Here is a 56,508-nt window from a genome sequence, read left to right as displayed (position 1 = left end):
CGTCGGCGAAATCTTCGGCGCCGACCGCTACCACACCCTGGACCACCCCCTCGCCGGCTCGGAGGACTTCTCCCGCGTGCTCGGCGCCGTACCGGGCGGCTTCATCGGCCTCGGGGCGGTCCCTACCGGCATCGACCCCGAGCGCGCCCCCTTCAACCACTCACCGCACGCCCGCTACGACGACGCCGTACTCCCCGACGGCGCCGCTCTCTACGCCGAACTGGCCCTGCGCCGCCTCGCCCACGGCACACCCCGCCCTGCCCTCCCGGCCACCGGCACGACACAGACGGGACGCGCACATGGCTGACACCGCTCACCCCCTCACCCGGCAGCAGACGGCACCCCCACAGAGCCGGCTCAAGACCCTTGTCGGCACCGGCGTCGGCAACGCACTCGAATGGTTCGACTGGAACATCTACGCGATCTTCGCGCCGTTCCTCGCCGCGCAGTTCTTCCGCCACACCGACGGCCTGTCAGCGATCCTGTCCACCCTCGCGATCTTCGCGGTCGGTTTCGCCGCGCGCCCCCTGGGCGGCTTCCTCTTCGGCTGGATCGCGGACCGCACTGGCCGCCGCTTCGCCATGACCCTCTCGGTCGGCGCCGCGGCGGCGGGCAGCATCCTGATCGGCATCTCACCCACCTACGGCCAGGTCGGCGCCGCAGCCTCGTTCATCCTGCTGATCGCGCGGCTCACCCAGGGCCTCGCCCACGGCGGTGAGCTCCCCTCGGCCCAGACCTACGTCGCCGAGACCGCCCCCGCCGAGCGGCGCGGACTGTGGGCCAGCCTCATCTACGTCTCCGGCACGCTCGGCATCATGGCCGGCACCGCACTCGGCGCCACCATGACCTCGCTGCTGACTCCGGAGCAGATGACCGCCTGGGGCTGGCGCGTCCCGTTCCTCCTCGGCGGCCTCTTCGGCCTCTACGCCCTCGTCATGCGGCGGCGGATGAACGAGACGGAGGTCTTCGAGAAGGCCTCAGGCCGGCAGCACCAGCAGGAGCAGACCGAGCAGGCCGAGCAGACGGTGCGACCGCGGATGTGGCCGGCCCTCGTCGCCCACCGCAAGCAGGCCTGCCAGGTCATCGGCATGACGGTCGGCCTCACCGTCGTCTACTACGCCTGGGCCGTCTCCGCCCCGCAGTACGCCATCAGCACCCGCCACCTCGACCCGGCAGCCGCCCTGTGGGCAGGTCTGGCCGCCAACGTCGTCTTCCTCGTGGCCCTCCCGCTGTGGGGCGCGCTGTCGGACCGTATCGGCCGCAAGCCCGTGATGCTCACCGGCGGCCTCGGCATGGCGGCGGTGATCTTCCCGCTCAACGCCCTTATAGGCGACCAGGCTTGGCAACTCGGCGTTGCCATGGCCGTGGCGATGGTCTTCATCGCGGCCGGCGCGGCGATCGCACCCGCGGTGTACGCCGAACTCTTCCCCACTCGCATCCGGACCGTCGGCGTCGCCGTGCCCTACGCCCTGTGCGTCGCCGTTTTCGGCGGCACCGCGCCCTACCTGCAGACCTGGATCGGCGCCGAACTGGGCAGCACCTACTTCACCGGCTACATCGCCGTCCTCCTGCTCATTTCCTCAGCTGTGGCCGCCACCATCCCCGAAACCCGCGCTCGCGCCCTGCACTGAACACTCCCTGAAGCATCGACCGCCCCGCACACGACACCGATACCGGCCCCGGCCCATACGTCCACCTCAAACCGGCAGTCTCTGCCCCGCACATACATGGGACAGAGACTGCCGGACCACGTCGACCGTGCAAGCGGGCGGACAACGCCGTGCGCGAACAGGCGCCGGACCGCACGGCCGACGACCGCGCCACCGCTCACGACCTCCTGGCGCCAGGCCGGCACAGCCGACAGCCGACCGAACACGTCAGGCCTGAACCGGGTGTTCCCTGGACACCCACCTCCGCCCCGATGTCGGGAGTGGGCGGCGGTCGCTGATGTGGTCAGTGGGTGAGAGTGCCCTGGTGGAAGTACATCCGCCAACCTCTGTCGGTGAGACGCCACAGGGAGCTGCGCCATGCTCGGCGGCCTTGGTTGTCGGCGAGATAGGTCAGGTGGACGATGCCTGGTGCAAGGACGGTTCCTGACATCTCGCTGACCTTGACCGGGCACTGCCGGGAGATGCTGCCGCTGCTGGTCACGGTGAGGATCGACTCCGCATTCCACCGGCGTCCGGATGCCCCGATCTCGGTGAACTCCGGGTCCAGGAGCGTCAGGACGCGATCCGGGCAGGCGCGCACCTCGGGATCGAGGAGCCGCAGTTCCCCCTGAATGGCCTCTTGCACGGCCCGCTGGTTCTCATCCGTCATGAAGAAACCCTACGGACACCCCTGCCCGGAGGCACAGCGCACGGTGCGCGGGATGCAGCACCGGCACAAGGCGCCGTCGGAACTCGTGAGTGCCTGTCTGAGATCCCAGTCGTCGCCGTGGTCTTTCTGGCAGGACGAAGGAAACCTGTGAGGCAGTTGCGGTGAGGATTGTGGCAGGTCAGCGCACTGATGGGAGTTGGTGCGTGGCCCAGTAGTCGGCGGCGGTGATGCCTAGTAGCACCACGTCGTGGTAGGTGCCGGCGAAGAATTCATGCTGGCGAAGCCGTCCCTCCTCGACGAAACCCAGACCGCGGTAGAGAGCAAGGGAGGCATCGTTGAATGCGTAGACTTCTACTTCACATTTGTTGCAGCGCTGCTCGGCGAACATGTAGGTGAGGATCAGCTCGGTGGCTTCAGCCGCGTAGCCCTTGCGGCGGTGTTCACGGGTGATCACGATGCCGGTCCGGAATCGTCCTGCACGGCTGTCGGTTTCTCCGACTGTCACGGAGCCTGCAAACGCACGATCGGCCAGTGTCTCGATGACCAGCCGGAATGCTTCTCCTCCTGGTGGACGCCCAGCACGCTCAGCAGTCCAGGCACGAAAACTTTCCTCGGAGCGGGGAGGCTCGACCAGGTCAGCCTTGCGGGCATCGACAGTGTGCTTGGCCAGATCGCGAAAGCCCTCCCAATCTTCCGGCTCGACACCTCTCAGACGTACCTTCTCACCGGTCCACATGTCGCCCATGGTGTCCACCACTTCGTCATGTGCAGGCGCTGTCAGCCGTGCACGTCAAAAGGCAGATCGTATCGGCTGCGTTCGAACCTGCCAGAGCTGGCAGTCAGGCCTTCTTCGTCCACTTGCTCTGGGGGCTTTGGGGGGTGAGTCTCCGGGGCATCAGCGTGATGAGTGCCCAGGTCGCGGTCGGCGACGGCGTCGCCGGGGGTCACGGTGCCGGCGATTGCGCGGGCGTAGGCAGCGGTTCGGGTCTGGTCAGGAACGTGGATAGGGCACGGGCGTCGGCCGGGTTGACGTCGAGCGCGGGGGCCCGGCCCTGATCCGCAGATCAAGGCCGGGCCCCCGGGCCGGGCGGGTACTCCCCGTAGGTCGTACGCCAGGCCGCGCACAGGTGAGCGATGTGTCTGCCAGTCACCACTTGGCGCTGCAGTACATGGTCTGACCGTGCATGTCGCAGACCCTGAGATAGATTTTCTTCGCCCCGTAGTACACGTGTGTGGAGTTGGGCTTGACGTTCAGGATTTGGTGGCGACCCGAGTTCCAATAAATTTCCGCAATCACGAAGGCGTTGGCGTTGACGGACTTGGCCCCGAAGTGGCCCTTGTAGCCACCCTTGCTGTAGTGGTACCAGGTCTTCCAGACGTGGGCGGCCTTGCCGTGAATCCAAAGTGTCGTACGGGGAATCGAACTCTTCGGAGTCACCTGGGCCTGTGAGGCCGTAGTAGAGCTTGCGGACTGTGTGGCAGCCCCTGCCGGGGTTGCTGCAATGCCTCCGCTGATCAGCGTGGTGCCGCTCGTGAGAAGCAGCGCGCCGGCGGACACGAGTCCCAGCGTGAGCGGGTGAACATGGGGAGCCCCCTGTATGAGTTGTCGTGGTGAGGGCGGCGCGGGGTGGACCGCGCCGCCCGGTTTGCATCACCGACATTGCCGGACAATCCCGCTCTCCAACAGCAATCGCTGCTGATTGAGGCACTTGTGGACCGTCCCACGCCCTGACCTGCTGGGATATCGCCGGGCATGACGAAGCCCTGGGACGCGACCGGGCCCGGTGGGCAGCAAGAAGTCGTCGCGGTCCGGCTCGGGGCGTTCTCCATACGCCTGACTGTGAGGGAGCACCGCAAGGGCCGGCACTGACACGCAACACCGGCGAGCCTCGATCCCCGGCAGTGCCCGCGCCGCCCATCCTGCCCCCGCTTTCGCCCATGCCCTGGCTGGAGTTGAGGGAGCGGGAATTCCAGAACGCAGTAAGGGACCGAGCGACAACTACCGCAACAGCCGGCGCAGCACCCCGCGTAAGCCCGCCGTCAGCGGCGTGGATCAGAACAACGGAAAGCACCTCGATAGACCGTTCCTGACGAGCCAACTGGTCCCCGTCTTGGTCTCGTTCACCCCCATCCGGCAGGGTTCCGGCCGGGGCATTCGTCGTGTCCCTGGTTCCTTGTTCGCTCAGGGGCCGATGGGTCAGTGCAGCGCGGTGCCGCGGGCCTGGGTGCGGAACTGGACCGGTGTGCGTCCGTCCCGGCGCCGGAAGAACTTGGTGAAGTCGCTCGCATCCGTGAAGCCCAGCTGCGCGCCCCCCGCGAGACGCCGCTGAGTGAGATCCACCTGGAGAACATGCTCGACCTGGCCCGCAAGGGCGTGCAGATCGTCCCGCCGATGCCGGCGTTCTACAACCACCCGGCCTCGCTGGACGACATGGTCGACCACATCACCGCCCGCATCCTCGACCAGTTCGAGCTGCCCGCGCCGGCGGCCAAGCGCTGGGACGGCATGCGCACCGCCCGCCGCATGCACCGGGCCGCCTGAAACCACGCCCCCCGTCTTGGAGATCCACATGCCTTACGACGACCTGCGGTCCTTCCTCGCCGTCCTGGAGAAGGAGGGACAACTGCTGCGCGTCACCGACGAAGTGCTGCCCGAGCCCGACCTGGCCGCCGCGGCCAACGCCGCCTGCCGGCTCGGTGACGACGCGCCCGCCCTGTACTTCGACAACGTCAAGGGCTTCACCGACGCTCGCATCGCCCTGAACGTGCACGGCTCCTGGCGCGACCACGCCCTCGCGATGGGGCTGCCCAAGGAGACCCCGGTCAAGGACCAGGTCGAGGAGTTCGCCCGCCGCTGGGACGCCTTCCCGATCGCCCCGGAACGCCGCGAGGACGCGCCCTGGCGGGAGAACACCCTGGAGGGGGACGACGTCGACCTCTTCAAGGTGCTTCCGCTCTTCCGCCTCAACGAGGGAGACGGCGGCTTCTACCTGGACAAGGCCGCGGTGATCTCCCGCGACCCGGAGGACCCGGACAACTTCGACAAGCAGAACGTCGGCGTCTACCGCATGGAGGTCGTCGGACGGAGCCGCCTCGCCATCCAGCCCGTCCCGGTCCACGACCTCGCCCTGCACCTGCGCGCGGCGGAGGAGCGCGGCGAGGATCTGCCCATCGCGATCACCCTCGGCAACGACCCGGTCATCAGCATCGTGGCCGGCACGCCGATGGCCTACGACCAGTCCGAGTACGAGCTGGCCGGCGCCCTGCGCGGCGCCCCCGCGCCGATCGCCACCGCACCGGTCACCGGTCTCGACGTGCCCTGGGGATCCGAGGTCGTCATCGAGGGCGTCATCGAGTCGCGCGTGCGCCAGTACGAGGGCCCCTTCGGGGAGTTCACCGGCCACTACTCGGGCGGCCGTCGCATGCCGGTCGTCCGCATCGACCGCATCTCGTACCGCACCGACCCGATCTTCGAATCGCTCTACCTCGGCAAGCCGTGGACGGAGATCGACTACCTCCTCGGCCCCAACACCTGCGTCCCGCTGCTCAACCAGCTGCGCGCGGAGTTCCCCGAGGTCCAGGCGGTCAACGCCATGTACACCCATGGCCTGTTGGTCATCATCTCGCTAAAGAAGCGTTACGGCGGCTTCGCCAAGGCGGTCGGCATGCGCGCGATGACCACCCCGCACGGACTCGGCTTCGTCAGCCAGGTGATCCTCGTCGACGAGGACGTGGACCCCTTCAACCTGCCGCAGGTGATGTGGGCTCAGTCCGCCAAGGTCGACCCCCGCGAGGACGTGGTCATCATTCCCCATCTGTCGGTCGTGCCGCTGGCCCCGGCCAGCGAGTCCGGGATGATCAGCAAGATGATCATCGACGCCACCACCCCGGTCGCACCGGACGTCCGAGGCAACTTTGCGACCGTTCCTAAAGACTGAGCGGGAGTGAGTCCTGTTGCCAGGACCTATGCTCAGCCGCGTGCCCCGAACGGTGCTGGGCACACTGGTCATCCGCTTTCGCTCCGTGTCCAGCGCGCACGGATCGTGTCCGTGGTCCGGGGATACGGGGGCGGGTTCCCTCACGCCCTGGGGCCACCGGTGCGGCCTGGACGGTCCGATGCCCCGCACGATCGCTCTGGTCGTGCGGGGGCGGTGTCGTCCGTCGCCGGATCGGGTGTCCCAGGGCGCGCCTTCCGATCGCCACCGCTGCCGCGTGGTGGCGAGTGGTCTGCCTGGTCTTGCTGGTGAGGGGGTTGCGCCAGTGCTGGGCGCCCCACTTGGAGGTGTAGGCGGGGTCGACGACGACGACGGTGACGCCGAGTTCGGCGGCCATGGACACCAGTCGGGCCCGCAGCCTGGCCACGGGCATGCCGGAGATCAGGTTGCGGAAGCGCTTTCGCCTGCCGTGTTTCTCGCGGGCTTTCTCGGCGGCGAAGTCGAGGTCTTCGACCGCGACCGCGAGGCGGTGCCGGGCGGCCCAGTGCAGTAGCCGGATCAGGGCGTGCCGTACCTGTGCGTCCCTGTGCTGTGCGGTCCCGGACAGGTCATAGCCGAATGTTTTCGGCTCGCCGACCGGGTTGCCGTGGACATCGAGGCGCCAGACGGCCAGGTGGTCGGCGTTTGTGTCCACACCGGCCACGCCCTCGACGAGCGCGGCGCCGAGTGGAATGGTCTTGGCGGGCGGGATCTGCCATGAGGCGGTCAGGTACCAGCGCCCACGCGGCACGTCGTAGTGGACGCGGTACGCGACGGCCCGGTCCGCCTCCACGCGGTCGGCCCACTCGCCTGACCGATGGGGGAACCGCACCTGCGCAGTGAGGACGTACCGGCCGTGCTTGGCGTTCGCCATCTCGGCGATCGGGGCGGGCAGTTTGATGCTGATCTGGCCCTCGGGTGTGACGCGGATGGTCTCGTTGCCGTGCCGCTTGCCCGACTCGCCGTCCGCCTGAAGGAACGCGCGCTCTGCTTCCCAGCGCCTGCGCCACTCGGTCTCGGTCAGCCCTGCGTCGGCGAGGTTGTGCCGGTTGCGGGCCAGTGGCTTCCCACCGCGGACCACGTGCACGACACCGGCCTCACGGTCGGCCCGCGCCCGCTCCAGACGATCCTCAAGGACGTGGAGGCGGCGCGTCTTCGCATGCCACTCCTGATTGCTGCGGTATCCGCCCGGCGTCCGCTTGGATCCCTTCTCCCCGACCGGTAGCGACAGTCGGTACTGGACTGTACTGACACCGGCTTCGAGAGACCTGATGTACGCGAGCTGACACCTGCGGGCCAATGCCCACTGATCATGCGACGCCTTCGTGATCGCACCTGCCCACCTGGCCGATGACTGAGGCGTCAGCGCCCGCTTCCGCGCCGCCCACGCATCACTGTCATGATCCAGCCTGTCACGGCAGCGCGCTTGGAGATCCTTCGACGCGAGCGAACCGAGGTGCGCGCCCACCAGCGTGAGTACCTCCTCGTCTTTGGGCGTGAGCTGCTTGATGCGAGTACGGATGGCCACACCGGACGGCCCGAGCGCGACGAACGGCGCCGCGATCGGACGCAGTGGGGAGTCAGCCATGCTCGGCGGCCTGAAGCGCCTTGCGGGCCCGGTTCTTCGCCGACCGGCGGCCGTACAGGCGGGCGCAGAACGACGTCAGAACCTCCACCATGTCCCGCACCAGGTCGTCCTCGACCTCACCGTCGTCGAGCACGACGAGGCGGCGGCCCGAGGCGAACAACGCGGCTTCGACGAGTTCGACGTTCATCCGCCCAAGCCTGCCCTTGTGCTCGACCACCACCGCCGTCACCCTCGGGTCGGCCAGCACCCGACGCACCTTCGAACGGGCCCCGTTCATGCCGGACGCGATCTCGGCCTCGACCCGGACCACTGTGCCTCCCACCTTGGCAGCCCACGCAGACAACCGGGCCAACTGCCGTTCCAGATCGCCCTTCTGGTCGTGCGAGGAGACGCGAGCATACAGGCCCAGGCCGCCAACCGCTCCCGGAGCGGTGCTGGTCTCGATGTTCACCAGGATTGTGCGCGGGCCGACCCGCTGCGCCGGTACCGGCAACGTCCCCTCACGGAACCAGCGATACGCGGTCTGGGGATGCACGCCCTGCGTCCTCGCCCATTCCGTCAGATTCACGCGCTGACAACGACACTCACTCATACATGGTTACGCTCACGTACTCGATCCCGAGGGCCAGCAGGTGAAGACCCCCGTCAAGGACGTGCCCGAGGCCAGGGAATGGGCCACCCGGCTGCGGACCCTCCTCGCCCACCGCTGACCCCGACTTCCGCCCGCCACAGCGAAGACCGACAAGCGACAGGACCCGACCATGATCTGCCCCCGCTGCGCCCACGACGCCGTCGAAACCATCACCACCTCACCCGTCCCCGGCGTCTGGGACGTGCTGCAGTGCGCGCGCTGCCTGTACATGTGGCGCACCAGTGAGCCCGCCAACCGCACTACCCGCGACCTTTACCCGCTGGAGTTCCGGGTCACGGCCGAGGACATCGAGCGAGCCGGCGAGGTCCCCACCGTGCCGCCCCTGTGCGTCGCGAACTGAGCAACTGGTGCTCGCGCCCTCGACTTCGCCCAACTCCTGGTAGCCGACCACGAGGTCTCCCAGGGCGGGAAGTGTCGTGCGGAAGGCAGCGCCACTGCACTCCGGTGCGGTCCACGTACAAGATCGCGTCGAGGATTGCGCGAGGTCACCGACAGCTCAAGGACGGGTTCTTATCCAAAGGACGCCAGAAGTTCGCGCTCTCTGTCCAAGGCGATTCCCGCGCGGCGTGACCGGTGCAGTCCCTGCTCGCGTTCCCAACGCAGTGTGTCGGTAAGGAGGTCGGTGCGGGAGCGGTGGCGTAGGCCTGCGGTCATGGCGGCAGATCCGTCGCGCGCCGCCCAGCCCTCCCATCCCGGTTCGACCATCCACATGGGCAGTGAGCCGGGACCCATGTACTGGGCCACTCCGTGCGCGAGGAGTTGCTGGGACGCCACCGTGACGACCGGTCCGGTGTGTCCGCCGACGCTGCGGGACAGATCGATCCAATCGGCGAAAGGCACAGTCGGGCCAACCACGTTGTAGGTGCCTGTGGTTCGGTGTTCCGCAGCGTCGAGGAGCCAGGTCGCCAGGTCGCGTACGTCGATGGCCTGCGTCGGGATGTGCGGGGTGTCGGGGACGAGCAGCGGCGCCCGGGGAGCACTGGCGGCGCGGGCAACCCAGTAGCCGGAGCGGTCGCTGTGGTCGCCGGGGCCGCCGATGAGTCCGGCGCGTGCGATGAGGAGGCGGTCGGCCAGGGCCGTCCGGGTGAGCGTTTCGCAGGCGGACTTGGCCTCGCCGTACCGATCACGGTCGACCTCTTCGTGGTCTGTGCCGGGCAGCAGGGCGGCGGACTCGTCCGCGCCGGGCTCGCCGTGGGAGGCGTACGCGCTGACCGAGGAGACGTAGATCCAGTGACGTGCCCGCGCGCCCAGGGCCCCAACTGCCGTCCGTACGAAGCCGGGTTGCCAGGACACCTCAAGCACAGCGTCCCATTCCCTGCCGGGCAGCGACGCGTACGCGGTGGGGGTGCGCCGATCCGCGGCCACCAGGCGCGCACCTTCCGCCACGGGCCCGCTGTCGCCACGAGCCAGGCACGTCACGCGGTGGCCGCGGTCGAGGGCCTGCCGGGACACTTCACGCCCCAGCCATGCGGTACCGCCGAGAACCAAAACCTCCATGCGCTCCATGACGGAACTCAATCAGCATGGCCCGATCACGCCAAGAGATTCTGCCGTGGGCAGAGCCCGCATCTGCCCGAATCGCCTTCCTCATGCGCCAACACTCCACCGACACCACGACAGGGGCTCCCGGACGGGCACTCAGAGCCACCGAACAGCGCACGATCAAACAACGCCTCCTCGCCGGCAGCGCTTCTCGATGGTGCGCCCGCGGTTCATCGGTGGGCGCTGCGGCCCTCACAGAGGTGTGCGGCCAGCACCAGGGTGGTCAGCCGCAGGGCGGGCGGAGCGGTAGCCGGCAGGAGCAGCGGGCACCCCCCTCTTCATCACCAACAGACCGTTCGACATCCAGTACGTCGACGCCTGACCACTCCGGTATCAACGCCACGCAAGGTCATCCATGTGCCAGCAGGCGTGATGCCGCCTCCCTGGCGAGGCCTGCGGCGGCGGCATCACCAAGGCTGACTCGCGCGCAGACTGCTCCGTCCGCGAGCGCAAGGACGATAGCGGCGACCTTCTCGGGGTCGCTCTCCTGCCCGGCGGTGGCGAGTCCGGACAGGTAGCTGAGGATTTCCCGCTTGTGATCGCGGATGGCGACGCGCACCGGGTGGTCGGGATCGGGGTATTCGGCAGCGACGTTCATCAGATCGCTGCCGCGGTAGGAGGGGTCGGCGAACTCCTCACCGAGAAGGTCGAAGATCGCAAGGAGACGGTCCTTCGGGGTGTGCGCGGCCGCGGCACGGTCGCGCAGACGTGCGCACCACTCGTCGTTACGCCTGCGCAGGACGGCCGCAACCAGTTCGTCCTTGGAGCGGAAGTGCTGGTAGAGCGTTGATTTGGCCACCTTGGCAGCGCGCCAGATCTCGTTGATGCCCACGGCGCGCACGCCGCAGCGGGTGAACAGGTCCGTCGCGGCCTCGACGATCTTCGCTCGGGTTGCCTCAGGGGTGGTCAACAGTTCCTCCGATACGGGTCGGGAATGGGGACGCCCACGCCGCTGTTGTCATCGAACAGACTAGTCGGTTCGATTGGAGTTTCCATGGTCATCCTCGACGTGTTCAGCGATCTGATCTGCCCCTGGTGCTACATCGGCGGGCGTCGGCTGGAGAAGGCCGTCGGCATCGTGCAGGAGCGCACCGGTCAGGAGTTCCGCATCCGCCACCACGCCTTTGAGCTCAACCCGGCGATGCCGGCAGCAGGAATGGACCGCCGTGCCTACCGGAGCGGGAAGTTCGGCAGCTGGGAGCGCTCGCGGCAGCTCGACGCCGGCACAGTACTGGCCGGCCGGGATGAGGGTGTCGTCTTCGACTACGAGGCGATCGCTCGGACGCCGAACACCCGGGCCGGGCACCGTCTGGTCGCGCTGGCCGAACGGGAGGCTCAGCAGGGTTGGGAGATGGCCGACCGCCTGCTCGTGGCGTACTTCTCCGAGGGCCAGGACGTGGGCGATGTGGCCGTGCTGGCCCGGATCGGCAAGGAGATGGGGCTCGGCGACAACGTGGCCGAGCATCTGGCGGCCCCTGCGCTCGACGCGGCCGTAGCAGAGGACGAGCAGCTTGCCGAATACCTGGGTCTTCGCGGGGTGCCGCTGCTCGTCGTCGGCGACAAGGCGATCAACGGCGCAGTCCCCACAGAGGCTCTCGTGGAGATCCTCGAACGGCACGCCACCGAGCCCCCCGCCGGAGCCACCTGCGAGGACGGGGCGTGCTCGCTGTGACCAGCCTTTCGGACATCAAGTCGGTGGGGATCGTCGGCGGTTCCCTGGGCGGTCTGTTCCAGGCGGTCGCCCTCGCCGAACTCGGCCTGGACGTCACCGTCTGGGAGCGGTCCTCGGGCCGCCCCGACGACCGCGGCGCGGGAATCGTGCTCCAGCCGAGCGTCGCGTGGTTCCTGAACATGTTCTGCGGCGTCGACACGGACCAGGTCAGCGTCCCGGTCACCCACCGGCAGTTCTTCGCCCGGGACGGGCGCAGTCACCACACACTCATGCGGCAGCAGATGATCTCCTGGGGCGCCATCTACAAGCCCCTGCGGGATCGGTTCGACAGTGTTCGGTACCGCCACGGGCAGCCGGTCGACGCCCTCACGCCTCGGTCCGACGGCGTCGGCGTCCATGTCGGCGGGGCCGTCCACCCCGTCGACCTGGCGATCATCGCGGACGGCTCCGCCTCCCGCCACCGGGGCCTGGTCTCACCCGGCAGCGCTCCGCGGTACGCCGGATACGTCGCCTATCGCGGGGTGATCGACGAGGCCGAACTCCCCGAGGAACTGAGCGCGGTCTTCCGCGACCGATTCAGCTTCTACGACGGGGACCGCACACAGTTCCTGTGCTATTTCATCCCGGGCGACTTCGGCACGATCGAGCCCGGAAAGCGCCGGATGAACTGGGTGTGGTACGTGCGGGCCGACGCGGCCGGGCTCGACCGCATCACCACCGACCGCTACGGCACAGCCCACGGGCTGTCTCTGCCCCCGGGACTGATTGCACCGCAGGTACACACCGAACTCCTGGACCGCGCGCGGAGGTTGCTGCCGCAGTCCGTACGCGAGTTGGTCAAGCACACCCGCGAGCCGTTCGCGCAGGCGATCCTCGACGGGCGGGTCTCCCGGATGCGCCGGGACCGGATGCTGCTGACCGGGGACGCCGCGTTCGTGGTGCGGCCGCACACCGCGGCCAGCGCGGAGAAGGCGGCCGCTGACGCCATCGCCCTCTTCACCGCCCTGCAGCAGATCCCGTCAGTGGACGCCGCCTTGGAGGCGTGGGAGAGGGACCGGCTCGCGGAGGGAACAGCCCTCTACCGGCACGGCGTCGGACTGGGACATCGCATGGGACTCAACGGCCTCGACGCCACACCCGTCGCCGGCCGAGCCAGTTGACAGCGGACCTGCGCGTGGCCGTGCAGAGTCGGCCCACGTCCCTGACAGGCGCGGCTTCGGAGGGCCCGGCTCCCGCTGGCTGGGCTGGCCGAGGAGAGCGGCCAGCCCTCCAGCAGTTCGCTCTCATCCGGGGAGCAGGAGTGGAAACGCGCATTCCAAAAGCCAAAATAAACGCCCAATACATCTCAAATCATCCACAATGTGGACTGGGGTCGCGTGCGGCAGGCATGCGCGCCGTAGGCGGGCCCCCACCCCCACCCCGACCCCCACCCCAATCCCATCAGCCGATGAAGTGCAGGGACCCTATGAACGTGCCGGTGCGCCCGGGCCAGGACGGTGGTCCGGTGTACCTGGACCACAACGCCACCACCCCGGTCGACCCACGGGTGGTTGAGGCGATGATGCCCTTCCTGACGAGCGGCTTCGGCAATCCGTCCAGTGGACACGCCTACGCCGTGGCACCGCGGGCGGCGATGGCTCGGGCGCGTCGGCAGGTCGCCGCGCTCGTCGGGGCGGACGCGGAGGAGATCGTCTTCACCTGCTCCGGTTCGGAGGCGAACAACCTTGCGCTGCGCGGGGTCGTCCTCGCCGCAGGCGACCGAAGGCGGCGGGTGATCACGCAGGTCACCGAGCACCCGGCCGTGCTGGAGACGTGTCGCGCGCTGCACCGGCTGCACGGCGTGGACGTGACGTATCTGCCGGTCGACGAAAGGGGCCTGGTCGATCCCGCCGACTTGGGCGCGACATTGGACGACCGGACGGCCGTGGTCTCCGTCATGGCTGCCAACAACGAGACAGGGACGCTGCAGCCGGTCGCCGATCTGGCCCGCCTCGCTCACGACCACGGCGCTCTCTTCCACTGCGACGCGGCCCAGGCGGTCGGCAAGATCCCGGTGGACGTGCGTGCGCTCGGCGCGGACCTGCTGACCTTGGCGGGCCACAAGATGTACGCCCCGAAGGGCGTCGCCGCCCTCTATGTACGCGACGGCGTCCGCCTTGAGCCTCTGCTGTACGGCGGCGGCCAGGAGGGCGGCCTTCGTGCCGGCACCGAGAGCGTCGCCTTCGCCGTGGCGCTGGGCACCGCCGCCGAACTCGCCGCCGCGGAAATGGCGGAGGACGGCGGACGGCGCATCAGAGCGCTGCGTGACCGATTGCACCGAGGACTTGCCCAGGCGCTTCCTGGGCAGGTGCACCTGAACGGGTGCGACCGCCGTCTGCCCGGCACCCTCAATATCAGCATCGACGGCACCACGGGGCACGAGCTGCTGGCCGCCACGCCTCGCCTCGCGGCCTCCGCCGGCTCGGCGTGCCACAACGGGGCCGGAGCGCCCTCGCCCGTGCTGCGCGCGATGGGGCTGGACGATGCCCGGGCGATGGCCGCCGTACGGCTGTCGCTCGGCCGCTGGACGACCGCGGCAGACGTCGACCAGGCCGCTGAGATGCTGGTCGACGCCGTGCACGCACCCGCCCCGGACAGGCCCTGCCCGTCCTGGTCCGCGGCGCGCTGACTTGCGATTGATCTCCGAGCCGGTAGCGTCGAACAGGCTGGGGGTCCATTGCGCGAAGGAGCGGGCAGATGGGCGTGAAACGGTGGCTGGATCTCTGGCCCGTGTACCGGCAGATCACCGGTGCCGACTGGCTGGGCCGCGGCTTGGCGGTCCAGTCGAAGAGGTCGAGAACTCTGCAGCCCCGCACGGAGGAGGCCGACCGAGTGGTGCACTCGGTGTGCCCGTACTGCGCGGTGGGCTGTTCGCAGAACGTCTTCGTCAAGGACGAGAAGGTCATCCAGATCGAGGGCAACCCGAACAGCCCGGTCAACCGCGGCCGCCTGTGCCCGAAGGGGTCCTGCAGCAAGCAGCTCGTCACCGGGCCGCAGCGTGAGGACAAGGTGCTCTACCGGGCTCCGTTCGCCACCGAGTGGCAGCCCCTGGACCTGGACACGGCCATGGACATGGTGGCCGACCGGGTGCTGGACGCCCGCCGCCGGGGCTGGCAGGACACCGACGAGCAGGGCAGGGTACTCCGCCGCACCATGGGCTTCGCGGGTCTGGGCGGCGCGGCGCTGGACAACGAGGAGAACTACCTCATCAAGAAGTTGTTCACCGCCCTCGGCGCGTTGCAGATCGAGAACCAGGCGCGTATTTGACACTCCGCCACCGTTCCCGGTCTGGGAACCTCGCTCGGACGTGGCGGCGCTACCAACTACCCGGAGGACCTCACCAACTCTGACTGCATCATCATCATGGGCTCGAACATGGCCGAAGCCCATCCCGTCGCGTTCCAGTGGGTCACCGAGGCCAAGGTGCGCGGCACGAAGGTCATCCACATCGACCCCCGCTTCACCCGCACCAGCGCCCATGCCGGCCAGCACGTGCGGATCAGGGTGGGCACCGACATCGCCTTCCTCGGCGGAGTGGTCAACTACATCCTCTCCAACGACCTGCACTTCAAGGAGTACGTGCAGGCGTACACCAACGCCACGTTCCTGGTGAACGAGGATTTCCAGGACACCGAGGACCTGGACGGCCTGTTCAGCGGCTACGACCCGGAGACCGGCTCGTACGACAGCACCAGCTGGGCGTACGAGGTCGCCGAGGGGGGTGACGGACGGCAGGGCAGCACGCTCGTCTCCGCGACCCCCGCGCAGGCGGCGGGCGGTCACGAGTCGCCGCCGGGACCGCCCGGACTGATCGCGACCGACCCCACCATGCAGCACCCGCGCTGTGTGCTCCAGGTGCTCAAGCGGCACTATTCCCGGTACACGCCGGAGATGGTCGAGCGGGTCTGCGGCATCACCCAGCAGCAGTTCCTCGACGTGTGCCGCGCCTGGACCGAGAACTCGGGCCGGGAGCGCACCACCGCACTCGTCTACAGCGTGGGCTGGACGCAGCACACCGTCGGCGCGCAGTACATCCGGGCCGGTGCCATCGTCCAGTTGCTGCTCGGCAACCTCGGGCGCCCCGGCAGCGGCATCCTCGCCCTGCGCGGCCACGCCAGCATCCAGGGGTCCACGGACATCCCGACCCTGTACAACCTGCTGCCCGGCTACCTCCCGATGCCCAACGTCACCCATGAGACCCTGGGCAAGTTCCTGGACGACGTACGCCACGTCATGCGCAGGGGCTACTGGGACAACGCCGACACCTACATGATCTCCTTGCTCAAGGAGTACTGGGGCGACGCGGCCACGCCGGAGAACGACTTCTGCTACGGCTACATGCCACGCATCAACGGCGACCACGGCACCTACCACACGGCCATGGACATGCTCGCAGGCAATGTCTACGGCTACTTCCTGATGGGGCAGAACCCCGCGGTCGGCTCCGCGCACGGAAGGCTGCAGCGGCTCGCCATGTCCAAGCTGGAATGGCTGGTCGTCCGTGACCTCGCGATGGTCGAGAGCGCGACCGTCTGGAAGGACGCGCCGGAGATCGAGACGGGCGAGATCTCCACCGAGACCTGTCCCACCGAGGTGTTCTTCTTCCCCGCCGCCTCGCACGTGGAGAAGTCCGGGACCTTCACCCAGACACAGCGCATGATTCAGTGGCGTGACCAGGCCGTCGAACCCATCGGCGACCGCCGCTCCGACCTGTGGTTCTTCTACCACCTCGGCCGAATCCTCCGGGCGAAGCTGGAGGACTCGGAGGACGAACGCGACCGTCCCGTGCTCGACATGGCCTGGGACTACGAGATGGAGGAGGGCGACGAGCCGTCCGCCGCGGACGTCCTGCGCCACATCAACGGCATCGATCTGCGCACCGGCCGCACGGTGAGCACCTACGAGCACCTCAAGGCCGACGGGACCACCGCGTGCGGCTGCTGGATCTACAGCGGCGTCTACGCGGACGAGTACAACTACGCCCGGCGCCGCAATTCGCGCTTCGAGCACCCGATCTCGGACGGCGAGTGGGGGTTCGTGTGGCCGCTGAACCGGAGGATTCTCTACAACCGGGCCTCCGCCGACCCCGACGGACGCCCGTGGAGCGAGCGCAAAGCCCTCGTCTGGTGGGACGAGGAACTCAAGGAGTGGGTCGGCGGCGACAAGCCCGACTTCCAGCGGCACAAGCCGCCGCGCTACGAGCCGCCGCCGGGCTCGGCCGGTCCGGAGGCGCTGACCGGCGACGACGCGTTCATCATGATGGGCGACGGGAAAGCCGCGCTGTTCACGCCGACCGGCATGGTGGACGGGCCCCTGCCCACCCACTACGAGCCGGAAGAGTCGATCGTCCGCAATCACCTCTACGGCCAGCAGTCCAACCCGACCCGGACGATCTACAAGAAGACCTACAACCCCTACAACCCCTCGCCGCCCCAGGCACACAGCGAGGTGTTCCCGTACGTGTTCACCGCCTCTCGGTACACCGAGCACCACACGGCCGGCGCGATGAGCCGCACGCTGCCCTACCTCTCGGAGCTGCAGCCCGGCCTGACCGTGGAGGTGTCCCCGGAACTCGCCGCCGAGCGGGGCCTGCACCACATGGGCTGGGCGCACGTGATCACGAGCCGCACCGCGGTGGAGGCCAAGGTGGTCGTCACCGACCGGCTGGCGCCCCTGAACTTCGAGGGCCGTAAGGTGCACCAGCTCTGGATGCCCTACCACTGGGGCAACCTCGGGATCACCAAGGGCGACGTGGTCAATGACCTGATCGGCGTGGTGCTCGACTCCAACGTGCTGATCCAGGAGAGCAAGGTCATCACCTGCGACATCCAGCCCGGCCGACGCCCCCAGGGTCCCGAACTCCTGGAGTACGTCGCGGACTACCGGCGCCGGGCCGGGATCACCCTGGACACGGGCACCCACGAGTTGACGGTAGACGACGGGTCGGAGGGCTCCTCATGACCGAGAAGGAAAAGAACGAGAACAGCCTCTTCGGCCCGCTGGAGGACCCGGCCGGGGACGCCGGCTACCCCGAGGACCACCCGCCGAGGATGGGCTTCTTCACCGACACCTCCATCTGCATCGGCTGCAAGGCGTGCGAGGTGGCCTGCAAGGAGTGGAACGGCGTTCCGTCGGACGGCTTCGAACTGCTGGGCATGTCCTACGACAACACCGGCTCACTCGGTGCCAGCAGTTGGCGGCACGTCGCCTTCATCGAGCAGGACCGGCAACTGGGCAGCCAGGACGCCGGTCTGGTGGGCCTGCCCACCGGGCCGTCCGGCACCGAGACGACGGCCGAGGTCGTCGCCGGGGCGATCCGCCAGGGCCACCGGGCCGGCGGTGAACTGGGCACCGAGCCGGTGGACCTGGGCTTCCCCAGCTTCGACCTGCCCGGCGCCGGAAGCGGCGAGGAGACTCGCACGAACTTCCGCTGGCTGATGTCCTCCGACGTGTGCAAGCACTGCACCCACGCCGGCTGCCTCGACGTCTGCCCCACCGGCGCGCTCTTCCGCACCGAGTTCGGCACCGTCGTGGTCCAGCCCGACATCTGCAACGGCTGCGGCTACTGCGTCTCCGCCTGTCCCTACGGCGTCATCGACCGGCGCCCCGACGACGGCCGGGCCTGGAAGTGCACGCTGTGCTACGACCGGCTCAAGGGCGGTCTGGAGCCGGCCTGCGCCAAGGCCTGCCCGACCGACTCCATCCAGTTCGGCGTGCTCGATGAACTGCGCGAGCGCGCGGACCGCCGCCTTGAGCAACTCCACGAAGCGGGTGTTCCCGAGGCCCGGCTGTACGGCCGCGACCCCGATGACGGGGTCGGCGGCGACGGCGCCTTCTTCCTGCTCCTCGACGAGCCGGAGGTCTATGGGCTGCCGCCGGACCCGATCGTCACCACCCGGGACGTGGTGTCCATGTGGAAGCACGCGGCCGTGGCCGCCGGGATCATGGTGGCCGCATCCGCCGCCGTCTTCATCAAGGGAGGCCGTCGATGACCGAGGGCGACGGAACGCACCACGAGCCGCGGAGCGACGCGGGAGCCGCCGACCCCATGGCCACGTTCTCCGCCGACGGCAGCGGCGGCAAGCACAGGAAGAAGGGCCACAAGGGCGGCGGGGGCGAGGAGTTGATGGTCCCCCGCGCGGAGTTCAAGTCGTACTACGGACGCCCGGTGCTCAAGCCGCCGGTCTGGGAATGGATGGTCCCGGCCTATCTCCTGACCGGCGGACTCTCGGCGGCCGCCGTCATGCTCTCGGTGGGCGCCGACCTGACGGACCGGCCCGGCATGTGCCGGTCCTGTCGCATCGGCAGTTTCGGGGCGCTGCTCGCCAGCAGCTACCTCCTCATCGGCGACCTCGGCCGACCCCTGCGCTTCCACCACATGATGCGGGTGGCCAAGCCGACCTCCCCGATGTCGATGGGCACCTGGATCCTGATGTCCTTCGGCCCGGGCAGCTCCCTGGCCGGAATGGTCGAACTCCTGCCGAAGTCCTGGCGTACCCGGGGCTCCCTCGGCACCACCCTGAAGTGGGTGGCCCGGGTGAGCGGCATCTCCGCGGCCGTGGTCGCCCCCGCGCTCGCCTCCTACACGGCCGTCCTCCTCGCCGACACCGCGGTGCCCGCCTGGCACGAGGCCTACCGGGAACTGCCGTTCGTCTTCACGGGCTCCGCTGCCGCCAGCGGCGCGGGCCTGGCGATGGTCTGCTCGCCGGTGTCGGAGGCGGGTCCGGCCCGCCGCCTCGCCGTCCTCGGCGCCGCGATCGAGATCGCGGCGGCCCATCGCATCGACCACAAGCCGACGTTCGAGACCTCGACGTACACGCACGGTGAGCCGCACAGGCTGCGCAAGATCTCGGAGTACCTCACCATCGGCGGCGCGGTCACCGCGCTCACCTTCGCCCGGCGCAGCCGCGTCGTCGCCGCGCTCGGCGGCCTGGCGCTCCTCGCGGGCAGCGGCTTCCAGCGCTTCGGAACCTTCGAGGCCGGCGTGGAGTCCACCAAGGACCCGATCTACGTGGTGAAGCCACAGCGTGAACGCCTCGATGCCCGTCGCAGGGAGCAGGAGGAGCGGGAGCGGGAACAGCAGCAGGGGCAGGGGCAGACCGGGCAGTGATCTCGTGCCCGCGCACGCCCGGCTGACCCTGCGGGGCGCCTCCGGTGTGGCGCGGATGCCGGTGACGGCGGCCACCGTAGCCTGGGCGGGGGTTTCAGTCGGCCAGGCCAGAACGAGGGTGCCCGAGATGGACCGCGACCACGCCCCCGCCGCTGACGCCGTCTCGCCCGGCGAGGAGCGGCGGCGGCTGCCCCGTACCGACGTGCTCCTGGCCGATCCCCGGCTGGCCGCGGCGACGCACCGGCTGGGCCGGGACCTGGTCAAGGACGTGATCGCCGGGGTGCAGGCGCGGGCACGCGCGGGCGATGTGCCCGTCGGTGAGATCGCCGACCGTGCCGTCGCCTCGCTGCCGGCCACTGCGTCCGCGCTGCGTCCGGTCATCAACGCCACCGGTGTGCTGCTCCACACCAACCTGGGCCGGGCCGCGCTGTCGGACGCGGCCCGCGAGGCCGTGCTGGCCGCCTCTGGGACCACGGACGTGGAGCTCGACCTCACCACCGGAGCCCGTTCCCGGCGCGGCCGGTCCGCGCTCGACGCCCTGCTGCGTGCCGTGCCGGCGGCCGAGGCCGCCCATGTGGTCAACAACGGTGCGGCGGCGCTCGTGCTGGCCGCGACCGCGCTCGCCCAGGGGCGGGAGATCATCGTCAGCCGCGGCGAGATGGTGGAGATCGGGGACGGATTCCGCCTGCCCGACCTGCTGATCTCCACCGGCGCCCGGCTGCGGGAGGTCGGCACCACCAACCGCACCACCCCCGCCGACTACGCGGCGGCCATCGGCCCGGACACCGGCTTCATCCTGAAGGTCCACCCCTCCAACTTCCGCGTCACCGGCTTCACCAGCGAGGCCTCCGTGGCCGAACTGGCCCCGCTCGGCGTGCCCGTGGTGGCGGACATCGGTTCGGGACTGCTCAGCCCGGAACCGGCGCTGCCCGGGGAGCCCGACGCGACGAGCTGGCTGCGCGCCGGGGCCTCCCTCGTCACCGCCAGCGGCGACAAGCTGCTCGGCGGACCGCAGTGCGGGCTGCTGCTCGGCGGGGCCGAGTTGGTGCGGCGGCTGGCCCGGCATCCGCTGGCCCGCGCGCTGCGCGTGGACAAGCTGACCCTCGCGGCCCTGGAAGCGACGGTACGCGGCCCCGCCGCTCCGACCCTGACCGCACTGCGCACCGATCCGGCGGAGCTGCGGCAGCGTGCCGAGCGGCTCGCGGAGAAGCTGCGGGCGGACGGGTTCGACAGCCGCGCGGTCGACACGGACTCGGTGGTGGGCGGTGGCGGCGCGCCGGGGGTGACGCTGCCGAGCGCCGCCTTGTCCCTGCCCGCGGAGTACGCGGCTCTGCTGCGCGGCGCGAGCCCCGCGGTGATGGCCCGTGTGGAGGACGGACGCTGCCTGCTCGACCTGCGGGCGGTAGCGGAGGACGACGACCCGCGACTGGCGGAGGCGGTACACCGAGCCGCACTCCGGCGGGAGACGGGGAGCTGACCATGCACGTCATCGCCACCGCAGGGCACGTCGACCACGGCAAGTCCGCGCTGCTGCGCGCCCTGACAGGAATGGAGCCCGATCGCTGGGCGGAGGAACGACGCCGGGGCATGACGCTGGACCTGGGCTTCGTGTGGACGCGGCTGCCCGGGGCGGGTGACCTCGCTTTCGTCGACGTGCCGGGACACGAACGCCTCGTGGGCAACATGCTGGCCGGCGTCGGCCCGGTCCCCGCCGTCCTCTTCGTCGTCGCCGCCGACCAGGGCTGGCAGCCTCAGTCCGAGGAGCACCTGTGCGTCCTGGACGCGCTCGGTGTACGGCACGGAGTCCTCGCCGTCACCCGCATCGACCTCGCCGACCCGGACGCGACGCGTATGCGGGCGCTCGACCGGATCGCCGAGTCCTCCCTCGGCAAGCTGCCGAGCGTGGCCGTCAGCGCGGTGACCGGCGCCGGCCTCGACGCGCTGCGCAGCGAGCTGGTCCGGCTGACCGGCGCACTCCCCGCCCCGGACCGTGACGCGGACGTACGCCTGTGGGTGGACCGCGCTTTCACGGTGCGAGGCCACGGCACGGTCGTCACCGGCACCCTCGGCGCGGGCACGCTGCACGTCGGCGACCGGCTCCAACTCTCATGTACCGGCCAGTTGTTGCGGGTTCGCGGGCTGGAATGCCTCAAGGAGTCGCGGCAGGAGGCCGATGCGGTCGCCCGGGTGGCGGTCAACGTGACCGGACCGGGCGCCGGCACCCTGCGTCGCGGGGACGCGTTGCTCACCCCGGGCCGGTGGCTGACCGCCGCCACCGTGGACGTACGTCTTCGGGGCGACCAGGCCCGTGACCTGCCGCGCGAACTCACGCTCCACGCGGGCTCCGCGGCGGTGCCGGTGACGGTACGCCCCCTCGGCGAGGACACCGCACGCCTGCGACTGGCCGCACCACTCCCCCTGCGCGTCGGTGACGGCGCGCTGCTGCGCGACCCCGGACGGCACCGCGTTCCGGCGGGGATCACCGTGCTCGACGTCCGCCCGCCGCGGCTGACCCGGCGCGGCGCGGCAGCGGCCCGGGACCGGGAACTGCGGGCGACGCCGGGGCACGCGGACGGGGCCGAGGAACTACGCCGACGCGGTCTGATCCGCCGCTCCGAGCTGCTCGCCATGGGCGTACGCCCGCCGATCGAACCGGTCGCCGGGGATTGGCTGGTCGATCCGGCCCACTGGGCGGCGCTGCGCGAGCGCCTCGGTGAGGTGGTCGAGGAGCACGCCGAACTCAACCCCCTCGAGCCCGGCATGCCGCGGGAGGTGGCCCGCCAGGCGCTGGGGCTACCGGAACGCGGCCTCGTCGACGCGCTGTTGGCACAGTCGCCCCGACTACGGCAGAGCGACGGCCGCGTCTACGGCAGTCGCGGCCGTCCCACGCTTTCGCCCCAGGCCGAGGCCGCCGTCGAGGCCGTACGCGCGGACCTCGCCCGTGAGCCGTTCCGCGCTCCGGAGGCCGAGCGGCTGCACGAACTCGGCCTCACGCCCAAGTTGTTGGCGGCTGCCGAGGCCGCGGGGGCGCTCTTGCGGATCGGTCAGGGAATCGTGCTGCTGCCAGGTGCGGACGGGCAGGCCGCGGCCGTACTGGCGCGGCTGGAGCAGCCGTTCACCGTGAGTCAGGCACGCCGGGCGCTGGGCACCACGCGCCGGGTCGCCATTCCTCTTCTGGAGTACCTGGACCAGCACGGCCACACCGTCCGCGTGGACGATGCGCTTCGCCGCTGCGGCACCGCTGACGTGGACGCGAAATGACGCGTCGTGGAGTTTGGCGGAGACGGACGGGAATCGAACCCGCCTACCCGAGTTACTCGGACACCTCGGTTTTGAAGACCGGGAGGGCCACCAGGCACCCTTACGTCTCCCCGCATGCCGTCACGGGGGCCATGCCCCGGACATGCGGCCATGGAACCGTCGTCTCCCCGTGCGAGTCAACGCGCCACACGGCGCATCCCCCTACAGACAAGGACTGATCCACTCATGACGGACACGCGGGCCGGCATCCGGCAGGCGAACGGGCAGAAGACCGTGCGACTCACGCAATACGCACACGGCGGCGGCTGCGCCTGCAAGATTCCCCCGGGCGAACTCGAGGACATCGTGGCCGGACTGACGCCCTCGGGGGCAGCCGGCACCGCCGTCGGGGACCTGCTGGTCGGTCTCGACCATGGCGACGATGCAGCGGTCGTCCGGATGCCGGGCGGCCCGGGCACCCCCGCCGCCGTCGCCACCGCGGACTTCTTCACCCCTGTGGTCGACGACCCCCACGACTGGGGCCGTATCGCCGCCGCCAACGCGTTCTCCGACGTCTACGCCATGGGCGGGACCCCGCTCGTGGCCGTCAACCTCCTGTGCTGGCCCCGCGACGTTCTGCCGTTCGATCTGGCGAGGGAGGTGCTGCGGGGCGGCATGGACGTTGCCGCAGCGGCGGGCTGCATGGTGGCGGGCGGCCACAGCGTGGACGACCCGGAACCCAAGTACGGCATGGCGGTGACCGGCACCGCCGATCCGGAACGTCTGCTGCGCAACGACGCGGGACGGCCGGGGATGCCGCTGTCGCTGACCAAACCCCTGGGCCTGGGAGTGCTCAACAACCGCCACAAGACGACAGGCGAGATCTTCCCGCAGGCGGTGGAGACGATGGTCGCGCTCAACCGCGACGCGTCGCGGGCCGCGCTGGCGGCGGGCGCGGTCTGCGCCACCGACGTCACCGGCTTCGGCCTGCTGGGGCACCTGTACAAGCTGGCGCGTGCCTCGGACGTGACCGCTGTGATCGACTCTGCCGCAGTCCCGTTCCTCGACGGCGCCTGGGAGGCCGCCCGCACCGGACACATCAGCGGCGGAACCCGCCGCAACCTCGAATGGGTCACCCCGTACACGGACTTCGGCGACACCGACGAACTGACCCGGCTCCTCCTTGCCGACGCCCAGACCTCCGGTGGCCTCCTCGTCGCCGGCGAGGTACCAGGCGCTCCCGTCATCGGGGAGCTGGTGGCGGCGGGGCCACACCGGCTGCTCGTCCGCTGACAAGCCACTGTCCTCATCTCGGCCGCGGTCAAGACGCACCCGGAAGAAGGTGTCTCGCACGCCGACGGCGTCGATGTCCGCGACGGTGACCTGAGAGTCGTCGGCGTTCTCACCGATCCGCAGGGCCTGCTCGACCGGGTACTACTCCAGCCGGGAGCACACCTCCGCGAGGGATGAGGAGAAGCCCGCAGCCCACCCCTGGACCCCGTCGGTCACGGTGACCATCACGCCCCGAACTAGTCATCAAAACAAAGCAGTTCGCGGGCCTCATCCCACCACGTAACGTCGGCGGATTTCACCGAGCGCTGCTCCCTCGTGAAAGGCCACAGCACGGCAGCCGAGTGTCTATCGGCCAATCAGACGAGCAGGGACACGGTGAACGCCGTTGCCCTTGAGTCGGCAGTCCCGCAGAACCTTCCAGTTCTTGAGGCGCGACAGGACATGCTCGACACGTGCCCGGGCCCGACGGTGGACAGCGTTTTCGGCCTCCTGCTGCGGGCTCAGACGCTGTTGGCCTCGTCTTGTGCGGTGCGGGACGAGCAGTCCGGTGCCCTGGTGGCCGCCATCAGCGAGGGTGGGAACACCATGGCAGGCCGAGTCGACACCGGACTCGGTGAAGGCCGGCAGTCGTTGCGGCTGCGAAATGGTTCAGGATCCGGTCCGCGGCCGACTTCGAGATCCCGAACGGTAGCGCCACCTGCCGCAACGTCAAATTCGTGCGCCAGTACGTGGCCACCAGCAACACCCGGTCCTCCAGCGGCAATCGCCACGGCCGGCCTCGCTGGATGCCATCACCCCGCCGCCGCACCAACGCGACGAGACGGTCGAACTGCACCGGGCTCAACCCGACGAACGACTCGATCCACTTCGGATCACCTGCTGACATCACCCCCCCCATGACCGGACAACGCCGACGGGGAGCGGTGGGACACCGAGTGGTTCGGTCAGATTCGAGCGGCAGTCGACGGGCAGAGGGCGGCGCCGCTCAGACCATGCGTCGTAGCGCGGTCTCCACGGCATCGACCAGCGGATCGCCTTCGGTCCGCGGGTGCCTGGCCAGGCCGAGTTCGATGTCCGGCAGGCTGGGCAGGGCGTCCGCGTCGTGGCACGCCATGGCCGGTTCGAGATTCCCGGGCAGCACCGCCGTAACGCCGAGCCCGGCCCGCACCGCGGCGAGCACACCGACGAGACTGTTGCTCTCGAACGCCACCCGCCAGCGGCGGTCGGCACCTTCCAGCCCTTCCAGCACCGACGCACGCCATGTGCACGGGCCCGAGAACAGCACCACGGGTAGCGGATCGGCAGCCAAGTCCACACCCTGACCGACCGCCCAGACCAGCGGTCGGCGCACCGTCCAGCGCGGCCGGCCGGGAACGTCCGCCGCCTCGTCGAGCACGAGTTGGACGCGTCCCGCGTCGTACGCCTCGCGCCTCGCGTCGCCGGAGAGGCTGAGCACCTCAAGCGTCGCGCCTGGATGCAGCCGGGCGAGGTCGGCGAGGGCCTGCGGAAGCTGGGACGCGGCGAGGTCTTCGAGCAACCCGACGCCGCAGTGGCCGGTCAGTGCGCGGCCGGCTTCGGCGAGTGCCTGCGTGGAGAGCGAGAGGATGCGCTCCGCGTATGGCAGGAGTTCGTCACCCGCGCGGGTCGGCGAGACGCCGGTCGTGGACCGGAGGAGCAGGGGGCTACCGATGGTGTTCTCAAGCTTGCGCAACTGCTGGCTGAGCGCGGGCTGGCTCTGCCCCAACGCGCTTGCGGCGCGGCTGATGCTGCCCGCCCGCACAGCGGTAACGAACGACCGCAGCAGTGCGATCTCCAGATCCCTGGCCATAAAAATCCATTATATCGACTCCAATCATATGGCCACTTCCTATTGCCAGATGATTGGAGCTAGCGTCACGCGGGTGACTCGATACCGACAGGTGCTCGCCGTGCCCGGGATGGCAGCGCTGCTGGGCGTCTCGCTGCTCGCCCGCACCGCGATCACGGCCTCCGGGATGGCGCTGACGATGTACGTCGTTCTGGGCCTGGACATGAGCTACGCGGCAGCGGGAGGAGCCGCGGCGGCCATGACCACCGGTCTGGCGCTGGGCGGTCCGCTGCTGGGCCGCATGATCGACCGGCGGGGCGCGCGTGCCGTGCTGCTGATCACCATCGTGGTTCAGGTCGCATGTTGGCTGAGCGTCGCGGTACTGCCGTACACGACCCTGCTGGCCGCCGCCTTCGTAGCAGGTCTGCTGATGGTGCCGGCCCCGATGGTGACCAGGCAGGCGATCGCCGCGATGACGAAGGCGGGACAGCGCCGGGCCGCCTTCGCGCTGGAAGCGGTACAGGGTGAGCTGTCCTACATGGTGGGCCCGCCGATCGTGATCCTCTGCGCGGCACAACTGCCCTCCGGCGTGGTGGCCTGGGGCGTCGGCGCTGCGATCGTGGCGGGCGGAGCGGGGATCGCCCTGCTCAACCCCCCGCTGCGGGCCGAGGACGAGGCGCCGGCCGCCCCAGCCGACCGCCCCCGTCGCCGGGAGTGGCTGGGCCCGAGAATGATCGCGGTGCTGGTGATGGCGTTCGGCGTCACGATCGTGCTCAACGGTACCGACCTGGCCATCGTGGCTACTCTCAAGGAAGCCGGCCAGGTCTCCTGGGCCGCCGTCGTGGTGGCCGTGTACGGCGCGGCCTCCATCGCCGGCGGGCTTCTGTACGGCGCGATCCCGCGACCGCTGCCCACCTGGCTGCTGCTCGGCCTGCTCGGGCTGGTAACCATTCCCGCCGGACTGGCCCACGACTGGCGCTGGTTGTGTGTGGCAGGCTGCGGCGCGGGACTGCTTGCCGCACCGACTCTTTCCGCGTTGTCCGACGCCGTGAGCCGGCTCGCACCCGCGAGCGTGCGCGGTGAGGCGACAGGCTTGCAGTCCTCGGCGCTGGGCGCGGGCTTCGCCCTCGGCGTCCCGATCGTCGGCGGGGCGATCGACACGTCCGGACCGGCAGGCGGCTTCGCGGCGGCCGGCCTGGCCGGCCTCGCGGCCGCGCTGATGGGATGGCTGCTGTCCCGGCGCTCACCCATCCGAACGCGGTCGGTGCGCAGCGATCCCAGCTTCATCGGCGCCTCGGACGCGCGATGATCTGCCTGCCGTCCAGTGGCTGAGCCTTCTCAGGCCATGCTCGGCGTTGCACGCCTCCACAACATGGCCCTCACGGGATAACCCCAACCCCATACGGGACAACCTCTAGGCGTCGAGGTCTTCCAGGATGGAAGCTCCTGCACTGCCCATCCGAAAGACCTCGACCTGCTCCACGCTATCTTCGCCGCGTGTCTGACCACGTTCTGCCGTCTCGATGAGCTCGGTCTGGAAGCCGTCGGGCAACGCCTCGAGTCGGATCAGGCAGTGATCGAGTGCCGGGTCGCCGAGCCGCGTTCACCGATGAGCGGCCAGCACTGCCGCGAGGCCCTCTTGCAGATCTTTGACGAAATACTCGGGAACCTCCAGCGACGGGAAATGTCCCCCGATTTCGGGCGACCTCCATCGGACGATTTGTCGGTACCGCTCCTGCGCCCAGGGGCGCGGACACTTCTCGATGTCACGGGGATACATACTGATTGCCGACGGGACGTCGACCCGAAGTTCGGGGTCCAGCGAGTTGTGGCTTTCGTAGTAAATGCGGGCCGCCGACGCACCGGTCCGCGTCAGCCAATACAGGGTGACGTTGTCAAGAACGCGGTCTCTGGAAATCGTCTCGAACGGGCTGTCCTCGGTGTCTGACCACTCCGCGAACTTGTCAAGGATCCAGGCAAGAAGCCCGACCGGCGAGTCGACGAGCGAGTAGCCGATGGTCTGCGGTCGGGTCGCCTGCTGCTTCGCGTACGCCGCGCGATGGCGCCAGAAATCGCGGGTTTCCTCGGTCCACGTGCGCTCGACCGCCGTCAGCCCGTCCGTTGTCAACCCGGGCGGTCCCTCCGCGAACGTCGTGTGGATACCGAGAACGTGCGCCGGAAACCTGCCACCGAGAACCGTGGTGATATTGCCTCCCCAGTCGCCGCCCTGGGCCGCGAACTTGCTGTAGCCGAGCCTTCCCATCAGTTCCACCCATGCGGCCGCGATCTTTTCGGTTCCCCACCCGGTGGTGGCCGGCTTGTCGCTGTAACCAAAGCCTGGCAGCGACGGGACCACGACGTGGAACGCCGGCGCGTCCGCATCTTTCGGATCTGCCAGCTCGTCTACTACATCGATGAATTCAGCAATGCTGCCTGGCCAGCCGTGCGTCAAGATCAGAGGAGTGGCATCTGCGCGCACGGATCGGCGGTGCAGGAAGTGGATTCCCAAATCATCAATGGTCGTGCGGAACTGGCCGATCCGGTCAAGGCGCTCTTCGAACGACCGCCAGTTGTACCCGGTGCGCCAGTAGTTCACGACATCGACGAGGTCGGCGAGAGGAACGCCCTGTTCCCATCGGCGAGGGTCAGGCGCGGCGCGATAGACCGTCTCAGCCTCCGGTAGCCGCGCCGCGGCCAGTCGCGCGCGCAGATCGTCGAGGTCGGCGTCAGTTGCGCGGGCTTCAAATGCTTGCACGTCGCTGGTTGGACGGGGCATGAGACCTCCTGGCCATCGCGGAACCGGCCACGATCCATCGCGAACCGGCTATGGCGGTTCTAGCAGTTCTCCGAGTCACGCTGCAACCAGCTAAGGTGGTTCCATGCGTGCTCGGTTCCCTGACTTCCGCCTCGGTAACGTGCTGGCGACCAGCTTCACGGGGACTCTGTCTGAGCGTCATGGCGACGCTGTGGAGCGCATTCCCACGCCGCAGCGACTCATCGACTGGCTGACAGTGAACGGCCTCGCCGTGGACTCCTGCACCGCTGCCCAGCTCGACCTCGCTCGGGAGCTGAGGGAGTCGATTCACGCCGCCGCGACAGCGGCCGCGATCCAGGACGCTCCCCCCGCGTCTGCTGTCCAAGTCATCAATGACTGCAGCGCTCAAGGTCGGGCGGTGGCGATCCTGACGCCCGAGGGTGAGCGGCGATGGCGGCTCAGCTCGGCTTCCTGCGTGGAAGATGCCCTCAGCGTGATCGCCGCCGACGCGATCAGCATCATCGCGGGCGAACGAGACGGGAAATTGGCCTTGTGTGCCTCACCAACCTGCCAAGCCGCCTTCTTCGACACCAGCCGAAGCCGCACTCGCAAATGGTGCGAGATGAACACGTGTGGGAATCGTCAGAAGAAAGCGCGCTTCAATGCCAACCAGCGCAAAAACCCCAGATCCGCGGAGTGATCGTCGCCTCGGTACATCCAAGTGGGCCCCACGCCTGCGACACGTCTGTCGTGTTGGGTCAACCCCAACGGCACCGCTGAGAGCCATCCGTCGCCTTCGATCAACGTCCTCAATCAGTACGTCTACGTTTACTGATCGGCGACGTTCATCGGCTCTTCTCAGCCGCTTCGCGCTACGGGAAGGCGGTGGAGCCCGCGCTGGGCACTGACCCGGACCTCAGCAACTCGCGCGGCAGGCGAGAGGGTTGGGACCCGACATCTTCACGACTCTTCCAGCCCTGCGTTCGCCCCGTTCTGAGAGAGCAAGCTGGAAATCGGCACTTCGTTCACGCCGCGGTCGGCCAGCGCCTGAGCTCGGACCTCGGCAAGGTGGGTCACATGGTCGAGCAGCCGGGCACGGGCACGGGCGGGGTCCTGGTCGCGGATGGCCTCGAAGATGGCCCTGTGCTGGGCCTGGATCAGATCGCGATCGAGGAGTTCGACGAAGACCGTGTTGGTCAGCGGCCGTACGAGGTGCACGGAGGTCATCGCCAGCTCGAGGATGCGGTTGCCGGCTGCGCGCGTGATGGCGGTGTGGAACTCGAGGTCAGTGGCCAGCCACTCGGCTGTGTCGATTGCGGGATCCTGAGCGCGGGCGAGGGGGGCAGCCATCGCTTCGAGGTCTGTATCGGTTCGCCGCTCGGCAGCGAGAGCCACGCATTGCATTTCCAGGGTCATGCGGGCTTCGTCCACTTCTCCCACGGACACATCGCCCGCCCGGAACCACAGCATGATGGCCTCACTGAGGCGTGAGGCGACGTCCTCGGCTGCCGGAACCACCACATAGGTTCCGCCGCCACTGCCTCGGGTGGAGCTGATCATCCCGGTCGCCGAGAGGTGCTTCAGAGCTTCACGCGCGGTCCCGCGGGCCACGTCGAAGACGCCGGCGAGCTCCTGCTCCGTCGGCAGCCGGTCTCCGGGCTTCCACTGACCCCGGACGATCGCTTCGCGCAGTTGCTTTGCGATCTGTCCCGAGGCGTCGCGCCGGGTCAGAGCCTCCGGCTTGAACGCGGCCGCGTTCGCCTCCCTCATGACTCGCTCCTCCGAAGAAATCTGTTTGTTACCGCAGGCACTCTTGCCTGTCGCCCAAACAACGCTACTGTCCAATGTTAGACATTGGATGTCGGACCCTGTGATCCTCTCTGAGGCTACCTCACCACCTCTGCCCGGGAGCGCGCCATGCTCAGATCGCCGCCTGCCGCAAAACGGCCCATCACCTCAACTCCACTGCCCGTTCTCGCCCGTTCGGCGGTGTCCGCCCGCCCGGCCCCGTCGCGCATGGCGGCGGCGTCTGCGCTTCGGCAGCACGCGGGCGATGCGGCGCACCGCAGTCGGGCTGGTCAGCCTCGCCACATCGGAGAGCGGGTTCCACCTGCTGAACATCGAGCCCTGCTACCAGGACAGCGTCAAGGGATTGCTCGCCATCGGCGGCGCCCTGCCGCTGAACCCGGTGCCCTGGACACGCCTCGGTCGGCGTCGCACGCCGCAACCTGACACGGGCTTCCCGGCCCCTGACACGAACAGGCAGACATCACCCCGATGAGCACCCTGATAGATCTGAACTGCGACATCGGCGAGGGCTTCGGCCGATGGCAGATGCCCGCCGACACCGAGCTCATGGACCTGGTGAGCACCGTGAACGTCGCAGCCGGATTCCACGCCGGCGATCCGGCCACCATCCGCGCCACCATCGACCGGGCCGCGAGCCGCGGCCTGGACATCGGCGTGCACGTCGCGTTGCCGGATCTGGTCGGCTTCGGCCGCCGCCGCATGGACCTGTCGGCGCAGGAGGCGTACGACATCTCGCTCTACCAAATCGGTGCCGTGGCCGGATTCGCCCACGCGGCGGGAACCAGGCTGACCCATGTCAAACCCCACGGCGCGCTGTATGTGATGGCCAGTGCCGACGAACAGATCGCAGAGGCGATCGCTCGTGCCACGGCGGCCTACGACAACTCGCTGCGGCTGTTTCTGCTGGACGGCCGGTTCGCCGACCGGATCTCCGCCGAGTACGGCGTCCAGGTGGAGCCGGAAGGCTTTCCCGACATGGCGTACGCACCTGACGGACAGCTCATCCTCGAACGCGCCAAACAGTCCCGGCCGCCGCAGCAGGTGGCACACCGTGCGGTGCGCATGGCGACCGAAGGCCTCGTCGAGGCAAGCGACCGCTCCCAGATCCCCGTCCACGCCCGCACGCTGTGCCTGCACAGCGACGCCCCGAACGCCGTGGAAACCGCCCGGGCCGTGCGCGATGCCTTCGCCGCGCACGACATCACCGTGCGAGCGCTCAGCAACCTCAACTGACGTATCCCACGCCGTCCCACACCATCAGGAGCAACCATGACCGACCGCTTCACCGTCGACGAGGCCACGATCGCGGACGTGCACGCCGCCTACCGGGCCGGGACGCTCACCGCACGCGCGCTCGTGCAGGCGTACCTCGAGCGGATCGCCGCCGTCGATGCCGGAGGTCCTCAGCTCAATTCGATTCTCGCCGTCAACGCCGGCGCGCTGGCCGATGCCGACGTACTCGACGAGCACCTGCGGTCCACGGGCGAGCTCACAGGCCCGCTGCACGGCATTCCCGTCGTCCTCAAGGACCAGATCGAGACCGCGGGACTGACCACCACGTTCGGTTCGCAGACCGCGAAGGACCACGTGCCCGAGCATGACGCGACGATCGTCGCCAGGCTCCGGAACGCGGGTGCGATCATTCTGGCCAAGACGACCATGCCCGACTTCGCGACCTCCTGGCATTCGACCTCCACGGTCAGCGGCGTGACCCGCAACCCCTACGCCCTGGATCGCGACCCCGGCGGCTCCAGCAGCGGCACGGGGGCCGCAGTCGCCGCGAACCTCGCGACGGTGGGCATCGGCGAGGACACCGGCGGCTCCATCCGTCTGCCGGCGTCCTTCTGCAACCTCGTCGGCCTGCGCGTGACACCAGGTCTGATCAGCCGCAACGGCATGTCGCCACTCGTGGAGCCGCAGGACACTCCCGGCCCCATGACGAGGACCGTGACCGACGCCGCTCTGCTGCTCGACGTCCTCGCCGGATTCGATCCGACCGACCCCTACACTGCCACCGCGGCGATCGCGCGGCACCGAGGCAGCTACACGGACGCACTGGACCCGAGCTCGCTGGCGCAGGCCCGGATCGGTGTGCTGCGCCAGGCCTTCGGCAGCGACGACGACCCTGAGGCCGCCACGGTGAACACCGTCATCGGCACCGCGCTCGACAAGATCGCTGCGACCGGGGCACAGCTCGTGGACGTAGCCATTCCCGACCTCGACCACTACGTGGCCTACACCTCGGTGTACTTTTCCCGCTCCCGCGCCGACATCGACGCGTTCCTGGAGAGCCGACCCGGCGTCGACGCCACGTCCATCGCCCAGTTGTACGCCGACGGCCACGCACACCCGAACCTCGACCTGCTCGCCGGCATAGCGACGGGTCCGGCCCTCCCCACGGACGACCCCGACTACCACCTGCGGTTGGAGGCCCGAGAGAGGTTCCAGCGCATCGTCATCGGGGTCATGGCCGAGAACGATCTCGACGCGCTCTGCTTCCCGGACGTGCGCATCGCCCCTCCGACGCATGACGATGTCCTCGCCGCGCGCTGGACCTGTCTGGAGTTCCCGACCAACACCGTGATCGCCTCGCAGTTGTGGATGCCCGCGGTCACCGTCCCCGCCGGGTTCACCGCCGACGGCCTGCCCGTCGGACTGGAACTCATGGCACTGCCGCACCACGAGGCGGACCTCCTCGGACTGGCCTACGGAGTCGAACAGGCAACCGGCTCCCGGCGCGCCCCCGTTCTCCCTACGGCCGACTGACATCCAGCGGACCACCGAGGTGCGTATCTCGCGATGAGGAGAGCGGTGGCCCGGCTGTCAGGGGGGCCACCGCTCTCTCGCCTACGACGACTGGCATCACCTCACCATGCAAGAACGCGCCCGCGGGCACCGCTGACTACTGCGATACGACCCCTCCCCCACCCGGCAACGCGGCATCGGACCACACCTGTTCAAAGCCACCGGACGGCGCGTCATCGGCTGGGAAGGTCGAGCGGTAAGGCTGCTTCTCTGCCTGCCTGGGGTTCGTGGCCCTGGGCTCGCGGTGACGGCAGCGCTCACCGCCACGGCGCTGGTCGCCCGCAGACTGCTGCTCCCGGACCGCCCGTGGCTCTCCGGTGGCGCGATGTTCGGACGGGTGGCGCTGTACGGAACGCTCGCTGTCGCCACCGCAGGCGCGCTCGCCGGGATCGCCCTGTACGCCGGACTCGCATACGAGCCTCCGCGACTGGGCGCGGAAGGGGTCGCCGGAACGTGGTCCGACGGAAAGGGCGGCACGCTCACCCTCACGGCGGACGGCAAGGCCATGGCGACCCGCGTCAAAACGTTCGACCTCGACGACTCCTTCGACACCGTGGTGCACAAGTGCACCGGCACCGGGACCTGGAAGTACGACCCGGGCGCAGGACCGTGGGCCCAGGAGGTGGATGTGTTCGTCGACGGCTGCCAGCTGGACACCTGGGAGGTGTTCGGGACTTTCGAGCACCCGAAACTGTTCGTCTACATCGGCGACCCCGACAACTGGGACCTCTACATCCTCCGACGCCGCGAACAGGCCGTACCCTCCGGATCTCGCCAGGATGAGCCTGTGTAGTGACACCGCGGAGAGCAGGGGCCTGCCGCCCGAGGCGGGCTTCTGCAAAAGTCCCGGTAATAACTTCGCTGTTCAGGGATGCTGAGGCACCGGCGCATCAGCGTGGCGGATTCGCAAGGTCAGTATGCGTGAGCCGCCGTGACCTCTGCGGAGCGGGCCAGGGCCTGTTGGGCGTCCGAACCGCGCAGGGCCAGCAGGGTGAGGGCCAGTGCGTCGACCACGACGAGGTGAGCGAGGCGGCCTGCGACGGCTTCGAGGCCGAGGGTGAGGTCCTGGCCGCCGGCAAGGAGTGTGCACTGACTGGTCTCGGTCAGCGGTGAACGGGCATAGCTGGTGAGCGAGATGACCGTGGCTCCGCGCGCGTGGGCCCGTCGGGCGGCGTCCACGGTGGTGCGGGTGGCGCCGGTGTGGCTGACGGCCAGGCAGACGGCGTCCGCCGGAAGAGACGAGGCGGCTACCTCGGCGGTGAGTGGGTCGGTCGGGGCGTCGACGGCGCAGCCAAGGGCCCTGAGGCGGTAGGCGGCGTCGGTGGCCACGGCGGTGGACAGGCCCGCGCCGACGACCAGGATCCGGCTCGCGCCGTGCAACGCCTCGGCGGCGGTGCGCAGGTGGTCGGGAGAGACGGTCGTGGACAGCCCGTCCAGGGCCTCGCGGGCCGCTTGCACCGTGTCGGCCAACGCGCGGGAGGTCGGATCGGCGCCTTCCGGTGTGGTGGTCCGGGGCGCCTCCCGGGCCGCCGTGATCTTCACCTCCTGATAGCCGCGGAAGCCCAGGCGCTGACAGGCGCGGATCACGGAGGAGGGAGCCGTGTGCGCCATCGCGGCGACGTCACTGACGCTCAGCCGGACCAGTTCGGGGCCCTGATCGAGCAGGACCTGAGCGACCCTGGCCTCCGCGTCGCGCAGTTGCGGCAGCCGGGCGCGTACATGGGCAGCGAGATTCCGCACGTCAACGGCCCGTGCGTCTGCTGAAGTACCCCCGATCGAGGAATAATGTTCCATAGAGTTAGCATACCGCGGAATGCAATTCCCTACCTCTCTGGCTTCTGGAACGGTCGACGCTCATGGATGGGTTCATGCAAGCAGGCACTGCCGTGCCCGTAGTGGTGCTGGCCGCAGCGGTACTGCACGCCGTGTGGAACGCACTGGCGCACGCGATGCCGAACAAGCTCGCCGGCTTCACCCTGATCAACCTCGCCTTCGTCGGCGTCAGTGCGATCTGGGTCTGTTTCGCCCCGTTCCCCGACTCTGCTGCCTGGTCATTCATCGCGGCCTCGGCCGTGCTCCAGGCCGTCTACCAGACGCTGCTGCTCCAGGCGTACAGGCTCGGCGACTTCGGCCAGATGTACCCGGTGGCGCGCGGCGTCGCACCCATGCTGGTCGCCGTCGTCTCGGTGAGCGTTCTCGGCCAGAAGCTGTCAGCCCCCGAACTCACCGGCGTCCTGGTCATCTCCGCCGGGCTGATTGCCCTCGCTCTGGCGGACGGCTTGCCGGACCGCACCCAGTTGCCGGCACTGATGGCTGCCCTCGGTACAGGCGTCATGATCGCCTCATACACCATCGTCGACGGTACGGGCGTACGGCGCTCAGACAGCGTCTTCGGCTACATAGCCTGGAGTTTCCTGCTACAGGGCATGCTCTTCTGCACCGGTGCCTTCGCGCTGGGCGGGCGCGGACTGCCGTCCCGGCTGCGCGACGCCCCAATGCGCGGCCTGACCGGTGGGGTGCTCTCACTGACCGCATACGGACTGGTGGTATGGGCGCAGGATCACGGCGACCTGGCGTCCATCGCCGCACTCCGTGAGACCAGCATCGTCATCGCCGCGCTACTCGGTACCGTGCTCTTCCGTGAGCGACTGGGCGGCCGACGGCTGGCCGCGAGCGCCACCGTGGTGGCCGGCATCGCCGTGCTCCAACTCACGCACACCTGAACGTCCGAGCCGGCAAGCGCCTGGCCGTGCGCTGAGAAGCCGCTCCACGTCGATCCCGGGCTTGGGCCGGGGTTGTCCGAGGTGGCGCTTGGCCGTGCGAGTGACCTCGGTCTTTTGCGGTGCAGCGCTTGATGTGGTGGGGCGGGGGCCAATCACCAGGGACAGCAGTGCGGCGACGGCGCATGCTGCGCCGAGGACGAGCCAGACGGGGTCATAGCTGCCGAATGTGTCGCGGGCGACCCCGCCGAGGAACGAGGCCGATGCTGCTCCGATCTGGTGTGCCGCGTTGGTCCAGCCGAAGACGATGGCGCTGTCGTTGCCGTAGAAGGTCCGGCACAGGTCGATGACCGGCGGCACGGTCGCCAGGTCGAGCAGACCGAACACGACCACGAAGGCCAGCATGGGAGGGCTGACGGTGTCTGTCATGATCAGCGGCAGGCTGATCAGCAGCAGACCGCGCGAGAAGAAGTAGACGGCAAGGAGCCGACGGGCGTCCATACGGTCGGTGAGCCACCCGGAGACGATCGTGCCGACCACGTTGAAGATGCCGATGAGCGCCAGCAGCGTCGAGGCAGTGGTGACCGCCATACCGTGGTCGTGGGCCGCTGGGGCGAAATGGGTCCACATGATGCCGTTCGTGGACGCTCCGCACACGGCGAAGGCGCCGGCGAGCAGCCAGAAGGGGGCGGTTCGGGTGGCGCTGCGCAGTACGGTCACGGTGCGGCGGGCTGCTCCGGTCGCCGGCGCGGGACGCGGGACGAACGTGTCGCTGCCGTAAGGGCGTTGCCCTGCGTCGGCGGGGTGGTCACGGAGCACGAGGCAGACCAGGGGGGCGACGGCCAGGGCGGCGAGTGTGAGGCTGACGAGGGCGGGGCGCCAGTCGTAGTGGTCGATGGTCCATGACAGGGCGGGCAGGAAGACCATCTGACCCAGGACGCTGCCGGAGGAGAGGATGCCGGTCACCAGGCCGCGGCGCGTGGTGAACCAGCGGTTGGTGACGGTGGTTCCGAGTGTCATCGACAGAGAGCCGGTACCCAGGCCGACGAGAAATCCCCAGAAGAGTGTGAACTGCCATGCCGCGCTCATCGTCGTGGTGAGCGCTGCTCCGACCGCGACAGCGCCCAGAGCGGCAAGGACGACGCGGCGGATACCGAACCGGTCCATCAGTGCGGCGGCGTAGGGGGCCGTGAGCCCGTAAAGAATCATGTTGACCGAGGCGGCCAGGCTGATGGAGCCGCGGGACCAGTGGAACTCATGGTGCAGGGGTTCTTGCAGAATGCCCGGCATGGTGGAGAAGGCGCCGGCGACGACGATCGCCACTCCGGCGATCGCGGCCACCCACCAGGCGCGGTGCCCGGAATCCTTGCCGAGTTGGCTGGTCGTGTCATGCATGTCTTCATCGTTCGGTGGGCGCGCACCTCGAACCACTGACCGCCTGGACACGTAGTGAAAGAATTTGGCCATGGCAGGGAGTGATGAGGCTGTGCACCGGGTCGTGGTTCTGGTGCGTCCTGGTCTTCTGCCGATGGAGCTGGGGATCGTGCATCGCCTGTTCGGGACCGCGGCGGATTCTGCCGGCCGGCCGCTGTACTCGGTCGTCACCTGCGCCGTGGAACCGGGTGAGGTCCCTACGGACGCCGATTTCTCCGTCAATGTGCCGTTGGGGCCGCAGGCGTTGCGGGACGCGGACACGGTGATCGTGCCTGCCGCGGTCGAGGACTACCGCCCTCAGCGGCGTGGCCTTCTGACTCCGCAGATGCGCGCCGCTCTGGAGGAAGTGCCGACTACGGCCCGACTGGCTTCCATCTGCACCGGCTCGTTCGTGCTGGCGGCAGCCGGATGGCTCGAAGGACGGCGCGCGACGACGCACTGGAAGTCGTGTCCGGAGCTCGCTGAGTTGTATCCGGAGATCGACGTGGACCCCGATGTGCTGTATACCGACGACCGTCAGGTGCTGACGTCGGCCGGGGTCGCTGCCGGGATCGACCTGTGCCTGCATATGATCCGCAGTGACCACGGTGCCGACATCGCCAACACCGTCGCCCGTGACACGGTGGTCCCCCCGCACCGCGAGGGCGGCCAGGCCCAGTACATCGAGCTTCCCGTGCCAGAGCCCGAAAACACGTCCACCGCTGCCGCCCGCGCGTGGGCACTGGAGCACCTGGGCGAGGCGTTCACGCTCGAAGACCTGGCCCAACAGGCATCGACGAGTGTGCGCACACTGTCCCGCAAGTTCCGTCAGGAGACCGGGATGCCGCCGATGCAGTGGCTCGGCCAGCAGCGTCTGCAGTACGCCCGCCGACTGCTCGAGCGCACGGATGAGCCGGTGGACCGCATCGCGGCGAAGGCCGGCTTCGGGACAGGGACCGCGATGCGCCAGCACTTCCGCGACATGCTGGGCGTGTCACCGCGCGCGTACCGAAACACCTTCCGAGGGGGGCAGTAGGGCACACGCGCGGTGCACCGCTTCGGAACTTCGGTGTGCGCAGGGGCCTGATGCCTGCCAAGGGCCTGGCGGGCAAGAGGAAGGGGCCCGGCCGGAAGCCTGGCCGGGCCCCTTCGAACAGCCCTGTGCACGCAAAGGTGCGGCGATCACAGGAGTGTTGTCGCCGTGTCGGCCGACAGCTCCTCAGGCCTCGCAGTTGACGATGGTGTTCTCGCCGCCGTCGCCGTCGCAGGTGTTCGTACCGGGGCCGCCGTCGAGGACGTCGTTGCCGGGGCCGCCGTCGAGGACGTCGTTGCCGGGGCCGCCGTAGAGTGCGTCGTTCCCGCCTCCGCCCTCGATGCGGTCGTTGCCACCCGCGGTGTTGACCGATTCGACAAGACCGGTCTCGGGGTTGAAGTCGGCGTTGTCCCCCAACACGGTGTCGTCGCCGCCGCGTCCGGCGATCACGTCGTTGCCCGCCGTGACTCCGGTGGCGTCGCCGACGCTGCTGTCGCCGATGATCCAGGTCTCGCCCGCGGCCCCGCCGGTGATCCGGTCGTTGCCGGAGCCGGTGGCGTGGCCGGCGGCGCCGTGGTCGCCGACGGCGCCGAAACCGCCGTCCGCACCCATGTCGATGGTGTCGTTGCCGCCGGCGCCGCTCGCGTCGCCGAGGATGGAAAGGCTGTCACCGGTGGCGTCCCCGAACTCGCCGGGGCCTTCCAGGAGTACGTCGTTCCCGGCACCCGACGCCGTGTAGAAGCCGACCGAGTCTCCGATGAGGCTGTCGCTGCCGTCCCCTCCCTCGAGCCGGTCGCTCGCGCCGCCCATCGCGTGGTCGCCTCGGTCGTCGCCGATCAGTTCGTCCTCGCCGGGGCCGCCCAGGAGGGTGTCCGGGGATGCGTGGTCGGCGACGCCGTCGACGGCGAAGTTGTCGCCCACCACGAAGTCGAGGCCGTCGCCACCGAGCAACCGGTCGGCTCCCGTGGCGCTGGTCACGTCCCCGCTGAGGGCGAAACTGTCGCCCACGATCTCGTCGTTGCCGTCGCCGCCGTCGATCTGGTCGATTCCCGGGCCGCCGATGAGGTGGTCGTCCCCGCCGAGGCCGCAGATCAGGTCGTTGCCGCCGAGGCCGTCGATCGTGTCCGGCCCCGGCGTGCCGATGATCACGTCGTTCGCCGGAGTCCCAGTCGTGCTGCCCGGGTCGGTCGCCGGCCGGCCGAAGCACAGCGGCTGCGCGCTCGCCTGGGCGGATGCCGGGAACGCCATGGCCATCGCGGCGAAGAGGGCCGCGCCCGCGGCCAGTACGGTGCGCCGCCTGGCACGACTCCCGGACTCGTGCGACTTGTCGTTACGAAGTGCCGAAATCACCCGCCACCTGCCCATCTGGTTGCCGGACATTACCGGAACCACCTTTTACAGATGAGTGAGGAAAACGGCACAGAGGCGCCGAAAACACCCGAACGGCACAGGAGGCGCCCCCTAGGGCCAAAGAGCTCACGACCGAGAACCTGCGGGCCCGTTAGGGCACGTCCCACTTGAGAGGGTCCCCGAAGCGCCCCTGGAAGTAGGCGATTTACCCGATTCCGGTGCATGAAGGGGCCAAGTTTGGTGTCGCCGCTCTCCTAGGGTGCGGTGATGGCGGTGCGGTAGAACTCGGCTGCGGTGACGGTGGCGGGGACGCCGAGTTCGGCGGCGACCGCGGTGATCGCGTTGTCGCCGACGGCGAGGTCGGCTTGGCCGTCGGTGGTGAAGTACGGCGCGATGAACTTCTCGTAGTGGGCTCGGGCTTCCTCCGCGGTCTGTCCGCCGAGGAACGTCTGGACGTGCCGCACCGTGGTGTCGGGGTCGTAGCGGATCACCTGCAGGGCACGTCGGTGGGCTCGTACGACGGCCTGGACCGCGGGGTCGTCCGGGGAGATGTGGGTGGGGTCGACGGCCACGCCTACGGTGGGGATCTGGAAGTGGTCGCCGACCCAGGCCAGCACCTGCCAGCCGTGCTCCGCGGCTACCGCCTCCGGTGCCATGGTGCTGCCGACGTAGGCGGCGTCGATGCTGCCGTCGCGCAGCCTGCGCACGTCCAGGCCGTAGTCGCCGGGCGGGCGGACGATGGTCTGGAGGTCGCGGTCCGGGTCGAGGCCGGCCTGGCGCAGCGCGATCCTGGCAAAACATCCCGGTGCGGTGTGGGGGGCATGTACCGCCAGCCGCTGGCCGGCCAAGTCGGCCAGGGAGGTCAGGCCGGGGCGGGCGAGGAACCAGAACAGCGGACGGTGCGTGTTGGCATTGAGCGCGACCCAGGGGGTGTGGTCGGTGAGCCGTGACAGCAGGGCTCGGCCCAGCCCGATGGTGGCGCAGCGGCGCAGCCGCTCCTCGTCCCAGGTGCAGCCGTCGCGCAGCGCGACGTGGACGCCCTCGTCGGCGTAGAAGTCCTGCTGGTCGGCGATGTAGGCGGTCAGTTCCTCGTGCAGCCCCTGCCCGACGTAGGCGAGATCGATCGTGTGCATGAACGCCTTCCTTGATCGTGTCACCGTCATGCGCCCGCGCATGACGCGGGCGCATGACGCCGCGGCCCGTGGTGCCGCGACGGTGTGCCGGATGGGCCCGGCGGTCGGCCGGACCCAGACGGCACGGCCCGGTGGGCGGAGGGAAGTTGGGCGTCAGTACATGGACATCCCGCCGTTGACCGCAGCCGTGGTGCCGGTCATGAAGGAGTTGTCCTCGCCGGCGTAGAAGGCGACCGCTTGGGCGACGTCGGCCGGCTGCGCCAGGCGCCCCAGGGGGGTGGCGGCGATCTGCCGCTGCTTGTGCGCGTCATCGAACACATTCGCCAGGCGGGTGTCTTCCACCGGGCCGGGCGCGACGACATTGACCGTGATGCCCTGCGGGCCCAGTTCCTGGGCGACGTAGCGGGCCAGCCCTTCCAGTGCGGCCTTGGCCGTGCCCAGTGCGATCATGCCTTCTCGGGGCCGGCGGCTGAGGCCGGTACTGAGATAGATGATGCGTCCCCAGCTCTGTTCGATCATGTGGGGCAGGACGGCCTTGGTGACCGCGAACGCCGCGTGCATCTCGGCGTCGAGCTTGCCGCCCAGTTCTTCCCACGTCATGTCCTGGAACGACTTGATCGCATACGGGATGAGCGCGTTGTGCACCAGTACGTCGACGCCGCCCCATGCCGCCTCGACCTGCTTGACCATGCCTTCGATCGCCGCGACCTCGCGCACGTCGGCTTGCACGGCGATGGCCTGGCCGCCTGCGGCCTCGATGTCGGCCACGACCTCCTCGGCCGCCTTGCTGCTGCGGAGGTAGTTGACCACCACGCGCATCCCTCGCGCGGCCAGAAGTCGCGCGGTGGCCGCACCGATTCCGCTGCTGGCTCCGGTCACCAGTGCCACTCTGCCGGTTGCCCCGATCACGGGCCCACTTCCTGTTCGTCATCGCGGGCCGTCGGCGTGACCGCCCGGGGGCGTTCATCGTCGATGCCAGGGTGTGCCGAGCGGATCGCCCCGTAGAGCACGGTGTCGACGGTCGCTTGCAGCAGGTCGGCCGCGGTCCAGTCGAGTTCGCGCGGCAACTGCGAGGTGAGCAGCCGCTCCAACGCACCGCGGGTGATCTCGCTCAGCAGCTCAGGCGGCGCCGACAGCAGTCCCTGCCGGTGCCCGTCCCGGAACAGCTCGTCGAGCCGCCGGTAGACCACCGCGTCCACACGCTGCTCCACGTACTGGCGCAGCATCGCGTCGCCGCCCCGCCCCGTCGCGAGCTGAGCCGCGCCGATCCGGGCGAGTTCACTGCCTGCCGCGATCAGGAAACGCTGCACCCGCACGGGGAACGGCTGCCCTTCCGCACCCTCGGCCGCCACCAGCGTGCGTTCCACAGCCGCGAACTGCCGATCCAGCACCGCGGCCACCAGGCTGCGCTTGTCCGGGAAGTGACGGTAGATCGTCTTCTTGCTCATCCCGAGCTCCCGAGCGAGATCGTCCATGCTCACCCGCGCGAAGCCCGGCGCGAAGAAGAGCCGGCCCGCCGCTTCCACGATGAGGTCGGCACGCTGCTGGTCACTCCTGGAAACTCCAGAAACTGAATTAGTTTCCATAGTTCTCATGCTGTCTGGCCGCCTCTGCACTGTCAAGGCACGCCCTCCGGGGCACATGGAGCCACGTGACCGGATGCCGGGCTGCGGTACAGCCGTAGCCTCGGCCGGACGACAGGGCGGACACCACTACGTCGTCGCAGTCCCCCTCGGACGGCAACACGTCCATGAAGGACGGAATCTCGCTGGTGGAACGCGCAGACGGCACAACGGCCGCCCGCTGAGACCGCCTCGACGGGCGGGCGGCGTGGCGGGCCGCCCGCCCCTCCGGTTCCCCGCGAGGATGGCGCTCTCTGTGCGAGCGGGCCAGGAGGCGGCGGGTATGACGGTGAACCGTATCGGCTTGGTCGTCCACACCGGACGGCCGACGGCCGTGGCCGCGGCGGCGGCCGTGCGCGAGTGGTGCGCCGAGCACGCGGTGGCATGCTCCGACATCGACGTATGGCGCGAAGGCGAGCGGCACAACGCCCGTGCGGAGGTCGATGCCGCACACGATCCGGACCTGATCGTCACCCTGGGCGGCGACGGCACCTTTCTGCGCGGTGCCCGGCTGGCGGCCGAGAGCAACGCCCTGATCCTCGGTGTCAATCTCGGGCGGGTCGGGTTCCTGACCGAGGTGCCCGCACCGACAGTGGGCACGGCCCTGGACGCCGTGCTCGAGGGCCGGTTCAGCGTGGAGAGCCGGATGCTGCTCACCCTGCGCACCTCGTGCCGTCTGGAGGTGCCCAAGCACATGGAGCCGCTGGTGCGCTACGGGCGCGGTCCGCTGCTGCCGCCGCCGAGGGTTCGCATGGAGTGCGAGACCAGTGACGACTGGGGTGTCGCGATGAACGTCACCGCGCTGAACGACGTGGTCTTGGAGCGGCTGACGCGGGAGCACCAGGTGTCCGTGGGGGTGTACATCGCCGGGCAGTTGCTCGCCTGTTACTCCGCCGACGCACTGATGGTGGCCACACCCACGGGCTCAACGGCATACAGCTTCGCCGCCGGGGGCCCGGTCGTCTCCCCGCGCGCGGAGGGGCTGCTGTTCACGCCGGTCGCGCCGCACATGGCGTTCAACCGCTCGGTGCTGGCCGCCTCCGACGAGCCGATCGCGCTGCGGGTCCTCGAACGCTCGGGGCCGGCCGCCGTCAGCATCGACGGCCAGGTGCGCGGTCTGCTCAGTCCCGGCGACTGGATCGGGGTCTACGCCGCGTCCCGCAGGCTGCGGGTGGTACGGCTCGGCCCCATGGGCTTCTACGCGCGGCTGCGCAAGCGCATGAACCTCACCGACGCGCCCGCGGCCGTGGCCGACGGCGGAGCCACTCCACTGTGGCCGGTGACCACGCCTCCCCCAGGCGACCTCGCCCACCTCGCGCTGCCCACGCGCCCCAGGGACACCGGGCACTCACCTTCCTGAAGCGACCCTCCCCGCCAGAGGGCATGGGCATATCACTGATGCCACAGAGAGTCGATTCAAGATTGAACCGACAGCGCATGAGAGCGGGTCTCAATCACGCGAGTGCGTGACGAGCCGGCCGATCGGATCGGCGAGCTCGTCAAAGCTGCCCTGCACCTGATACATCTGACCGTTGATGAAGAACGCCGGAGTGCCGTTGACACCGCTACGAATGCCACCGTCGATGTCGTTCTGAATCCGCTGGGCAAACTCGTCGGTACTGAAAGCCCGGTGCAGGCCGTCGACATCCAGACCGAGCTTTTCGACGATCTCGGCGTACAAATTCTCACCGAGAGCAGCCTGGTTCGTGTAGAGCGCGTCGTGCGCAGGCCAGAAGTGTCCCTGGCTGCCGCAGTATTCGGCGGTCACCGCCGCCGACCTCGCTTCCGGGTGGATCTCCGGGAGGGGGAAATCACGGAAGACGAAGCGCAACGCGTCACCGAACTCCGACTGGATCCGTTTGATGACGCCGAATGCTTCGCCGCAGTAGCTGCACTGGTAGTCGCCGTACTGGACGAGCGTCACTGGAGCCGATGCCGGACCTTGGATGTGATCGTTGGAGTTGACAGGGATGCTAAGGGTCGACACGGGTGACCTCCTGCGAAGTCCGTGGGCGTGTGATTCTGCTTCAGCTCTGCTTCTTCAGCTCTGCTTCTTCAGCTTGTCCAGCGCCTTCAGCACGCCGTCGGCACCGGGATTGATCGCCGTCGGGGACAGGTAGCTCCAGGCGACCACTCCGTGTCCGTCGATCACGAACAGGGCGCGCTTGCAATAGCCGTGCTCGGTGTCGTAGGCGCCGTACTCCGCCGCCACCTTGCCCTTGGGCTGGAAGTCGGACAGGAGGTCGAACTCCAGCTTCCGGTTCTTGCTGAATGCCTGGTGGCACCAGACGCTGTCGACGGAGATCCCGAGCAGCGTCGCACCGTCCTGGCGGATGAGCGGCAGCGCCTGGTTGAACACAGCCTGAACACAGCCAACTCATCACCGCAGACCTCACTCCAGTCGGCAGGATAGAAGGCCAGAACCACCGGACGACCACGCAACTGGTCCAACGCGAGGGACTGGTCCGGCGTCGCCATAAGCGTGAAATCGGGAGCCTTTACGCCCGGTGACAGGATAGCTTCAGGATGCGATGCTGCGGTCGCCATAAGGGATCACACCGTAGTAGCCACACCCTCCGTCAAAAGAGGCGAGTGCAGTAATGCATTCCGCGTCAACCTGGCGTTTCATTTCAATCATCGGCGGCGATCGTGCTCTGCCGGTGGTGCCGTCAGAGGCGGACGACCCGTTGGTCGGCTCAGTCGGCGCGGTGGAGGCCCCATGCCTCGGCGAGCAGCGCGAACGAACGCAGCCGGTGCGCGGGGTCATGCGTGTAGGTCGTGATGATGAGTTCGTCGACCTCCAGGTCAGCGACGATCGCCTCGAGCTCGGCAACGACCGTGTCCGGGGACCCGACCGCGCGCACTTGCTGGAAGTCGTCCACGAACCGCGCGGCCTCGGGGCTGATCGCGGCCGCCAGGTCCTTGACCGGCGGTGGCAGCGGGCCGCGCCGGCCGGTGCGGATGCCTGCGGCCATCTGCTGAGCCGTGGTGAACAGATAATGCGCCTCGTCGTCGGTCGGTGCCACGAGGACGTTGACGCCCGCCATGGCGTAGGGCCGCTTGATCTCGGCAGTGATGAACTCCGTCGAGAAGCGCGAGCGGTAGAGGGTGAGCGCCTCGTGCCGCAGCTGAGGGGCGAAGTGCGAGGCGAACGCGTACGGCAGCCCCAGGTAGGCGGCGACCACGGCGCCGTCGAGGCTCGACCCGAGCATCCACAGCGGGACCTCGGTACCCCGGCCCGGCAGCGCCTGCACCGATGCCGGCCCCGCGTCGCGAGAACTGAGGTAGCCGTGCAGCTCGACGACGTCTTCGACGAACGTGTCCGTGGCCGCGGCTCCACGGCGCAGCGCGGCGGCCGTCACCGGGTCCGTTCCCGGGGCACGGCCCAGCCCGAGGTCGATGCGGTCACCGAACATCTCGGCGAGCGTGCCGTAGTACTCCGCCACCATCAGCGGGCTGTGGTTGGGCAGCATCACGCCGCCCGATCCCAGCCTGATGCGCTTGGTGTGCTCGGCCGCTCGGCAGATGAGCAGCGACGTCGCCGAGGAGGCGAACGTGACGACGTTGTGGTGCTCGGCGTACCAGTACCGGTGATAGCCGAGCGAGTCGGCGAGCTGCGCCAGCTCCACGGACTGGTTGAGCGCAGCAGCCGTATCGGTGCCGGAGGCGACCGGGACGAGATCAAGGATCGACAGTGGAACTCGCGATGGTGTCATATCGGCTGGGTCTTTCGTGGCTGTTTCGATTTATGCCCCGCACGTGAACCACGGACAACGCTCGATTTGAACGCCCGATTCGAATAGCCGTGCTCGAAGCCGCAAGAGCCGCACATCTCATGAGCGGACTGCCTCCGCAGCGACGGTCCCACACGCCGGAGCGACGCGCAACCGGTGCGCAACGGAATATGTCGATTGAATCTCGGTATGGAAATGGGGGACAATTTCACGGCCTCAATACCTGCACGATACGTCCAGCGACCTGCCCTGCAGAGGGGCGCATCGGCGCTCGGATAAGACTGGATAAATCCCGCGCGGTGCACTCACACCAAGTAAGCGAAAACAAAGACTAACCATTTACGCATAGCCTGCCCTGGCCCCGGAGCATGTGGACAGGCACGGAGGCGCCAAGTGCGAGCAGTCGTGATGGAGAACTACGGTGGCCCTGAAGTCCTGGAGGTCCGGGCCGGCCAGTCGTCGATCAGCCCTGCCAGGACCCCCGGCTGCTCGTGCGGAAGCGCGTGGCCGGCGCCGTCCAGCACTGCCAGGGTGGCCCGCGGGTAGTGGTCGAGCAGGTCCGCGGCCGCCACGTACCCGACGGCGGAGTCCTGCCTGCCGGCCACGACGAGTGTCGGACCCTGGTACGCCGGCCCCTCGGTCGCTTCGAGTTCCCATTGCTCGCCGATCCGCTCCATGGCGGCCTGGTCGACGAGGGGGATCGCTGGGGCGACGAACCGCTCATAGCGCTCGAGCATCGCGGGCGATTGCACCACGAAATAGCGGCGGAACTCCTCGTTGCCCAAATCGTCTGCCGCGACCACCGCGTGACGCGCCGGGACATCGCGAACCGTTCCTAGAGTTCCCCACTGCGCGGGGTGCACACCTCGGCCACGTGCACTCGCTCATGCACACCAGAACACCCTTGTGTGCCGTCACGCATCAACAGCTCACAACCCCTTGGGCATAGTAGGCGCCGGCCGAGTGGCCGACGACAAGGACGTCGTCTGCCCCGGCGACCTCATCGGCGAAGCCGAGCAGCACGTCGAGGACGTCGTTGGCGCTTCGCAGAGACGCAGGTGCCGGCGTACGCCCCATTCCGGGGAGGTCAGGATAGATTCGCCGGTAGCCGTCACGCGCCCCCAGAGCCGGCTCGAAGCAGGCCACGGCCTCGCGGTGGTCGACCCCCGCTCCATGCAGCACCAGCACCGGCCTACCTTCGCCGTACTCCACGTAGTGCACCGATACGTCGCACCGCACACTCCATCCAGCCCACCTGTCAACGCAGCACTCCTGCCTGCCGCAGAAACATATGACCTCCGGAGCGATCTGCCGAGTGCCCCGATGGCGTCAGTGAGCCACGAGCCTCGTCCAAGCCGCCCTCACGCTCCATCTGGCCGGCTGAGACTGAGGTTGAAAAGGCTCATAACCTCCACCTCCCCACCCATGACATCGAATAGAAAATCGAACACACGAGAGCGTGGACGAGAGGGCTGCACCCTGCGGGTGATTCGTTCGGTTGTCTGATTATTTGTTCGATATCGGGGGGACCTCTGCCTACAGCCGATCCGGAACACTTTCGGACGGCCCGACAACCGCGGAGGCATTCATGTCCACAGAGAATCGAGGGATCACTCCAGGTGGCGATCCCATCAACGACGCCTGCGGCAGCCCGACGGACGACGGATACCTCTGGAAGGAAATCCAGAAGTGCGTCCAGCAAAAGCCCGGGCCCTGCCTGGAAGTTGACAGCCGATGGGGGGTGCTGCCGGGCGAGTCGGGAAGCACGACGGACTTTCAGCTGGTTGCGACGGATCGCCTCAAAGGGATCGAGTGCCCCAAGATCTGGGCCAGCACCGCTGCCGACTACTGGTCTGCCGCGCTGAGCAGGATCCCCCACTACTTTCCGCACCCAGGGGCGGTCGGACTGGGCATCAACTCCAAGCACGCCCGCAGACAGGACCAGTTGCACATCCACATGTCCCACTACGCCACGCAGGCGCTGCACGACCTCGACACACACGACAAGCAGCAGAAGATCCCCACGGACCTGACGAAATGGAAGGATGCGGTGCTTCCGGTGACGGGCTTCAAGTCCGAGACCCGCAACTACCGGGTGATGAAATCCCCCAACCTCACCGGGAACCTCTTCTCCTTCCTCAGACGTTACGTGGTCGGGGACGACAACAGGATGCAGTACCAGACGATGATCGTGCTTCCACGGTCCACGAACGGCTTCTACGTCCTGAACAGTGAGAGCGACCTCCACAGCGGCACCGACACCTGCAACCACCTCCTCGACTGCGCATGAACACCCACCCCAGCCGGCCCCGGCACAAGCAGGCATACGACGCCGAGGCGGCCGCGGGCCCGCGCACGCCACAGCCATGACCGCCGTCAAGCCGCTCCTCAGCCACGAAGACCACATCCACGACCCGAGTGCGCTCGAGTGCCAACGGGTGAATCCAGCCATCCGGTCAGGGGCGGCCACTGCGACACCGGGGTCAGGCCACGCCGGTCACTGAACGCTGCAGTCGCCGCGAGACCACGAGGTGAAGCGCCGGACCTGGTGCTCGTCCGGTCCAGCCAGGCCCCTTCCCGACTGGAAGGTCTCCTCCACCCGCCATCTCGACCCCGGAACCCGGCGACCCGGCGACCCGCACCAGCGCTGCGAGGGGCACCGGGGGGCTGCAACCAGCAGCGGTTGCAGGCGAGTTCACTGATGCTGCCATCGCAGCGGATCAGCAGATGATGGTTGCCTGCCCAGCGGTGGCCACAGCCTCACCGCAACCGGTCACCAGCAAGATCGCGGTCTACGGCTGACGTACCAGCTCACACTGATACCAGGTGCCTGGTTTACCGCCGAGGTGGGTCGGGTCGGCCGGGCCGACAGGGACGAACCCGGCTTTGATCAGCACCTTCTGGGACGCGAGATTCTCACGGGCGGCGGCCGCCCGCAGGCTGCACAGCCGGTGCCGGGCCCAGGCCACCCGGCACAGCTCCCGGACAGTCGCCGTCGCCACGCCGCGGCCGGCAACGTGTTGCGCGACCCGGTAACCGAGTTCCGCAGCGTGGTCCTCGATGTCGACCAGGTTGAACCTGCCGAGTACCGAGCCATCCTCGGCAACAAGCACGTGGAAAGCACAAATGCCAGCCTCTTGCTCAGCCAGCAAGGCGTTGTATCGGTCGGCGAAGTGGTCGAAGAAGTCGTCGCCGCGGTCGGAGATCGAGGCAGCGAAGTAGGCGCGGTTCGCCACCTCGAAGGCCAGGACCGCTGGGGCATGGCCGGCATGGAGTCGCTGCAACTCGGGCATTGCCCGACTCTACCCAGACGGCGCACTGAGGCCACCCAGTTTTCCTCCGGCAGCGGACAGCCCCAACACGGGCACATAACGATCTACGACTGGAGTATCAGGCAGCCCGCAGGAGGGACTGGGCGAGGGCGCACACGCTCGCACTCGCCGACCGGACATGCGATTGACTGGGGCGGGCCATGACGGAACTACGCGGACCATGGGGGGCCACGCAGTGAAGAGCAACGACACTCCGCTGATACCGGACGCGGTGTGGCTGGAGGAACGGCTGGGCAAAGGTCGCTCTGGCGACCGGACGAGGACGCTCTGCCGGCCGAACTGACCCATGCCCCGTCGAGGGAATTCCGCTGACAGTCGGCTTTCCCGCCGTCCACCTCGACATCGTAGGAATGGACACCAGCCACCTGCGGGACGAGGACGGGCTGGACCCCTTCGACGCCGACGAGATCTACGGGGAACGCTACCCCGACGACGACTCCCCACCCACCAACTTCGCCTTCACCATGGCCACTTGGTACGACCTGAACCTGATGCTCGGCGCGGCGGCCGGCGGTATCACCCACTACGACCCCAACGGATGGGGCCACGGTGCCGGATGGAAGGGACCGGCCGCCGACTCCCTCCCCCACCTGGCCGTGCTCCTCGCACTCATCGCCGAGGCAAGCACCGCACTGGAATCGGCCGACGACGCCGTAGGCGCAGCCGCCGCCACCGAACTACGCCGACGCATGATCGGCCACGACCTGAACGTGGACGACTCCGCGTTCTGGGACAAGATCTTCGAGTGCCTGGACTGAGCACAACACGGTGAGCACAGCACGGTGAGCACGGCGCGTTCGCCCACAGGCGCGACCGAGACGCGATGCAGCCGATCGTCGACGCACCCCGAATCGAGCGCGAGGTCGTCGCCTGCGACCGGCGGGCCAGCTCGGCCAGGCGCGCGTGCGCAGCGGCAGGCACATCGAGGCGGACTCTCGCCCCGGCGCCGTCCGCGCCGTCAGGTCGGCCGCCAGGAGCGAGCTGCCGCCGAGCTCGAAGAAGTTGCCGTGGATGCCGACCGACGCGTGATGAGCACGCGCACGTACAGGGCCGCGAGCTCCGCATCCCGGGCGGTGCGCGGAAGGCCGGCGTCGTCCGACTCGGCGAGCGCCGGCACGGGAAGCGCCTTGCGATCGACCTTCCTGTTGGCGTTCAGCGGCAGCTCGTCGAACACGGTGAAGGTGGCCGGGACCAGGGCGGCGGGCAGCGCGGCACGCAGCTGCTCACGGGCAGCGGCCACGGTCGCCGCCCCGTCGGCGCCGGGCGCGGTCACCGGATCCAGCACCGCTCCAACCGGCCGCTACCCGGCAGCCACCACCTGGCCGGCCGTGACCTGAGGAGCATTCGGGAGCAGGGACGCCAGCTTGTCCCGCACGAAGTCCGCCGCCTTCCTGACCGACTCCTCAGCCCCCGCCCGGTCTTCAAAAACACTGGTGGACAGCATTACCCCGTCCCCGGCATCAACCCAGTAATAAGCCACGAAACCCGGCACCTGACGAAGGACGGACACGAATTCCTCACTCACCCGACGCCCCGCCTCGGCGGAATCAGTCACGCCTTCGTACCGTCGAACCACTGCGTACATAGCTGATGATCTCCTCATGAGTCCCAAGGCCATCTCGTGCGAAACCACATACCCCCACTGCACGTCTCTTGCTTCGCGAGACGTTCGGAAGGCACTCGGACAGCCGCATGGGTACTCCAAACGGGACATCTGCTGTGACCGGGGCTCGGCGAACCGGGAATGCCGCATGAGTACGCCCCGCGTGACTGGTGCGTACGCCCTCAGCCCGGCGAGGTTGGTGATCTTCCGCGCGGCCATGCCGTCCCTCTCACCCTCGGGCCGGCAATGAGGAGGTGCGTCGTTCGCGGTGCCGACGTGCTGGCCGGAATTGGTCGGCCCAGCAGCGCAGTTGGAGCCGTGCAGCCGTCGCGCAGTCTCCCCTTCGTGCCGGGACCTGACCGCATGTGACGCAGTGATCTTTATTCGGGTTGCATTCTCTTGCATGATCTTGGGCATGCATCGGCCGCACCTCGGTCCCGTCGTCAGGAGTGGCACGCACCGTGAACACGACCCCCCCACCAGCACCTGTTGTCACGCCCACCGCCCCCGGCGGTCTCCCGCTGCTCGGTCACGCCCACCGTCTCGCCCGTAACCCGCTGCCCTTCATCACCTCCCTACGCGAGCACGGCAGCGTGGTCCGCATACGTATCGGTCCCACCCCCGCCTACGTGGTCACCGACCCCGCCCTGACCCGGCGGGTCCTGGTCACCGACGCCGCCCACTTCCTCAAGGGCGGAAAAATCATCGACGCGCTGCGCGTGTTCTTCGGTGACGGCCTCGCCACCGTCGCCGACGGCGACACCCACCTGCGTCACCGGCGACTGATGCAGCCCATGTTCAACAAGGCCCACATCGCCGAACGCGGCGAAGCCATGATCGACCAGGTTCGGGCGATGGTGAGCGCCTGGCCCGAGGGCGAGTCGCAGGATGTGTACGCGGACATGAACGCCCTCACCCTCTCCGCCTTCCTCGTCGCTCTCTTCGGCACCGATCTCCCCGCCCACCTGGCGGACGAGTTCACCGCCCTGATGCCCGCCATCATGAAGGGCACGATCCGGCAGACGATCCTGCCCGCGTGGGTGACCAGGCTGCCGCTGCCCGCCAACCGCGCCCACGCCGCACGCGTCGCGCGACTGCGCGCCCTCATCGACCAGGCCATCGACCACCACCGCACACCTGCCGTCATGCCGCAGGCCTCCGGCTGCCCCCACCACACCCCCCACAGCGCACCGGACGGCGCAGGTGGCGCGGACAGCGAGGGAGGCCTGTTCACCACCCTGCTGGCCGCCGAGGACACCCTCAGCCGCCAGCAACTCCAGGACGAAGCCATCACCCTGCTCACCGGCGCCATCGAGACCACCGGCACCACCCTGGCCTGGACGCTGTACGAAATCAGCCGCCACCCCGCCATTCAGCAGCGCCTGCGCGAGGAACTCGCCTCCGTCTGCGCCGACCGGCCCCTGCGCTACGACGACCTCGAACACCTCACCTACGCACGGCAGGTGCTGCAGGAAGCCGTCCGCGTCTACGGGCCCGCCTGGATGGTCACCCGCACCGCAGCGCGTGACGTCGACCTCGGCGGCCACCACATCCCCCATGGAGCAGACGTCGTCTGGAGCCCCTACCTCCACCAGCACGACCCCGACTCCTTCCCGAACCCCGACGTCTTCGACCCCGACCGCTGGACACCCGAGCTGGTGTCCGCCACCCGCGGTTCCTTCCTCGCCTTCGGCGACGGACGCCGTAAATGCATCGGCGAAAACTTCGCCTGGAGTGAACTCCAGATCATCCTCGCGACCGTCCTGCAGGTGTGGTCGGACTTCGACACCACCTCACGCCCGCCTCGCCCCCAGGCGGTCGTCACCGTCAAACCCGACACCCTCACCATGGCCTTCCGCCGCAGCACGGCCGACACGCAGACACAGGCCCAAGGCCACGCACAGGCACAGTCACAGGCGGCCGGAACACAGGAGCGCGCGGCATTCGGTGACGGCGCCATCAGCCTTCCTTCGCAACGCATCGCAGGCACCCGCGAGAACGGCGGCCCCCGTCGTGACGCGGCGTAAGCGGGTGTCCGTCCCGCGCACGTGCGGGGCCACGACGGAAAAAGGTGACCGGTAGCGGGCCGGAGGCTCGGATGACGGAGAGCACCTTCGGCCGTAGCCCGCGGGCTACGGCCGAAGGCCCGCTCCACGCCTGTCTGGTATCCGGCCCGTACCATCTGGCGGCATCCACATCCGTTCGTGGGGAGGACGCTGCCGGCAGGAGCGGTCAGTGTGGCATCGTTCCGTGGCTCGGGAGTGGTGTCGGTCGCGCGTTCCGTAGTTCGCGGCGCAGGATCTTTCCGGTCGCTGTCTTGGGCAGCTCGTCCAGGACCTCGATCGAGCGGGGGTACTTGTAGGCCGCCATCTGCCCCTTGCAGTACTCCACCAGCTCCTCAGGGGTCACGTGGGCGCGGGGCTTGAGGGAGACGTACGCCTTCACGGTCTCGCCTCGGTACCTGTCGGGGACGCCGACGACGGCTGCCTCACGCACCGCAGGGTGGCCGTAGAGGACGTCCTCCACTTCCCGGGGCCACACCTTGTACCCGGAGGCGTTGATCATGTCCTTCTTCCGGTCGACCAGGTAGAACCAGCCCTCGGCGTCCATGAAACCGACGTCACCGGTGCGCAGTTCGCCGCCGGGCAGCGACTCCGCCGTGGCCTCCGGCTTGTTCCAGTAGCCGGGCACCACCTGGGCCCCGGAGGTGACGATCTCGCCGATCTCGCCGACGGGCAGCTCCTTGCCGTCCGCGTCGACGATCCGTACGACGGTGTTGAACACCGGCACGCCGACCGAGAGGGCCCCGGAGGTGGGGTCGACCGGTGCACGGGTGTTCAACGGCACCGCGTGGGACGGCGAGTTGGTTTCCGTGAGGCCGTAGACGTTGTGGATGTACAGGCCGGTGCGCGCCTCGAACGAGCGGATTGCCATGTGCCGATGCGTTCGGCACCAACCCTCCGCGGCTCGTCCTGCTTGCCCCGGCGCCCGGCCTACTGCCTGCCGGGCTCGGTCGGCGGGACGATGTCCCGCTTGACGATCTTGCCCGTGGGTCCCTTGGGCAGCGCGTCCGCGATCCACACCTTCCGCGGATACTTGTAAGCGGCGACCCGGCGCTTGACGTAGTCACGCAGCTCCTCGGCAGTTGTTCGGGCGCCCGGCTTGAGGACGACCGCCGCCCCGACCTCCTCACCGAGATCGGGGTTGGGCAGGCCGATGACCGCGGCCTCGGCGACCGTCGGATGCTCGTACAGCACGGCTTCGAGTTCGCGGGGGTACACGTTGTAGCCGCCCCGGATGATCACGTCCTTGTTCCGTCCGACGATCCAGAAGTATCCGTCCTGGTCGACCTTGCCGAGGTCGCCGGTGTGGAACCAGCCGTCCCGGATCGCGGCGGAGGTCTCCTCGGGGCGTCGCCAGTACCCCTTCATCACGTTGTGCCCGCGGATCACGATCTCGCCGACCTCCCCATGCGCCACGTCCTTGCCGTCGTCGTCGACCACACGCATCTCGACGCCCCGGATCGGGGTGCCGACCGAACCGGGCCTGGGCCCCTCCTGCAGGGTGTTGAACGAGGTGACGGGCGACGTTTCCGACAGTCCGTACCCTTCGAGTACGACGCAGTGGAACGCGTCCTGGAAGTCGCGCAGCACCTGGACCGGCATAGCCGAGCCGCCGGAGATGGACAGCCGCAGTCGGGAGACGTCGTAGGCGTGATGGTCGGGCTGCCGCAGCAACCTGCCGAAGATCGTCGGCACACCGGCGAAGACGGTCACGCCGTGTCCGGCGAGGATCGCCAGTGTCTTCGCGGCGTCGAAGCGCGGCAGCAACGTGACACACGCGCCGCAGGCGATGGCGGCGTTGAGGGTGCAGGTCTGTCCGAACGCGTGGAACAGCGGCAGGCCACCGAAGATCACGTCCTCGTCGCTGAGCCCGAGCAGCTCGGTGGCCACGATGTCGCAGTTGCGGGTGAGGTTGGCGTGGGTCAGTTCGGCACCCTTCGGCTCGCCTGTGGTGCCCGAGGTGTAGAGCACCACGGCGGTGTCGTCCTCGTGCCGGTCGACCACCTCGTCTTCGGACGGTCCGGAGGCGGAGAGCTCATCGAATCCGCCGGCGTCGACAATGACCGCCTCGGCGCCGACCTGCTGCGTACCGGCCCGCGCCTCGTCGGCGACGTCGTGCCAGGCGAACATCAGTCGGCCCCCTGAGTCGCCGAGGTAGTAGGCGACCTCCCGGGACTTGAGCAGGGGGTTCATGGGTACGACGATGCCGCCGGCCCGGAGCACGCCGAAGTAGGCGACCGCGAACTCCGGAGTGTCGGGCAGCATGATCCCGACGCGGTCTCCCGGTTTCACGCCGCGGTCGCGGAGCAGTGCGGCCAGACCGGCGCTGCGCTGGTCGAGCGTGCGATAGGAGACGCTGTCGTCCCCGAGCCGTAGAGCGGCACGATCCGCGTACGTCCGGGCGCCGATCACCACATGCGATGCGAGGTTCATGCCGGGTCCACTCCTCAGCATCTTGGCCGTCGCCATGCAGCCCCGGGGGATCCGGACAAGCCCCGACGCGGCCGATGCCCTCGACGTGATCTGGAATGGATCACCGCCCGGAACAGCCTCACTGGCCGGCACAAAGAGCAAACAGCCAGGAAAGCCGAAAGCCTTCTGACAGAAGCTACGAGGGTGACGCTACGCCCCGATACCGGGACCACGCCACCGCAGGCGTTCTCGGGTACGGGCCCCCCTCGACACCGGATGGAGTCAGCGCACCGAGCTGCCCGGGAACCATGGCCTGATTTCATCAGGCTCACTCGCTCCAAACGCAGAAAACCCCCGTACCGGTCTCCCGGTACGGGGGTTTTCTCAAAATTTGTTCGGCGGCGTCCTACTCTCCCACAGGGTCCCCCCTGCAGTACCATCGGCGCTGTGAGGCTTAGCTTCCGGGTTCGGAATGTAACCGGGCGTTT

Annotated in this window: 50 protein-coding genes, 1 tRNA gene, 1 rRNA gene and 6 pseudogenes (1 of these 58 only partly in view); 26 read left to right on the top strand and 32 right to left on the bottom strand. The window is 68.8% G+C overall.

Annotated elements, in window-relative coordinates:
• Both ABZ910_RS25770 and ABZ910_RS25765 read left to right on the top strand, forming a co-directional pair.
• Positions 1–307, top strand: the 3' end of a protein-coding gene (locus ABZ910_RS25770; RefSeq protein WP_361369248.1) for a M20 family metallopeptidase. It extends 971 nt beyond the left edge of the window; only the last 307 of its 1,278 coding nucleotides appear in the window; its start codon lies beyond the left edge, outside the window; it ends in the stop codon at positions 305–307.
• Positions 300–1,631 (top strand): MFS transporter, encoded by a 1,332-nt coding sequence (locus ABZ910_RS25765; RefSeq protein ID WP_361369246.1) that lies wholly within the window; start codon positions 300–302, stop codon positions 1,629–1,631. Before ABZ910_RS25770 ends, ABZ910_RS25765 begins: the two co-directional genes overlap by 8 nt.
• Positions 1,632–1,953: 322 nt before the next feature.
• Here ABZ910_RS25765 and ABZ910_RS25760 read toward each other — a convergent pair whose 3' ends face one another.
• The 4 genes and pseudogenes from ABZ910_RS25760 to ABZ910_RS25745 all read right to left on the bottom strand — a co-directional run.
• The gene (locus tag ABZ910_RS25760; protein WP_361369244.1) at positions 1,954–2,319 is read right to left on the bottom strand and encodes a DUF4440 domain-containing protein; all 366 of its coding nucleotides are present in this window, start codon (positions 2,317–2,319) and stop codon (positions 1,954–1,956) included.
• A 178-nt stretch (positions 2,320–2,497) separates the two neighbouring features.
• On the bottom strand, positions 2,498–3,064 hold the full coding sequence (locus ABZ910_RS25755; RefSeq protein ID WP_361369363.1) for a GNAT family protein: 567 nt from the start codon (positions 3,062–3,064) through the stop codon (positions 2,498–2,500).
• A 402-nt stretch (positions 3,065–3,466) separates the two neighbouring features.
• Positions 3,467–3,877: a hypothetical protein gene (locus tag ABZ910_RS25750; RefSeq protein WP_361369242.1), complete on the bottom strand. Its 411-nt coding sequence runs from the start codon at positions 3,875–3,877 to the stop codon at positions 3,467–3,469.
• Positions 3,878–4,516: 639 nt separating this feature from the next.
• A pseudogene (locus ABZ910_RS25745) lies at positions 4,517–4,627 on the bottom strand (AraC family transcriptional regulator); the annotation flags it as partial.
• Positions 4,628–4,630: 3 nt separating this feature from the next.
• Between ABZ910_RS25745 and ABZ910_RS25740 the strand changes: the two are divergent.
• Both ABZ910_RS25740 and ABZ910_RS25735 read left to right on the top strand, forming a co-directional pair.
• Positions 4,631–4,861 (top strand): annotated as a pseudogene (locus tag ABZ910_RS25740) (flavoprotein); the annotation flags it as partial.
• A 28-nt stretch (positions 4,862–4,889) separates the two neighbouring features.
• Entirely contained in the window at positions 4,890–6,257 is a 1,368-nt protein-coding gene (locus ABZ910_RS25735) for a non-oxidative hydroxyarylic acid decarboxylases subunit C (RefSeq protein WP_361369240.1), read from the top strand.
• Here ABZ910_RS25735 and ABZ910_RS25730 read toward each other — a convergent pair.
• Both ABZ910_RS25730 and ABZ910_RS25725 read right to left on the bottom strand, forming a co-directional pair.
• Positions 6,247–7,881: an IS200/IS605 family accessory protein TnpB-related protein gene (locus tag ABZ910_RS25730; RefSeq protein WP_361369239.1), complete on the bottom strand. Its 1,635-nt coding sequence runs from the start codon at positions 7,879–7,881 to the stop codon at positions 6,247–6,249. The genes ABZ910_RS25735 and ABZ910_RS25730 overlap by 11 nt on opposite strands.
• Positions 7,874–8,449: an IS607 family transposase gene (locus ABZ910_RS25725; RefSeq protein ID WP_361369237.1), complete on the bottom strand. Its 576-nt coding sequence runs from the start codon at positions 8,447–8,449 to the stop codon at positions 7,874–7,876. The genes ABZ910_RS25730 and ABZ910_RS25725 overlap by 8 nt, the downstream gene beginning before the upstream one ends.
• 193 nt (positions 8,450–8,642) lie before the next feature.
• On the opposite strand from ABZ910_RS25725, the gene ABZ910_RS25720 reads away from it, so the two are divergent.
• Entirely contained in the window at positions 8,643–8,873 is a 231-nt protein-coding gene (locus ABZ910_RS25720; protein ID WP_361369235.1) for a non-oxidative hydroxyarylic acid decarboxylases subunit D, read from the top strand.
• Between the two features lie 47 nt (positions 8,874–8,920).
• On the opposite strand, the pseudogene ABZ910_RS25715 reads toward ABZ910_RS25720, so the two are convergent.
• The 3 genes and pseudogenes from ABZ910_RS25715 to ABZ910_RS25705 form a co-directional block, all read right to left on the bottom strand.
• Positions 8,921–9,015 (bottom strand): annotated as a pseudogene (locus ABZ910_RS25715) (transposase); the annotation flags it as partial.
• Positions 9,016–9,043: 28 nt separating this feature from the next.
• A complete protein-coding gene (locus tag ABZ910_RS25710) occupies positions 9,044–10,030 on the bottom strand; it encodes an NAD-dependent epimerase/dehydratase family protein (protein ID WP_361369233.1) in 987 nt (328 codons plus the stop codon).
• 394 nt (positions 10,031–10,424) lie between these two features.
• Complete coding sequence (locus ABZ910_RS25705; RefSeq protein ID WP_361369232.1) at positions 10,425–10,985, bottom strand: TetR/AcrR family transcriptional regulator; 561 nt, start codon at positions 10,983–10,985, stop codon at positions 10,425–10,427.
• 84 nt (positions 10,986–11,069) lie between these two features.
• On the opposite strand from ABZ910_RS25705, the gene ABZ910_RS25700 reads away from it, so the two are divergent.
• The 8 genes from ABZ910_RS25700 to selB all read left to right on the top strand — a co-directional run bounded on the left by ABZ910_RS25700 (position 11,070) and on the right by selB (position 23,157).
• Positions 11,070–11,747, top strand: a complete 678-nt coding sequence (locus tag ABZ910_RS25700; RefSeq protein ID WP_361369230.1) for a DsbA family oxidoreductase — start codon at positions 11,070–11,072, stop codon at positions 11,745–11,747.
• Entirely contained in the window at positions 11,735–12,907 is a 1,173-nt protein-coding gene (locus tag ABZ910_RS25695; protein WP_361369228.1) for a hypothetical protein, read from the top strand. Before ABZ910_RS25700 ends, ABZ910_RS25695 begins: the two co-directional genes overlap by 13 nt.
• A gap of 305 nt (positions 12,908–13,212) precedes the next feature.
• Entirely contained in the window at positions 13,213–14,415 is a 1,203-nt protein-coding gene (locus tag ABZ910_RS25690) for a cysteine desulfurase family protein (protein WP_361369226.1), read from the top strand.
• 68 nt (positions 14,416–14,483) lie between these two features.
• Positions 14,484–17,747, top strand: a complete 3,264-nt coding sequence (fdh, locus tag ABZ910_RS25685) for a formate dehydrogenase (RefSeq protein ID WP_361369224.1) — start codon at positions 14,484–14,486, stop codon at positions 17,745–17,747.
• Positions 17,744–18,778 (top strand): 4Fe-4S dicluster domain-containing protein, encoded by a 1,035-nt coding sequence (locus ABZ910_RS25680; RefSeq protein ID WP_361369222.1) that lies wholly within the window; start codon positions 17,744–17,746, stop codon positions 18,776–18,778. The genes fdh and ABZ910_RS25680 overlap by 4 nt, the downstream gene beginning before the upstream one ends.
• On the top strand, positions 18,775–19,896 hold the full coding sequence (nrfD, locus tag ABZ910_RS25675; RefSeq protein ID WP_361369221.1) for an NrfD/PsrC family molybdoenzyme membrane anchor subunit: 1,122 nt from the start codon (positions 18,775–18,777) through the stop codon (positions 19,894–19,896). Before ABZ910_RS25680 ends, nrfD begins: the two co-directional genes overlap by 4 nt.
• A gap of 127 nt (positions 19,897–20,023) precedes the next feature.
• Positions 20,024–21,373 (top strand): L-seryl-tRNA(Sec) selenium transferase, encoded by a 1,350-nt coding sequence (gene selA, locus ABZ910_RS25670; protein WP_361369361.1) that lies wholly within the window; start codon positions 20,024–20,026, stop codon positions 21,371–21,373.
• Between the two features lie 2 nt (positions 21,374–21,375).
• On the top strand, positions 21,376–23,157 hold the full coding sequence (gene selB / locus ABZ910_RS25665) for a selenocysteine-specific translation elongation factor (protein ID WP_361369219.1): 1,782 nt from the start codon (positions 21,376–21,378) through the stop codon (positions 23,155–23,157).
• A 14-nt stretch (positions 23,158–23,171) separates the two neighbouring features.
• Here selB and ABZ910_RS25660 read toward each other — a convergent pair.
• Positions 23,172–23,267: transfer RNA gene (locus tag ABZ910_RS25660), tRNA-Sec, on the bottom strand.
• A 115-nt stretch (positions 23,268–23,382) separates the two neighbouring features.
• Here ABZ910_RS25660 and selD point away from each other — a divergent pair.
• Positions 23,383–24,429 (top strand): selenide, water dikinase SelD, encoded by a 1,047-nt coding sequence (selD, locus tag ABZ910_RS25655; RefSeq protein ID WP_361369218.1) that lies wholly within the window; start codon positions 23,383–23,385, stop codon positions 24,427–24,429.
• A gap of 345 nt (positions 24,430–24,774) precedes the next feature.
• On the opposite strand, the pseudogene ABZ910_RS25650 reads toward selD, so the two are convergent.
• Both ABZ910_RS25650 and ABZ910_RS25645 read right to left on the bottom strand, forming a co-directional pair.
• Positions 24,775–25,327: pseudogene (locus tag ABZ910_RS25650) on the bottom strand (transposase family protein).
• An 87-nt stretch (positions 25,328–25,414) separates the two neighbouring features.
• Positions 25,415–26,257, bottom strand: coding sequence for a LysR family transcriptional regulator (locus tag ABZ910_RS25645; protein ID WP_361369216.1), 843 nt, complete (start codon positions 26,255–26,257; stop codon positions 25,415–25,417).
• A gap of 73 nt (positions 26,258–26,330) precedes the next feature.
• Between ABZ910_RS25645 and ABZ910_RS25640 the strand changes: the two genes are divergently transcribed.
• On the top strand, positions 26,331–27,545 hold the full coding sequence (locus tag ABZ910_RS25640; RefSeq protein WP_361369214.1) for an MFS transporter: 1,215 nt from the start codon (positions 26,331–26,333) through the stop codon (positions 27,543–27,545).
• Positions 27,546–27,839: 294 nt separating this feature from the next.
• Here the strand turns inward: ABZ910_RS25640 and ABZ910_RS25635 are convergent, their stop codons facing one another.
• Positions 27,840–29,012: an epoxide hydrolase family protein gene (locus ABZ910_RS25635; RefSeq protein ID WP_361369212.1), complete on the bottom strand. Its 1,173-nt coding sequence runs from the start codon at positions 29,010–29,012 to the stop codon at positions 27,840–27,842.
• A gap of 103 nt (positions 29,013–29,115) precedes the next feature.
• On the opposite strand from ABZ910_RS25635, the gene ABZ910_RS25630 reads away from it, so the two are divergent.
• Positions 29,116–29,691, top strand: a complete 576-nt coding sequence (locus ABZ910_RS25630; RefSeq protein ID WP_361369210.1) for a CGNR zinc finger domain-containing protein — start codon at positions 29,116–29,118, stop codon at positions 29,689–29,691.
• A 260-nt stretch (positions 29,692–29,951) separates the two neighbouring features.
• Here ABZ910_RS25630 and ABZ910_RS25625 read toward each other — a convergent pair whose 3' ends face one another.
• Entirely contained in the window at positions 29,952–30,761 is an 810-nt protein-coding gene (locus ABZ910_RS25625; RefSeq protein WP_361369209.1) for a FadR/GntR family transcriptional regulator, read from the bottom strand.
• A gap of 283 nt (positions 30,762–31,044) precedes the next feature.
• Between ABZ910_RS25625 and ABZ910_RS25620 the strand changes: the two genes are divergently transcribed.
• The 4 genes from ABZ910_RS25620 (at position 31,045) to ABZ910_RS25605 (ending at position 34,398) form a co-directional block, all read left to right on the top strand.
• Entirely contained in the window at positions 31,045–31,272 is a 228-nt protein-coding gene (locus ABZ910_RS25620) for a hypothetical protein (protein WP_361369207.1), read from the top strand.
• Positions 31,269–32,033: a 5-oxoprolinase subunit PxpA gene (locus ABZ910_RS25615; protein WP_361369205.1), complete on the top strand. Its 765-nt coding sequence runs from the start codon at positions 31,269–31,271 to the stop codon at positions 32,031–32,033. The genes ABZ910_RS25620 and ABZ910_RS25615 overlap by 4 nt, the downstream gene beginning before the upstream one ends.
• 36 nt (positions 32,034–32,069) lie before the next feature.
• Positions 32,070–33,566, top strand: a complete 1,497-nt coding sequence (locus ABZ910_RS25610) for an amidase (RefSeq protein WP_361369203.1) — start codon at positions 32,070–32,072, stop codon at positions 33,564–33,566.
• A gap of 283 nt (positions 33,567–33,849) precedes the next feature.
• Positions 33,850–34,398 carry a hypothetical protein gene (locus ABZ910_RS25605; protein WP_361369202.1) on the top strand — a complete coding sequence of 183 codons (549 nt, stop codon included), beginning with the start codon at positions 33,850–33,852 and terminating at the stop codon, positions 34,396–34,398.
• Between the two features lie 119 nt (positions 34,399–34,517).
• On the opposite strand, the gene ABZ910_RS25600 is transcribed toward ABZ910_RS25605, so the two are convergent.
• Positions 34,518–35,345: a MurR/RpiR family transcriptional regulator gene (locus ABZ910_RS25600; RefSeq protein WP_361369200.1), complete on the bottom strand. Its 828-nt coding sequence runs from the start codon at positions 35,343–35,345 to the stop codon at positions 34,518–34,520.
• Positions 35,346–35,473: 128 nt separating this feature from the next.
• Here ABZ910_RS25600 and ABZ910_RS25595 point away from each other — a divergent pair, with 128 nt between their 5' ends.
• Positions 35,474–36,328, top strand: a complete 855-nt coding sequence (locus ABZ910_RS25595) for a DMT family transporter (protein WP_361369198.1) — start codon at positions 35,474–35,476, stop codon at positions 36,326–36,328.
• Here the strand turns inward: ABZ910_RS25595 and ABZ910_RS25590 are convergent.
• The gene (locus tag ABZ910_RS25590) at positions 36,224–37,720 is read right to left on the bottom strand and encodes an MFS transporter (protein WP_361369196.1); all 1,497 of its coding nucleotides are present in this window, start codon (positions 37,718–37,720) and stop codon (positions 36,224–36,226) included. The two genes, ABZ910_RS25595 and ABZ910_RS25590, sit on opposite strands and share 105 nt — an antisense overlap.
• Positions 37,721–37,790: 70 nt before the next feature.
• On the opposite strand from ABZ910_RS25590, the gene ABZ910_RS25585 reads away from it, so the two are divergent.
• A complete protein-coding gene (locus ABZ910_RS25585) occupies positions 37,791–38,774 on the top strand; it encodes a helix-turn-helix domain-containing protein (protein ID WP_361369194.1) in 984 nt (327 codons plus the stop codon).
• Positions 38,775–38,957: 183 nt separating this feature from the next.
• Here ABZ910_RS25585 and ABZ910_RS25580 read toward each other — a convergent pair whose 3' ends face one another.
• The 4 genes from ABZ910_RS25580 to ABZ910_RS25565 all read right to left on the bottom strand — a co-directional run bounded on the left by ABZ910_RS25580 (position 38,958) and on the right by ABZ910_RS25565 (position 42,780).
• A complete protein-coding gene (locus ABZ910_RS25580; protein WP_361369192.1) occupies positions 38,958–40,151 on the bottom strand; it encodes a calcium-binding protein in 1,194 nt (397 codons plus the stop codon).
• Positions 40,152–40,375: 224 nt separating this feature from the next.
• Entirely contained in the window at positions 40,376–41,254 is an 879-nt protein-coding gene (locus tag ABZ910_RS25575) for an ABC transporter substrate-binding protein (RefSeq protein ID WP_361369190.1), read from the bottom strand.
• A 153-nt stretch (positions 41,255–41,407) separates the two neighbouring features.
• Positions 41,408–42,142 carry an SDR family oxidoreductase gene (locus ABZ910_RS25570; protein ID WP_361369188.1) on the bottom strand — a complete coding sequence of 245 codons (735 nt, stop codon included), beginning with the start codon at positions 42,140–42,142 and terminating at the stop codon, positions 41,408–41,410.
• Between the two features lie 17 nt (positions 42,143–42,159).
• On the bottom strand, positions 42,160–42,780 hold the full coding sequence (locus ABZ910_RS25565; protein ID WP_361369186.1) for a TetR/AcrR family transcriptional regulator: 621 nt from the start codon (positions 42,778–42,780) through the stop codon (positions 42,160–42,162).
• A 379-nt stretch (positions 42,781–43,159) separates the two neighbouring features.
• On the opposite strand from ABZ910_RS25565, the gene ABZ910_RS25560 reads away from it, so the two are divergent.
• Positions 43,160–44,236, top strand: coding sequence for an NAD(+)/NADH kinase (locus ABZ910_RS25560; RefSeq protein ID WP_361369184.1), 1,077 nt, complete (start codon positions 43,160–43,162; stop codon positions 44,234–44,236).
• A gap of 90 nt (positions 44,237–44,326) precedes the next feature.
• Here ABZ910_RS25560 and ABZ910_RS25555 read toward each other — a convergent pair whose 3' ends face one another.
• The 6 genes and pseudogenes from ABZ910_RS25555 to ABZ910_RS25530 form a co-directional block, all read right to left on the bottom strand.
• On the bottom strand, positions 44,327–44,863 hold the full coding sequence (locus ABZ910_RS25555) for a DsbA family protein (RefSeq protein WP_361369182.1): 537 nt from the start codon (positions 44,861–44,863) through the stop codon (positions 44,327–44,329).
• Positions 44,864–44,917: 54 nt separating this feature from the next.
• Positions 44,918–45,235, bottom strand: a complete 318-nt coding sequence (locus tag ABZ910_RS25550; RefSeq protein WP_361369180.1) for a redoxin domain-containing protein — start codon at positions 45,233–45,235, stop codon at positions 44,918–44,920.
• Between the two features lie 20 nt (positions 45,236–45,255).
• Positions 45,256–45,423, bottom strand: a pseudogene (locus tag ABZ910_RS25545) (redoxin domain-containing protein); the annotation flags it as partial.
• A 149-nt stretch (positions 45,424–45,572) separates the two neighbouring features.
• The gene (locus ABZ910_RS25540; RefSeq protein WP_361369179.1) at positions 45,573–46,592 is read right to left on the bottom strand and encodes an LLM class flavin-dependent oxidoreductase; all 1,020 of its coding nucleotides are present in this window, start codon (positions 46,590–46,592) and stop codon (positions 45,573–45,575) included.
• Between the two features lie 434 nt (positions 46,593–47,026).
• Complete coding sequence (locus ABZ910_RS25535; protein ID WP_361369177.1) at positions 47,027–47,413, bottom strand: alpha/beta fold hydrolase; 387 nt, start codon at positions 47,411–47,413, stop codon at positions 47,027–47,029.
• Positions 47,414–47,531: 118 nt separating this feature from the next.
• Positions 47,532–47,798 (bottom strand): alpha/beta hydrolase, encoded by a 267-nt coding sequence (locus ABZ910_RS25530; RefSeq protein WP_361369175.1) that lies wholly within the window; start codon positions 47,796–47,798, stop codon positions 47,532–47,534.
• A 400-nt stretch (positions 47,799–48,198) separates the two neighbouring features.
• Here ABZ910_RS25530 and ABZ910_RS25525 point away from each other — a divergent pair, with 400 nt between their 5' ends.
• Positions 48,199–48,900 (top strand): CDP-diacylglycerol diphosphatase, encoded by a 702-nt coding sequence (locus ABZ910_RS25525; RefSeq protein WP_361369174.1) that lies wholly within the window; start codon positions 48,199–48,201, stop codon positions 48,898–48,900.
• Between the two features lie 502 nt (positions 48,901–49,402).
• Here ABZ910_RS25525 and ABZ910_RS25520 read toward each other — a convergent pair.
• Positions 49,403–49,903, bottom strand: a complete 501-nt coding sequence (locus ABZ910_RS25520; protein WP_361369172.1) for a GNAT family N-acetyltransferase — start codon at positions 49,901–49,903, stop codon at positions 49,403–49,405.
• A 389-nt stretch (positions 49,904–50,292) separates the two neighbouring features.
• On the opposite strand from ABZ910_RS25520, the gene ABZ910_RS25515 reads away from it, so the two are divergent.
• Complete coding sequence (locus ABZ910_RS25515; protein WP_361369170.1) at positions 50,293–50,700, top strand: hypothetical protein; 408 nt, start codon at positions 50,293–50,295, stop codon at positions 50,698–50,700.
• 200 nt (positions 50,701–50,900) lie between these two features.
• Here the strand turns inward: ABZ910_RS25515 and ABZ910_RS25510 are convergent, their stop codons facing one another.
• Positions 50,901–51,227 carry a hypothetical protein gene (locus tag ABZ910_RS25510; protein WP_361369168.1) on the bottom strand — a complete coding sequence of 109 codons (327 nt, stop codon included), beginning with the start codon at positions 51,225–51,227 and terminating at the stop codon, positions 50,901–50,903.
• Positions 51,228–51,242: 15 nt separating this feature from the next.
• On the bottom strand, positions 51,243–51,527 hold the full coding sequence (locus tag ABZ910_RS25505) for an antibiotic biosynthesis monooxygenase (RefSeq protein WP_361369166.1): 285 nt from the start codon (positions 51,525–51,527) through the stop codon (positions 51,243–51,245).
• A gap of 479 nt (positions 51,528–52,006) precedes the next feature.
• Between ABZ910_RS25505 and ABZ910_RS25500 the strand changes: the two genes are divergently transcribed.
• Complete coding sequence (locus tag ABZ910_RS25500) at positions 52,007–53,572, top strand: cytochrome P450 (protein ID WP_361369165.1); 1,566 nt, start codon at positions 52,007–52,009, stop codon at positions 53,570–53,572.
• A 205-nt stretch (positions 53,573–53,777) separates the two neighbouring features.
• On the opposite strand, the pseudogene ABZ910_RS25495 reads toward ABZ910_RS25500, so the two are convergent.
• The 3 genes and pseudogenes from ABZ910_RS25495 to rrf form a co-directional block, all read right to left on the bottom strand.
• Positions 53,778–54,464 (bottom strand): annotated as a pseudogene (locus ABZ910_RS25495) (AMP-binding protein); the annotation flags it as partial.
• Between the two features lie 74 nt (positions 54,465–54,538).
• On the bottom strand, positions 54,539–56,041 hold the full coding sequence (locus tag ABZ910_RS25490) for a long-chain fatty acid--CoA ligase (protein WP_361369163.1): 1,503 nt from the start codon (positions 56,039–56,041) through the stop codon (positions 54,539–54,541).
• A gap of 372 nt (positions 56,042–56,413) precedes the next feature.
• A 5S ribosomal RNA gene (gene rrf, locus ABZ910_RS25485) occupies positions 56,414–56,508 on the bottom strand; the annotation flags it as partial.

Source organism: Streptomyces sp. NPDC046805, assembly GCF_040645355.1.
In the GTDB taxonomy this organism is placed as follows: domain Bacteria; phylum Actinomycetota; class Actinomycetes; order Streptomycetales; family Streptomycetaceae; genus Streptomyces.
Note: the sequence above shows the minus strand (reverse complement) of the source record. Positions and strands in the feature narration are given on the sequence as shown.

What these genes read in the sequence shown, in the direction of transcription:
- ABZ910_RS25765 (WP_361369246.1), top strand. Translation starts at nt 300, where the DNA reads ATGGCTGACACCGCTCACCCCCTCACCCGGCAGCAGACGGCACCCCCA.
- ABZ910_RS25760 (WP_361369244.1), bottom strand. Translation starts at nt 2,319, where the DNA reads ATGACGGATGAGAACCAGCGGGCCGTGCAAGAGGCCATTCAGGGGGAA.
- ABZ910_RS25755 (WP_361369363.1), bottom strand. Translation starts at nt 3,064, where the DNA reads ATGGGCGACATGTGGACCGGTGAGAAGGTACGTCTGAGAGGTGTCGAG.
- ABZ910_RS25735 (WP_361369240.1), top strand. Translation starts at nt 4,890, where the DNA reads ATGCCTTACGACGACCTGCGGTCCTTCCTCGCCGTCCTGGAGAAGGAG.
- ABZ910_RS25730 (WP_361369239.1), bottom strand. Translation starts at nt 7,881, where the DNA reads ATGGCTGACTCCCCACTGCGTCCGATCGCGGCGCCGTTCGTCGCGCTC.
- ABZ910_RS25720 (WP_361369235.1), top strand. Translation starts at nt 8,643, where the DNA reads ATGATCTGCCCCCGCTGCGCCCACGACGCCGTCGAAACCATCACCACC.
- ABZ910_RS25710 (WP_361369233.1), bottom strand. Translation starts at nt 10,030, where the DNA reads ATGGAGGTTTTGGTTCTCGGCGGTACCGCATGGCTGGGGCGTGAAGTG.
- ABZ910_RS25700 (WP_361369230.1), top strand. Translation starts at nt 11,070, where the DNA reads ATGGTCATCCTCGACGTGTTCAGCGATCTGATCTGCCCCTGGTGCTAC.
- ABZ910_RS25690 (WP_361369226.1), top strand. Translation starts at nt 13,213, where the DNA reads ATGAACGTGCCGGTGCGCCCGGGCCAGGACGGTGGTCCGGTGTACCTG.
- ABZ910_RS25680 (WP_361369222.1), top strand. Translation starts at nt 17,744, where the DNA reads ATGACCGAGAAGGAAAAGAACGAGAACAGCCTCTTCGGCCCGCTGGAG.
- nrfD (WP_361369221.1), top strand. Translation starts at nt 18,775, where the DNA reads ATGACCGAGGGCGACGGAACGCACCACGAGCCGCGGAGCGACGCGGGA.
- selA (WP_361369361.1), top strand. Translation starts at nt 20,024, where the DNA reads ATGGACCGCGACCACGCCCCCGCCGCTGACGCCGTCTCGCCCGGCGAG.
- selB (WP_361369219.1), top strand. Translation starts at nt 21,376, where the DNA reads ATGCACGTCATCGCCACCGCAGGGCACGTCGACCACGGCAAGTCCGCG.
- selD (WP_361369218.1), top strand. Translation starts at nt 23,383, where the DNA reads ATGACGGACACGCGGGCCGGCATCCGGCAGGCGAACGGGCAGAAGACC.
- ABZ910_RS25645 (WP_361369216.1), bottom strand. Translation starts at nt 26,257, where the DNA reads ATGGCCAGGGATCTGGAGATCGCACTGCTGCGGTCGTTCGTTACCGCT.
- ABZ910_RS25635 (WP_361369212.1), bottom strand. Translation starts at nt 29,012, where the DNA reads ATGCCCCGTCCAACCAGCGACGTGCAAGCATTTGAAGCCCGCGCAACT.
- ABZ910_RS25630 (WP_361369210.1), top strand. Translation starts at nt 29,116, where the DNA reads ATGCGTGCTCGGTTCCCTGACTTCCGCCTCGGTAACGTGCTGGCGACC.
- ABZ910_RS25625 (WP_361369209.1), bottom strand. Translation starts at nt 30,761, where the DNA reads ATGAGGGAGGCGAACGCGGCCGCGTTCAAGCCGGAGGCTCTGACCCGG.
- ABZ910_RS25620 (WP_361369207.1), top strand. Translation starts at nt 31,045, where the DNA reads ATGCGGCGCACCGCAGTCGGGCTGGTCAGCCTCGCCACATCGGAGAGC.
- ABZ910_RS25615 (WP_361369205.1), top strand. Translation starts at nt 31,269, where the DNA reads ATGAGCACCCTGATAGATCTGAACTGCGACATCGGCGAGGGCTTCGGC.
- ABZ910_RS25610 (WP_361369203.1), top strand. Translation starts at nt 32,070, where the DNA reads ATGACCGACCGCTTCACCGTCGACGAGGCCACGATCGCGGACGTGCAC.
- ABZ910_RS25595 (WP_361369198.1), top strand. Translation starts at nt 35,474, where the DNA reads ATGCAAGCAGGCACTGCCGTGCCCGTAGTGGTGCTGGCCGCAGCGGTA.
- ABZ910_RS25590 (WP_361369196.1), bottom strand. Translation starts at nt 37,720, where the DNA reads ATGCATGACACGACCAGCCAACTCGGCAAGGATTCCGGGCACCGCGCC.
- ABZ910_RS25585 (WP_361369194.1), top strand. Translation starts at nt 37,791, where the DNA reads ATGGCAGGGAGTGATGAGGCTGTGCACCGGGTCGTGGTTCTGGTGCGT.
- ABZ910_RS25580 (WP_361369192.1), bottom strand. Translation starts at nt 40,151, where the DNA reads ATGTCCGGCAACCAGATGGGCAGGTGGCGGGTGATTTCGGCACTTCGT.
- ABZ910_RS25575 (WP_361369190.1), bottom strand. Translation starts at nt 41,254, where the DNA reads ATGCACACGATCGATCTCGCCTACGTCGGGCAGGGGCTGCACGAGGAA.
- ABZ910_RS25560 (WP_361369184.1), top strand. Translation starts at nt 43,160, where the DNA reads ATGACGGTGAACCGTATCGGCTTGGTCGTCCACACCGGACGGCCGACG.
- ABZ910_RS25540 (WP_361369179.1), bottom strand. Translation starts at nt 46,592, where the DNA reads ATGACACCATCGCGAGTTCCACTGTCGATCCTTGATCTCGTCCCGGTC.
- ABZ910_RS25525 (WP_361369174.1), top strand. Translation starts at nt 48,199, where the DNA reads ATGTCCACAGAGAATCGAGGGATCACTCCAGGTGGCGATCCCATCAAC.
- ABZ910_RS25520 (WP_361369172.1), bottom strand. Translation starts at nt 49,903, where the DNA reads ATGCCCGAGTTGCAGCGACTCCATGCCGGCCATGCCCCAGCGGTCCTG.
- ABZ910_RS25515 (WP_361369170.1), top strand. Translation starts at nt 50,293, where the DNA reads ATGGACACCAGCCACCTGCGGGACGAGGACGGGCTGGACCCCTTCGAC.
- ABZ910_RS25505 (WP_361369166.1), bottom strand. Translation starts at nt 51,527, where the DNA reads ATGTACGCAGTGGTTCGACGGTACGAAGGCGTGACTGATTCCGCCGAG.
- ABZ910_RS25490 (WP_361369163.1), bottom strand. Translation starts at nt 56,041, where the DNA reads ATGAACCTCGCATCGCATGTGGTGATCGGCGCCCGGACGTACGCGGAT.